Genomic DNA, 57671 nt, shown 5'->3' with positions numbered 1-57671 from the left:
AAAAATCTGTCCATCCTTGTCCGTATAGAGTGTTCTTGTTGAACCCTCTTTGTCGTATGAGTTTTCTGTTAGTGGTACTTCAACATCTCCATTAGCAGTTCTCATATATAATTTAAAGCCTACATTTTCAAGAGGCTTATTTTCTTCTGATATTTTTAAAAGTCTTACTTTTCCTAAAATATCAGGTATTTTTATAATTGTTTTAGAATAAATTGTATTTCCATCATCGGGAACTTTAAAAACAAAAGGTGATATTTCATAATCTCTTGAATTATCCGAAACTTCTCTTACATAATAAGTTCCTTTTTCAAGACTTAAAGTAATCCTTCCATCTACATCACTTTTAGATGTTTCTGTAAAATTACCATTTTCTTTACTTATATCTTCATCTTTTAAATCTTTTAGTTCTTCGATAATTTCACTTTTTTCTTTATTAGCATAACTGTCTTTAAGCTTCCAAACTTTTAACTTAGTATCTCTTATAGGTTTTTTCTCTTCTTTTCCCTTTTGAGAAATCAAGAAAATATCTATAGTTTCAGATGCAAATACTGTTTTGCTAATAAAGCCTATATTCAGAAGCAATACAAAAGCCATTACAATAGATATTAAATTTTTCGTAAATTTTTTCAATGCTTCTTCTCCTTCAACTAAAATTATATCAGGAGAAAACTCCTGATATAATTATTTAATTTTTATAGATTATTTTTCTTCAGCATTTCTTCTCTTCATTGCATAAACAGCAACTCCCATAAGAGTAATACCAATAACAGTGAAGATAACTGTACCTACTCCACCTGTTTGAGGAATAGTAACTTTTTTATTTATAACTTTTGTTGCATCTGTCTTACCAGCTTGATCTTGAGAATAATTAATATCTCCAGCACTTGAATAAGAATTTGCATTCACTTCAAAATCAATTTTTCCACTTAATAATGCATAACCTTCAGGAGCTCTAACTTCTTTTAATTTGTAGTTTCCTGCTAAAAGACCTGCAACTTCAAATTGGCCATCTTTGTTAGAAGTAAATTTAACTGCCTTAGCTTCAGTAGTCCATTCATAGTCAGTTCTTACTTTTAAGAATGCTTTATCACGAACTTCTTTAGCTTTTTCAATTTTTTCTTTAGCTTCTTTTCCTTCTTGACCTTGTTGCTTATTTGTTTCTAAATCATTATAAGCTTTTATTGCTTCGTCATATTTTTTTTGAGCTTCTGCATAGGCATCTCTGTCAGCTTTAACTGTAGCAGAGTCTTTTAATCCTAAGAATTTACCATTTGCATTTTCAACAACAAATTCAGCACCAGCTAATCTATCAGTTCCATTTTCGCCAGTTTTAACAAATTTCTTTCCATAAGTTACTACTTCTGGAGAAGTTGGAATTACAGGTACAGGACTATCAGGAGTTTTTGTATTCTTAACAGTAACCTTTCCTGCTTCAGTTTTATATTCAGGAGTATATCCTGCAACAATTTCTTTTACATAATATGTTTTACTTGCATCTAAACCTGTAAATTTATGATTAAAATTGTCCTTTTTAGTAACACTATCTACAACCTTATCATCTCCAGCAGTTGCACTTTTTTCATATAAGTAATATGTTACAGTAACACCAGCAGGAGCATTTCCTTCAGCCCAACTCTTTGTAACTTCTATAGAATTATCCTTTGGAGTTACTTCGTTTTCTCTTGGATCTTTAAATTCTCTTACTTTATTATCATAATCAAATTTAACTTGGTTCTTATCTGGAGTATCAACTACAGCTTCCCCATTTAAAATAGCTTTATATTTTAAAATAAATTCTACTTCGCCTTTTTTAGCAGCATCTTCAATTTTCTTAAGTCCATCTTCTTTAAAATTTAAAACAAATCCGCTGCCATTTTCTTTTAATTCATAATCAGTTCCAGAAGTTAATGTTACATCTTCAGCAGGGTCTAATACTTTAACAGTAAGTTCTAAACCTTTTTTGTAAGTAAGTCCTTTAGTCATAGTATCTTCCCATCTTAATGTCTTATATTTAGCATCTTTAGGAAGCTTAGTTTTTACTTCGTATGGAACTTCATCACCAATCATCTTATTTACATTACCCTTTGGTTGTTCTGCATTACTATAATTTGTTTGTCCTTCAAGATTCTTATCAACTTGAGGCTTTTCTTGAACATTCTTTGGATAAACATGAGCATTTTCGATAACTCCGTCTTCTTTAACCAAAGGTAAAGTTATAAGAACAGGTACAGCTTTTTGAGAAGTTAATGTTTCTCCTTTTTCTCCAACATAAGTTGATTTTTCTCTAATTTCAACTATTTGGTATTCACCGGCAGGAAGCTTTGTAACATCAAAGTCTTTCCCATTAGCTGTTGTAAGACCACCTAAAATATTAGCATCATCTAATCCACTAGCTTCTGATCCATCACTTTTGATGTATTTCCATTCACCAGCATCATTTTTCTTTTGCCATGCAAAATAAACACCAGGAATTTCTTTTACAGAATCAGGATGTCCATCACCTATTTTTGATAAAATTTGGTTTAGTTGGTTAAGGTCTTGAGTTCCATTGTAACCACCTTTTTTAACTTTTTCACTATCCCATTTATCCAATTCATCTTTTGTCTTTAAAAGTAATTTATGCAAAGTTACTTTTTTTGTTCCATTTCCTTCAGCGCTTACTTTTGCAGGTGAAAACATGGATGAAAACATTCCGATAACCATTGCAAATGCTAATACACTTGAAACAATCATCTTAGTTATTTTTTTCATAACTAATCTCTCCTCCTATAAATAAATTCTTATAATTTTTGAGCTTACATAAGTAAAATTTGACTTATTAATGTCAAATTTTTGCAAATTATACTCTTATAAATTTAAATTTTATGAATATCTATGCTAAATATTCTATAATTTCACGATAAGTATATCATTAATTCAGAAAAAAAACAATAGAAAATCCAAAGATTTTTATAAATTTGTAAGTTTAATAATTTTTTACTCTTAGGGATTGATTTTATTTTAAATATGTTGTAAACTGATAATGGTTAATTTTGTAGGAAAAAATTTCGAAGTGAATATTTATGCACAATAGTAAAAAACAATGGTATTTTGTTTTTTGTTCATATTATATTTACGATTAACATATATTTATTTTCGGGGAAGGTAATGAAATGAAATCGAAAAAAGTCTTAATTAGTTGCTTTTTAGTTTTAGTTTTTTTATTTCAATTTACATCATCAGCTTTTGTTAATGCCGAAATAGGCTATACAACAAATCAAGAAGGAACTTTTCCAACTGATTATGATGAAATAGATGGTCTTATTAGAAATGCTAAAAATCAACCAATAGATTATGAAGATGCTAAGCTGTCCAAAACTGTTAGCAAAGGTGAAAGGGATGGAGAGTTTTATGTAGATTTAAAAATTGAAGGAAAATATAAAGAAGAAGATATTACTAAAGATATTGTAATTGTTTTGGATAACTCCAACTCAATGCAAAGAAATAATCGTGTTGGTATTGCACATAAAGTACTAAGTGAATTTACTAAGAATGTTCTTAAAGATGGAAAAGGAAAAGTAAGACTTGCCTTAGTAACTTATGGTACTGATGTATTCGACGGAAGATATGTAGGTCATGCTGCGCGTCCTGGATATTCATCTGATTTTTGTGTTAAACATTTTACAACAAATCCAAATGAAATAATAAATAAAGTCCCTAGTAATATTCCTACAACTCGAGGTCAAACATATCTTGGAGGAACATTTACACAAGCGGCACTTAAAGAAGCTCGTCAGATTTTAAGTACAAGTAATGCAAAGCAAAAAATAATAGTACATTTGACTGATGGTATGCCCACTAATTCTTATGAAATGACTTCGATAGACAGAGATGGAGCACAATTTTCTAATACCATAAAGGGAACTGGGCTAACTTACTTTTTAGGACAAAATTTTGCATATCAACATAATGCATATAATGTTTGGAATCCATTAACTAATAGTAATCTTTATGTGAATAACCACGGTATTCCAACATCTTATGAAGCTAAAAAGTTTACTAAAGATATTGCAACTTATACAATCGGTATTGAACTTGCACAAGAGAAATATAATGGTGGAAAATATTATCCAAGTGGAACACTTGAAAAACCTGATATTGTTAAGTTGATGAAGAGCATTTCAACTTCACCAAATCATTATTACGATTCTGCTAATGTAAATCAACTAAGCTCTATACTTAGCAAAATAGAAAAGGACATTCATAACACAGTTGTTAATGGAACTGTAACAGATCCTATGGGGCAAATGGTAGATTTAAACTTGTCTAATCCTGAAAGCTTTAAACTTACTGCATCTAACGATTCTATTTTAGAAGCTGTAGATATTAATTATAGTAAACATACAAGACAACTTACTTTAACTGGTTTGCATCTAGGAAAGGATCAATGGGTTAATTTAAGATATAAGGTTAATTTAAGAACAGAAGATAAAGATTTTAAGATAGGGAAATTCTATCAGGTTAATGGCCCAACAAAATTGGTTCCTAAGGATAGTAACCCTAATAAATCTATCGATTTTCCAATTCCTTCTGTAAAAGCTGAGTATTTAGAAATAAATGTAGAAAAGATTTGGAAATATAAGAGTGGTAATGAATTACCTGAAGAAATGCGAAAAGATGTTAAGATAAAGCTTATAAGGAAGTCGACTAATCCGAGAGTTCCAAATTCTAAAAAAGAAACAGTAATTGCTGAAAGAACTCTAAATAAAGCTAGTGATTGGAAAACAAAATTCGAAAAATTAATACCTTTTGACAATCTTGGATACTCTTTTGAATATTATGTTAAGGAAGAAGCTTTATCAAAAGACTTTGAAACCAAGATAGAATATTCAAATAATAAAAATTTCATTCAATCAACATCTGGAGATGTTAAGATAACGAATATAAAAGATATTGAAATTGAATTTTTAAAGTACAAAAAAGAAGGAAATAATAAAATTCCTATTGAAAATGTTGAGTTTGAATTATATAAAAAGTCTCAAAATGGAGAATATGAAGTTGTAACTAAAGATAATAAGAAAGTTATTTCAAAGTCTGGTAATGACGGAAAATTCAAATTTAACGGACTTGAAGTTGGAGAATATGCAATTAAGGAATTAAAAGCTCCTGAAGGATACCGAACTCCTAAGGATTTTGTAAGATATTTTAAAGTAAATAAAAAAGGTGAAATTGAATACGATAATTCAATCTATTCATCTAAAGAAGCTTTTTATAATATCGAAAACAAGAAACTTACTCCAATGTACTTTATGTTAAATAAAGTGAATCTTTTAGGCGAGTTGATTAAAGAAGGAAACTTAGAATTAGAGTTAAAAGGAAGTTCAGGAAAGACTGAAATTTACGATTTAACTAAGAGTACAGCAGATGGCTTTAAGTTTGAAATTCCACTTGACTTTGAAAGTGGTACTTACATTCTTACTGAAAAGAATGCTCCTATGGGATATAAAAAATCAAATATTGAATATCACATAAAAATTGATAATGAAGAAAGAAAAATAATTTTAGAAAAAGAAGTTCAAAACGGAGTTTCTACAGTTAAAAATATTGTCTTATACCAAGAAAATGGAGAAGATATAGAAACTAAAAATCTCAATATTACAAATGAAAAAACAGTATATCCACATACAGGTGGAAGTGGAACAGCTTTGTTTATCATAACAGGAGTATTATTTATGGTATGTTCTGCTGGAGCATATTATATAGTTCAAAAGAAAAAATCAATTTAATAAATTAAAAAATTTATAAAAAAAGACCTTAAGTTTTAAAACTCAAGGTCTTTTCTATTGCGAAGCAACAAGGTTCCCGCTACCCACCCGATGCAAAGCATCGTGGAAGGGTGGGGTTCTTCTTGCTATTTTCTTTTTATTAAAAATCTTATAAATTTATATCCTGTAAAGATAAATACAATCCACAATCCGCCAGTAATAGAATATACCAAAATAGACATATTTTTTACATCTTTATTTGTTTCTTCTTTGGTTTCAACTTGTTCCCCAGTATTTTCTACTAATCTTTCACAATTTACAAGCATTCGATAAGGACTTGGTGGAATTGCAGGGTCACAAGTAAGCAATGTCAAAATATCCTTATCTTTTTCTGGTTCTAATTTTTCCCACTCATAAGGTTTTATAATTTCCGTATTTGAAACTACATAAGTTAAAGTTTTTCCAGCTCTTTCAATATAAACTTTATCACCTTTTTTCAGTTTGGAAATATTTAAAAACATTACATCTTTATACCAACCTCTATGTCCCGCGATTACACTTCTATTCCCATTTCCTCCAGTTGGGAGAGCTGTTCCGTCAATATGTGCAACACCATTATCTAGATGTTTATAGGAGGCATCAAGTCTTATAGGTTTGTATAAATCTATGGCAGGAATTCTTATATATGCAAAAATCCCGTCAGGATCTCCTTTTTTAAATTCGTAAACAGTGTTATATTCTTCATTACTAAAAGGATCTACTATACTTGAACTTTTTACATTGTTATTATACTCTTTTATTGAATTTTCAAGTTGAGTTTTTTCTTCTTCACTCATTTTTTCTTGAAGTGACTTAAACTCTTCATACATGGACTTTTGCCTATAATTATTAAACACCAAATTAGTAAAAGTGTATAATGGAAGTGAAATTCCTATAATCATAATCAAATATCCAACAATTCTTACTTTTTTACTTTTCATTTAATTTAACCCATTCTTTACAATTTAAGCTCTTTAATTCTCTTTCTAACATCCATATATTTCTTAAAATTATATAAGAAAATAATTAGCGCTATTATAAAAATCATAAGTAACCAATAAAAATATTTTCTGAAAAAACTTCTTCTCTTGCTAACATTTTTTGCCTTATCAAGTGGAGTGTATTCAATCCTATGCCCTCTAACTAAAAGTCTATGTGAATTAACCATATAAGGTGTACAAGTCAAAAGGGTTACATAATCCTTTCCGCTTTCAACCAAAATTGGAGAAAAATCTGATGGCTCAACAACCAAAATCTGATCAACTTCATAAGCTAAAACAGTTTGAATATTGTGAACGAAAAACACATCCCCTTTTTGTAATTTATCCAGCTTTGTAAAAAGTGCAGCTGTTGGAAGTCCTCTATGAGCAGTGATTACTGAATGTGTACCTTCTCCACCCACTGGAAGAGAAGAACCCTCCAAGTGCCCTGCTCCTTTTTGTAAAATATCTTCTGAAGTTCCTGCATAAATCGGTAAATTCTCATCAATTTTAGGTATTTCAACATGACCTATCAACTCTCCAACTTGTAACATTCTCGCATACTCTGCTACTCCCCTATTTTTTTCTTCTTTAGAATAAGGGTCAGAAAGTTTGGAAGGATCAAGTGTTGAATTATATGCCTTAGCAAGTTTTATTCTCTCTTCTATTTCTTCTTTAGAGAGTTTTCCCGCTTCCTTTTCAAAGTTTTCAATACGCTTTCCACTATCAACTCTATAATACCATTGAGATACAAAAGGATACATCATAATGCAAAATCCGATTAAAAAGACGAAGATAAAAGGAAGTTTTGTCTTTTTCCAGCTTTTGCCTTTAGCTTTACTATCTTTAATTTTCATAAAAACCTCTATTTAATATTATCTACATCTATTTTTTCTAGTTTTTTACTAATTTTTTTCCTCTTTCTAACATAATAAAAAGTGGAAATAATTAAAATTACAAGTAAAAATAAAATAAAGTAGAATAAATACATATACCAAATATTCTTTTTACCTTCTAACAACTCCTTATCAACAAGGTCTTTGTCATATTCAACCCTATGTCCCCTGACTAATAATCTATGAGTATTAATCATATAGGGTGTACAAGTTAAAAGAGTAGCATAGTCTTTTCCTTCGGAAATAAGTAAATCATCAAAAGTTGAAGGCTCAACAACTTTGATTTGATCGATTTGATAAGCCAAAGTTTCAGCGAAATTATGAATATAAAATTTATCTCCAATTTGAAGTTTTGAAAGATTTGTAAATAAAGTTGCTGTAGGAAGTCCACTATGTGCAGTTATAACAGTATGTGTGTTAATTCCACCAATAGGAAGAGATGTACCTTCCAAATGACCTGCACCTTTTTGAAGAACTTCTTCATCAGTTCCCGCATAAATTGGCACATCAACAGCAATGGCAGGAATTTGAACATGTCCAATATACTCGTGAATTTCAATCATTCTCGCATATTCAGCCTTTCCCTCTTTCTTTTTTTCATCAGAATAAGGGTCCTTAGTAACTTCATTATGCAAAGTGCTATTATATGCCTTTGCCAACTCCATTCTTCTTTTAACTTCTTCTTTTGACAATTTTTCTTTTTCACTGTCAAAAGTTGAAATAATATTTTTTGATTCAACTCTATAATACCATCTTGTGATTATAGGATACATAAGTATCCCAAAACCAAGTAAAAAAACTAAAATAAAAGGCCAATTACTTTTCTTTTTGGACTTTTTCTTAGAAATTTTTATATCTATATCACTCATAAAAACTCCTTAAAAATATTAATCATTTAATATCAAAATATTAACAATTTATTAAATAATTCAAAAACGCTTAATTATGATTATATTATTTTTCTCAGAAAAATACAAGAGATAAAAGCATAAAAAAACCGTCATAGTTGACGGTATTTTATAATAGTGAAAAATCTTCCATATTCCAAATTTCTGTCGCTATTTCTGTATAAAAGTCTTTTTCGTGAGAGATTAAAAAGATTCCACCCTTATATTCCTTTAAAGCTCTTTTTAATTCTTCCTTTGACTCTGGATCAAGATGGTTTGTAGGTTCGTCGAGCATTAGAATATTTGTCTTTTCATTTAAAATCTTACAAAGTCTTACCTTTGCCTGTTCTCCCCCGCTTAAAACTTTCATCTGTGATTCGATATGCACAGTTGTAAGAGAACATTTTGCTAGGGCAGCACGAATTTTAAATTGTTCCCAACTCGGAAATTTCTCCCACATCTCATCAATTGGTGTATTGTTATTTTCGTAATGCTCTTCTTGTTTAAAATATCCTATTGCTAAGTTTTGACCAAAAGAAACAGAACCTGAAATAGCTTTAATATTCCCAAGAATTGTATTTACAAGAGTTGTCTTACCAAGTCCGTTCGCTCCTACGATAGCAATTCTATCTCCTCTTTCCATACGAAGATTTAAAGGCTTACTAATCGGTTTATCATAACCTATTACCAAATCTTCTGTTTCAAAAATTAATCTACTTGTAGAAGGAGCTGTTTCAAAATAGAATTCAGGCTTTGGTTTTTCTCTTACAAGCTCAATCTTTTCCATTTTATCAAGTTTTTTCTGTCTTGACATCGCCATATTTCTAGTAGCAACTCTTGCCTTATTACGTTGAACAAAGTCCTCAAGTTCTTGAATTTCCTGTTGTTGTTTTTTATAAGCCGCTTCAATCTGTCTTTGTTTCAACTCTTTCAGTCTTAAAAACTCGTCATAATCTCCAACATATCTATTTACTTCACAATTTTCAACATGGTAAATCAAATTAATTACCGAATTTAAAAATGAAATATCATGAGAAATTAAAATAAAGGCGTTTTCATAATTTTGTAAATATCTTCTAAGCCAATTTATATGCTCTTCGTCCAAGTAGTTAGTAGGCTCATCAAGAAGCAAAATATCAGGCTTTTCTAAAAGCAATTTTGCAAGTAAAATCTTTGAACGTTGTCCACCCGAAAGGTCAAAAGCGGGTCTATCAAGCCATTCTTTAATTCCCATATTATGAGCAATTTCATCAATCTTGGAATCAATCATATAAAAATCATTCGTTTCAAGCAATTCTTGAAGCTCCGCCGCATCAAGCATTATATCATCAAGTTCTTGACCTGATAATTCACCCATCTTCATATAAATATCATTTAATTCACTTTCAACTTCAAAAAGATATGAAAAGGCTGATTTTAAAACATCACGAACAGTCATATCCGCACCAATTACAGAATGTTGGTCAAGATAGCCAATTCTTACTCTCTTTGCCCATTCGATACTTCCCTCTTCAGCTTCAAGTTTTCCCGTAACCAAATTTAAAAAAGTACTTTTGCCCTCTCCATTTGGTCCAACAAGTCCTATATGTTCACCTTTTAAAAGTCTAAAATTTACATCTTTAAGTATTTGACGACCACCAAAGCTGTGGCTCAAATTTTTTACAGTTAAAATACTCATTTCTTCTCCTTTTAGTATAGCTCTACATATTTTACCATATTTTTTGATTTAAGTAAAAATTTAAACAACTAATTAAAAGGACATATATCTCAACACAAAAAAAGCCGTCATTTCTGACGGCAATGTTCAATATTAAAGTCTTTTAAGCATCTGATCTTGAAAATCCGTTTTTCATTTCACAACTTGCTGTAAAAAGTGTTTTGTCAAGCAAATCATTTGTTTGGTCTTTTACAAAATCTGTTATCTCATCATTTGCTTTTTCTAAAAATTCGTGAACATTCTTTATCTTTGATTTTTTCTTCAAAAATTCTTTATCATATTTATTTAAAAATGTACGACATTTTGATTGAACTGCATTTTGATATCTTTCAACATGAGAAGCTGTTGAAGGGAAATGTGCATCGCAAAGCGCTCCGATAATACGATTTATCCAATAGAAATTATCTGTTGAAGGAGTAAGAGTTGTATTTTCCAAATATTCAGGTGTTTTAGTAATATTTGCATAATATGGAACAATTGCATTAAATACATTTGAACCGAAGGATAACCACTCAATACTTCTAATTTCTTCAGGCATATAAGGTCTTATTTGAACTAGAGCCAAAACATCATTACGATTTATCCCTATAGGTCTAAATTTACCCTTTTGTGATAAATCTCCATTCTTTAGATATGGGTCATAAGGAGTTCCTTGATAGTGATTAGACATAATATATTTAACATCTTCTATTGTAATCTTCTTTTCAGGAATCATGCACCAAGGAAGATCATCACTATATGGCTTAAACTCAGCATCTTCGCCATCCCAATCAAAAGTATTTGGATTGAAATATCTTAGCATTACCCAAGCACGAGGTGTGTTGTAAGTATGATCCGCATCGGAATGACTTCCAAAAGCAACTCTCGGATTGAAAGGTTCTTTATAATCCTCATCATAATCTTCATCAAATTCGTCAATCAATTTACCAAGAGATAAGTCAAGGAAATTCTCTTCAACAAATTCTTTTAAATCTGATGAACACATAAATTCTTCTTTTGCTCCGTAAGCATCTTCAAAATCAAAATGATCAAGTCCGAATTGATTTGGCATTACAACATAAACCTCGTCAGGAACTCTTCTTGCTATCCAATGATGACCTCCAATTGTTTCAAACCACCAAATAGAATCTACATCTTGAAAAGCAATTCCGTTACTTTCATAAGTTCCATATTTTTCTATTAATGCACCAAGTCTTTCAACACCTTCCTTAGCACTATTTATATAAGGAAGAGTAATTACAACAAAATCTTCTTCACCTATTCCACCTTTTTTTATAATGTCAGGTTCAAATTCTACTAAAGGATCTGCTCCCAAAACTCTTTCATTTGTAGTAATTGTTTCTGTTGCAGTCATTGAAACATTTTTTTCATTAACGCCACATGCTCCCCAAACTCCACGCCATTTTTTTACATTTGGAAGACAAGTATAACGCATTGGATTTTTAGGCAATTCAATTTCACAATCTGTACGAACAGATTTATAATGAATTGGTTGATCCTTAGGCTCAACAACGATAAATTTTTTTGATTTAAACATTCCCGCTGAAGAATCTTCAATACGGGCAACCAAAGTTGAACCGTCATAACTTGCTTTTTTACCTATAAGAATTGTAGTACACATAACAAACCTCTCTTTCTAAATAATAATTATTATTAACTACAATTATATTATAACTCAAATTAACAAAAAAGTAAAAATATTTTTTGTTGTTTCACAAAAAACTTAACCATTTCTCCTATTTTAAATTATGGATACAATGAAAAACAAAATGCTTCACATCATAGTGCTTTGCAAATAAATGCACCTAACACGTCATCTCGACTATTTGTTTGTTTACAAGCAATAGTATTCCCGAAAGAAATCTAAACAAGATTTATTATGTATCTACGATACATTTACTTTTGCTTGTTTACAAGCAATAGTATGAGATCTTTCGACTTCGTTACACTTCGCTCAAGATGACGTATAAAGAGAATATCTTTGTCCAGTAGCCAGACGTTAACGGTAAATAAACTTAAAAATTTATCACAAAAAAAACAATTAACAGTTCCTCCATTAATTGTTTTTCATAATATAAAACTATTTGCTTTTTAATAATCTGTTGACTTCCTTTTGTACTTCTTCATAATTGTATCCTGCATTTTCAAGCCTTGCACGTCTTAATTCGCCATTGCCCCAGTTTCCTTGAATGACTTCTTTGGCGACATCTCTTATAGCTTTTTCATTTATAAAAGCTCTGTAATCAACCCAGCCCTTTAATTCCTTTACATAGTAGTAACTTCCCCATTTTCGAGTTAAAGTTACTTCTTCTGCTTGATAATTTTGAGTCGTTCCAATCATACTCTTATCTTCACAAAACCAAGGAAGACTGTCGATTGAATAGAAACCTTTAATTTTACTCTTTATATCCAAAAGCTCCATATATTCTCCTTCATTTTGAAATTCTTTTAATCTATATACAAAATAATGTGGTCTGCCTGCATAAACTCAGAGTTTATCGTGATTATCCACAGAAATTCCATTTGCAGAATAATTACAGTGAATAATTCTGTTTTCATCAATGAAAATTCCAGTATGTCCAAAACTCGCGCTATTATTTTCCTTTTTTCCCCAGATAAAAATATCTCCTCTTTTAGCATTCCAAGGAAGATTATCTGTTATCTTTTCAAAACCATTCTCTGTAAGCCATGAATGTTCGTGTTTAGTATCAATGGTCCAACCATTGCTTTTTGCCCCTGCAGACCTAAGTGCATAATATATGGAAGATGAACAATCATAACTAGAAGATCCATTCCTATTTTGCATAGAATAAGAAACCTTGCCTTTTCTGTTTTCAAACCACTTTATAGCCTTTTCAATATCTATCATAAAAACTCCTATTTAAGTTTAACAACTAATTCATTTATAGCCTTTGTAAGTTCATCAATCTTCTCTTCAAATCTAAGTAATAAAAATACAGAAAGAACAACAGGAAAGCCTACATTTGAAATACTTGCAATTATATTTTCCATTTTCCCCTCCTATCTTAAGCAAAAAAAGACCCAAAGGTCTTTTTTTACTAAATTACTGTTACTTCATCATAGCTTGTTGAAATAATATTAGCCTTTTTAATTCCAGTAACTTTTAAATTATCCTTAGCCAAAACTGACTTATAATCAAAAGTTTTTATAATATCAGAAGCTTCATCTGCTGATATATTTTTAATATTAGAAATTGTAAATGCCATATTTTTCCCATCCTCTAATATTAGAGTCATACTCAATGTCTTTTTCATACTTTCCCTCCTATTCTAAAGTTGTTTCTACGACTTTAATTGTTTCTTTTCTTGTACCGTCAATAAATTTTTCAACAAATTCTCCTAATTTTTTTAAATTTTCATCAGAAGATTCACTTTGAATATTCTTAACAGTAACACTTCTCTTTTTAGAATTAGCAAGGTTAAAACTAACCTTTAAATACTTTTTAGCCATATCTTTTCTCCTTTTTATTTATTTTGTAAGCCTTACACTTATATAATAAAAATTTTTTGAAAAAAGGGGGGGATAAGGTATATTTATTATTCCTTTAACTTGTTTATAGCGACTTTTTATGTTAAAATAATTAATACTAAGAAATTTGGAGGCAATATGAACAACGGGATATTTAGAATTATTTCGTACCTGATTTTATTAATTTATACATTATTTACCTTTGGTAATTTATATATGATATTACAAAAAAAGAATACGGAAAGAAATTTTTTCAATGTATTATTAATACCATTATTGGCATTATTCTATTTTTTTAGATTTAAAAACCATGATATTTTAATATATCTTGCTATTTTATTCTTCTGGATTGGAGATATTTTATTCACTAGAAGAAATAAGAAAAACATAATTATGGGTCTTCCTTTATTTATTATCGGAATGACTTTTTATATAATAAAACTTACTACATTTATAAAAATCACAAATTTAAACTATTTACTTACTATATTGCTAATAGTATTGTATTTTGGATTTGTAGCTTTTGAAATCATTGTTTCATTTGAATATGCGAGTGAATACTTTAGAAGAGATATAATCTATCTTTATGCATTTGCATTTTTTAATGCCTTACTTTGCATTTTGACAATTTTAATTGGAATTTTTAATTATAGAAGTGGTGCATTACTTTTGATTTTAGGAAGTAATCTATTCCTAATTTCAAACTCACTATTTTTATTTGTCACATTTGTTAAAAACAACAGATTTTTTAATATCTGTACGACATTGGTTTACACAATTGCAAAATTTCTCTTAATAATGGGTTTTGGACTATTGTTAATATAAACGACTGTATTCAGTCGTTTTTTTGTTGATGACGTATAAGGAATAATACTTCGTTTAGTAGCTAGATATTAATGGTAAATAAATTTCAAAAATTGTTTATTATTTAAAAACACTCTACATTTTATAATACTATTATTGATTGAAAAATTAATAATCTTATTCTTTCACAATAAAAATTCACGTCATAACACTTTGCAAAGTAATGCCCCCAACACGTCATCTCGACCGAAACGAAGCAAAGCTGAGTGTAGTGGAGAGATCTCATTACTATTATTTGTATACAAATAATAGTAAGTCCTGAAAGGACTAAAATAATATTTATATACTATAATTATAAAATCTCTAAATCTCCTTTTAGTATGAGATTTCCATAGTGGATGTATCTACGATACATTTACTTTTGCTAATGCAAAAGTATGAGATCTCTCCACGTTGGTCGAGATGACGTATAAGGAATAATACTTCGTTTCGTGGCTAGACGTTAATGGTAAATAAACTTCAAAATTTTTACAATAAAATAGTTCACATCTCATACATTAATATTAAATTCTTACACAAAGAACGAAACTCTTTCAAACATAAAAATATTACACGCTACCAAAGTGAATTATCGTTGAAATAATAACATTCTGATATACTTTTCAAATTTATAATATTTATTTAAAATATTTAATAAAAATATATTTTTCCATTGTTTTTTTATATCTTTTATGATAGAATAACCATAGTATTTATTTATCGGAGGTATATTGAATTGGAAGAAAAGAATATTGGAAGATTCAAAAAAGATATTGGACTCGAAAACTTTCTTTGCCTTGGTTTATTCCTAACTTTTTTTATCTTAATTGGTAGAAAAATGGGTGGAATAAATATGATCAAAACTATGATGAATACAGGTTTTGACTTGCTTATGAATGTTTGTCTTTACTTGATGGCGATTGCCGTATTGGCTGGAGCAATTTCAGGTCTATTCTCTGAATTTGGAGTAATAGCTCTTGTAAATAAACTTCTGTCAAAAATTATGAAACCTATTTATGACTTACCAGGAGCTTCATCTCTAGGTATGTTAAACTGTTACCTATCAGACAACCCTGCTATCTTAACATTAGCACATGATGATAACTTTAGACGTTATTTCAAAAAATATCAAATGCCAGCTCTTACAAATCTTGGAACTGCTTTTGGTATGGGTCTTATCACTACAACTACTATGATGGGACTTAATGTTGAAGGAGCTGTTACGAGTGCTTTAATCGGTAACTTGGGAGCAGTTATAGGTAGTGTAGTATCTGTTAGACTTATGATGCTTGCTACTAAAAAAATGTATGGAACGACTGAATATGTTGAAGTAAAATCAAGTGTTGAAATTCCGGAAAACTCAAGAGTTGTACGAGAAGGTAGTGCAGGTTCAAGATTCATTCAAGCTATCCTTGATGGCGGAAAAGTTGGAGTTGATATGGGACTTTCAATTATTCCTGGCGTTGTAATCATTTGTACATTAGTTATTATTCTTACAAACGGACCCGGAGCTGAAGGAGTCTATACTGGGGCAGCTAACGAAGGTGTTGGCATTCTTCCATGGATAGGATCAAAATTATCTTTCATACTTAATCCATTATTCGGTTTCAGCTCTCCAGAAGCAATAGCAGTTCCAATAACTGCATTAGGCTCAACAGGAGCAGCAATAGGAACAGTTGCAAAAATGGCAGCAGTAGGAAAAGTTTCTGGAAACGACATTGCAGTATTCACTGCAATCTGTATGTGCTGGAGTGGATATATCTCAACTCACATTGCAATGATGGATGCACTTGGAACAAAAGAAGCAACAGGAAAAGCATTAATCAGCCATACAATTGGTGGATTAGTTGCCGGAGCTGCAGCACATATTTTATATATGTTGTTCCATTTATTCTAAAAATTACAAATATTGGTAGCATTTTAATGCTACCTTTTTTATGCCTTAATTTATATTTAATAAAATTATCCTTTATGATATAATAATCTTATGTTTATATAAAATTTTTTAAGGGAGAGAGTTATGGATAAGGAAAAAGAAACTAGTAATAAACCAAACTTTATAAAAGAAAAATGGGAAAAGTTAAAAGAATATATAAATAAAAAATATGAAAAACAGCTAAAATATTTTAAAGAACGCAAGAAAAAAGTAGATAGATATTTTGTGATTATTCTTTCAATGTTAACATCATTATCAATTTATATGCTTTATGAAAGAAAAATTATAAATCAAGAAAATATATATGTACTTATGGCAATACTTACTATTAGCTTTATTGTTTATATTTTTAGTATTAGAAAAAACTTTAAATCAAAAAATATTAATGAACTTGATAAAGCTATATATATTTCTAATAGATTTTTAATAACATTATTATTTATGATTATTATAATTAAATCTATAAAAAATAGAGATTTACTTTTAATATATAATTTAACTAAAAGATTGATACAAAGAAATATTACTATATCATTTACAGTAATTATAACTTCCATAATAATAGTTTTAACAGTATTATCTCTTATTTTAATTATTAGAAGATTTTTCTTATTTAAAAAAATTAACAATACTAAAGAAACTCAATTACCTGCAAAAAGTCAATCTCAACCAAAAGAAAAAAACAATAAAAAAATGTGCACTTTAGAAGATATACTTTATGTTAAGTTTGAAGAAGATAATATTGATAAAATAATAATTAAAGATAGTGACGATGATATACCTGATGTTTTTAAAGTAGACAGAACTAAAGAGGAATTGAAAATTGCTATTAATAAATTTTCTACAATAGGAATAGTTGGAGAATGGGGAAGCGGAAAAAGCACAATTATAAACTCCACAATAAAAGAATTAGATAAAAATACCTTTATCTTAATAAGAGATTTTGACCCATGGACAATTAAATCTCAAGACTCTCTAATTTTAGCAATGTATAATATAATAATGGAAAATTTAGGCGAAAATATTAGCTATTATAAAAGAAAAAAAGTTCAAAATGCTCTAATTAATATATCTACTCATATCCCCTATGTAGGAAAAGGTATTGGAAGCTATTTAGAAAATAGAATAGATGATTATACTGAATATAAAGAAATTAAAGTTGATTTAGAAGAAAAACTAAAAAAATTTAATAAAAGGTTAATTTTTATTATTGACAATTTAGATAGAATGAAATCAGATAATGTTATATTTTTACTCACTCTAATAGAAACTCTATTTAAATTACCAAATATTACTTATATTGTTGCTTATGATAGAAATAGATTAAATACAATTTTTAAACATGAGCAAATAAATTCAAAGTATATTGAAAAAATAATAAACAAAGAAATATTTATGCCTATTTTAGATAGAAATACTTTAGAAGAATGTCTTGAAATTTTACTTAATATTTATAATTATAACTTGCAAAATTCTAAAGTAATAAAAACAATTTGTAAAAGATTTACAAATATTAGACAATTTATTCATTTTTGTAATTATCTCACAATAAAACCTGATTTTTTAAATGAATTAAATAAACAAAAAATTGAAAGTGATTATTTTATTATTCAAGCTATAAAATATTTAGACTATAATACTTATCTTAATATATACAATGATAGAGAATCCCTTGTAGATATTAAGCACAGAACAGAAACAATCTCAAATAAATATAAAGATTATGAAGACTTAATGTACTTACTTTTCTCTGAAAGTGAAAATAGAAAACACTCAATATTAAATCCTGTTTTATTTAAATTATGTTATTTACCTATAGAATCTAATATTCGAAAAATAAAATACTGTTTAGATGATCTAATTTCTAATTATAAATATTTTAGTCAAGAATATGAAGAATTAGAGAATTCTAATTATGATAAATATCAAAAAATATTGATAATTGATTGTTTAAATTTGAAAAGTCACCTAACAAAATATGATATTATGTATTCTTTTAGTTTACTAGAATCTGAAATTGCTTTTAATTTAAAAAATTTTAAAGATAAGATAGTATTGTGGGATTTATTTAGCAAATGCACCTCTCATAACGAAAATAGTCTTTATAATTTAATAAGGAGTAATAAGGATATTCCTAAATTAAGACGCTATTTAGATGAGAATATAGTTTCAGTTTTACTGGCTATCTTTGAAAGTTTTAGAGAAAACAATGATATTAATCGTATCCTTGATAATATACACGAAGATTACAAAAAAGACTCTAACAAATACTGCAAGAAAATGTTTATGTATGAATATAATTTTAATGAAATTTCAAATAAAAATCTTAATTTCTTAATTGATAAAATGTATGAACCTATCTTTAATAATCCTATAATTATAAAAGACGAAGATTTTTACTCTAAATTTTATAGTTATTTAACTAAAAGATATGATACTTGGTCTTATAAGATTATAAATTATATAGACAAACTATTATGTAAAGCAGTAACCAACGGAGAAAATTTATATGAATTTATTAACTTTTTTATAATAGAAAGAAGTCTTTTTTATAATCTAAGCCATTTAATTTCAGATATAATCTTAAATTCAACTTATATACACGATTTAATCGAAAAATACCCTCCAAAAGATGAAAAAGAGGAAAAAATAAAGAAAGATTTTAAAGAGAAATACCCCCCCAAAAAATAAAGGAGTGAATTTCACTCCTTTTTTAATTGCTTTAATTAGTTTATTAATTTGTATTGTTTTGCGATTTTTTTGATTTTGTCTAAGTCGCTTTTGTCGTATTCTTGTCTTAAGTCTCTAAAAATTTTAAAGTTTACCATTATGGTCTTTCCGCTATTTTCAATTGAAAAACTTCTTATTCTATCCCATCTGTAGAGCTTTGCAACTAATTGCCAAGGATGAATAATCCCTCTATCACTTATTCCTGCACTAATCATGCTTGTAAAGAATGCCAGCCACCAAGATAAAACTATTATATATCCAACCAAGTCATTTTTTAATCTATATCCTGCAAATAGCATAAAAGCTAATGCGATTATTAGAGTCATTAATGTAAATTTTGTAAACTTCACTTTTATGATACAAGTTAATCTTCGATAGATGTTAAAAATACATAAAAGTAAAGGAATTAAAATTAAAGGTAACATAGATTCTCCTTAAAATTCCATTTTTATACTTCTTTTAAAAAGATTATCCAAAATTTCTTTTGGGTCTTTTTTATTATATATTATTTCATAGACTGCATTTGTTATAGGCAATTCAACATCATACTTTTCGGACAAGTCCATTAATGCCTTTGTTGTATAATATCCCTCTGCAAGTTTTTCAAAGCTTTCGCCCTTTACAAATTTTTCTCCAAATTTTCTATTATTACTAAATTCGGAAAAAACAGTAGCTTCATAATCTCCAAGATGACAAAGTCCATATGCACAGCTTTTATCTCCACCCATTTTTTCAATAAGTCTTGCAATTTCTCGCGTTCCTCTTGACATCAACGCTCCTTTTAATGAGCTTAAATTAAATCCGTCAAGCATTCCCGCAGCGATACCTATTACATTTTTTGAAGCTGCTCCGATTTCATTTCCCAAGAGATTAGTTCCATAGTAAAATCTGATTAAATTACTTGAAAAAGAATCGACTAATTTTTTAACTAATTCCCTATCATCTGAGTCAATTACCATGCAATTTGGAATTCCATTTGTAAAGTCTTGAACATGTCCCGGTCCAATCCAAGCCCCACAAGAGTAATTTTCTCCTAGAATATCTTTTACAATCTTCGTAGGAGTAAAACCTGTTTTTATTTCAATTCCCTTCATACAGAGAATAATTGGAATATTTTTCTCTTTAAAAAGGGATTTGTTCTCATTTAATAAATCCCTTAAACCCTGTGTTCCAATAGAAATGATAATTAAATCTTTATCGAAAACATCATTTATATTTGTTGTTAAAGAAATTGACTTAGGAAGTTCAAGAAAATTATTTTTCCTATTCTCTAAAAAGTTTTTCATCTTTTCTGAAGTTTCTCTTCCGTATAAAGTAACGTCATTTCCTATTTTATCTAAATACCAAGCTATGAAACTTCCCCATCTTCCACAGCCTATAACAGCAATTTTCATAAAATCTCCTATTTTTCTTCTAACATGTCTATTCTTTTTTGATGACGACCACCCTCGAAGTCCTCTTCAATAAAAGTTTTTACAATGTCTTTTGCAAGTTCTATTCCAGTAACTCTTGCCCCCAAACAAAGGACATTTGCATTATTATGTTTTCTTGTCATTCTAGCTGAAAAACTTTCACTACAAAGACCTGCACGAATTCCTTTAACCTTGTTACAAGCTATTGAAATTCCGATTCCTGTTCCACAGATTGCAATTCCTAAAGAATTTTTATTTTCTAAAACTTTTTTACAAACAGCTTGTCCAAAAAGTGGATAATCCACACTTTCAGTTCCATCTGTTCCTACATTTATAACCTCATGTCCCAATTCTTCTAAAAATTTTACTAATTCATTTTTCATTTCAACTGCTGAATGATCATTACCAATTATTATCTTCATACAACTCTCCTTAATTGCTATTTAATATAACTAATAATAATATATTTCTTAAGTATAGTCAAGTATTTAAGTAACTTATAAAGATACTATATAGTAAATAATATAAATTTTAGTAACTTTATAATTGACCTTAGGTTAAAAAAGTGATATAATAATACCAAGAATTAGCAAACTTAACCCAACAACTTAAAATACCGTCATGTCTTAAAATCAGGAGGAAAGATGTACGACAGAGAGAAAATTATAGAAGATTTTAGTCCTTTGATTAAAGCGAGTATAAAAAAGTATTTTGCAAATTACATAAGTTATGAAGATGCATATCAAGACGGAGTTGTAAAAATTTTGGAGCTTTTGGAGAGCTATAAAGGTGGTGGAAAAGTTTCACTTGAATGTTATTTAAAATATCAATTAAAATTTTTTTATATGCAAAAATTTTTTAAAAGAAAAAAAGAAACTGAAAAGACATATTCTAAAATATATCAGACAAAAGATGATGAGACAATCGAAGTTTTGGAGCTTATTGTTGATGAAAATGCAGATACACAAAGAGAGATTGAAACAAATGAATTGAATAAAAAGATAAGAGAAATTGTGTCCACTCTCCCCCAAAAGCAAAGAGAGGTTATAGAATACAAATTTTATGAGAATTTAAAAAATAAAGAAATTGCTGAGAAAATGAAAATAAAGGAAGATACAGTTAAAGAGTATTATAAAATAGCAAAGAAAAAACTTAAAGTTAAGTTTATAGAAAATGAAATAGATATTAGGGAATTGTAGTATTTAGATACCAATGGGATGTATCGTAGATACATAATAAGTTTAGATTTCTTTCAGAAATACTATTGCTTGTAAACAAGCAATAGTTGAGATCTTTCGACTACACTACGTTTCGCTCAAGATGACGTGTTTGGGGGCTTTACTCTTCTTGGTGCTATGACGTGAAAAATTTTAATTTTATATAAAATTTTTAAATATTCTTTAAATTCTATTTGCTTTTAACGTCTAGCTATAAAACGAAGTATTCTCTTTACACGTCATCTCGACTGTAACGAAGCGAAGCTGAGTGGAACGGAGAGATCTCACTACAATTATTCGTTACAAATAATTGTAAGTCCTGCTAAGGACTTGTATAAAAAACAATATATAACTGTACTAGATATTTCATAAATCCATTTTACAATTATATTTTTCTCCCCCATATTCCGAAAAGGACTCTTTGAGTTCTTTTTTTGTATATTTTTATGAAATTTTTACAATTTTGTGGTAAAATATAATATGTATATTTATGTAGATTTTTATAAGGAGAAAAAATGACAAATTTTATAGACGAAAAATATGATGTTGTCGTAATCGGAGCAGGTCATGCCGGTTGCGAAGCAGGTCTTGCAAGCGCTAGACTTGGACTTAAAACTGCAATTCTTACAATAAGCATGGATTCAGTTGCCGATATGCCCTGCAATCCAAATATAGGCGGTACAGGAAAAGGCCATTTAGTTCGTGAAATTGACGCTCTAGGCGGAGAAATGGCGATAAATATAGATAAGACTTTTATTCAATCCAGAATGTTAAATACTTCAAAGGGTCCAGCTGTTCACAGTTTACGTGTTCAAGCAGATAAAAAGATGTATCATACTGAAATGAAAAAAGTTTTAGAAAACGAAAAAAATATAGACTTAATTCAAGCAGAAGTTAAGGAAATTTTAACTGAAAATAATGAAATAACAGGAGTTTTAACGACTTCAAATGAAATCTTCCCTGCAAAGGCAGTTATCATCTGTACGGGAACTTATCTTAAATCTATGATTTTAATTGGAGAAAATTGTTATGAAAGTGGTCCAAACAACTGGAAATGCTCTACTTTTTTAAGTGATAGTTTAAGAAATTTAGGTATTCCACTTAGACGTTTCAAGACCGGAACTCCTGCAAGAGTTCATAGAGATTCCATTGACTATTTAAAAATGGATATTCAAAAAGGAGATGACAATATAATTCCATTTTCCTTTATGAATGAAGGAAAAGATATAGGAAATCATAAGGAAGATTGTTTTTTAACTTATACAACTTTAGAAACTAAACAAATAATTGAAAAAAATCTTCATAGAAGTCCTATGTATGCAGGAATTGTAAAGGGTGTAGGTCCAAGATATTGTCCTTCTATTGAGGATAAAATCGTACGTTTTAATGAAAAAGACGAACATCAAGTTTTTATTGAGCCTGAGGGTTTAGATACTTCTGAAATGTATGTTCAAGGTGTCAGCAGCACTCTTCCCCTTGAAGTTCAAAAGCAGATGTATAAAAGTATTTTAGGACTTGAAAATGTTAAGATAATGCGTCCTGCTTATGGAATTGAATATGATTGTATTGATCCGACTATTTTAAGGGCTACTTTAGAGCATAAGGATATTAAAAATCTATTCTTTGCAGGTCAAATTAATGGAAGCTCCGGTTATGAAGAAGCTGCAAGTCAAGGTATTATCGCAGGGATAAATTCAGCAATGAATATTTTAGGAAAAGAACCTTTTGTGCTTACCAGAAGTGATGCCTATATCGGCGTTTTAATCGACGATTTAATTACAAAAGGAACTGATGAGCCTTATAGAATGATGACTTCAAGAACTGAATACAGACTTTCTTTAAGACAAGATAATGCAGATTTAAGACTTACGGAAATGAGCTATAATATAGGTTTGGCAACTAAAGATCGTTATGAAAAATGCCTAAATAAAAAGACTTTAATTGAAAATGAAATAAATAGATTAAAGTCTTCTATCTTAACCCCAAAGGAAAATACAAATAAAGCTTTGGAAGACTTAGGAAGTATGAAACTTAAAACTGCAGTAAGCCTTTATGATTTAATAAAAAGACCTGAGCTTGACTATGAGATGATTAAGGATTTGGATACAACTCGTGAACCTTTGGATAGAGAGATAAAAATGCAAGTTCAAACGATGATTAAATATGAGGGTTATATAGAAAAACAAAGTCAACAAATAGAGGCATTTAAAAAACTTGAAAACAAAAAACTTGAAAATATCGACTATAATTCCCTATCTGGACTTAGAATTGAAGCAGTTCAAAAACTTGCAAAATTCAGACCTGAAACAGTAGGACAAGCTAGTAGAATTTCAGGAGTAAGTCCAGCAGATATAAATGTTTTGCTTATTCATCTTGAAACTCAAAGGAGAAAAAATGGATAATTTAAAAAGTTTAACTCAAAAAGAAAATATTATTTTAAGTGATATAGCTTTGGAAAAGTTTGAAATTTACAAAAAATTAATTCTGGAATGGAATGAAAAAATAAATTTAACAGCTATTACAGATGAAGAAGCTATGAATACAAAACATTTTTTAGATTGTCTATTGCTTACAAAAGCTGGACTTTTTGATGACGATAAAACTGTTTTAGATGTAGGAACTGGTGCAGGTTTCCCTGCAATTCCACTTAAACTATATAATGAAAATTTAAAAGTAACAATGTTAGATAGCTTAAATAAAAGGATTAAGTTTTTAAATATCGTAATCGAATATTTGAATTTAAAAAACATAAAAGCTATTCACGGACGTGCAGAAGAAGTTGGAAGAAAAGACGGATTTAGAGAAAGTTTTGATATAGTGAGTTCAAGAGCAGTTGCTTCTCTATCTTTACTTTTGGAATTTACAATTCCATTTTTAAAAGTAAATGGACTATTTCTTGCAATGAAAGGACCTTCATATCTTGAAGAAGTTGAAAATTCAAAAAATGCACTTAAAAAATTAAATTGCAAATTGGAGAATGTATTGAATTTTAAAATTGAGCAAATTGGAGAAATTTCAGAAAGAAATATTTTGATTATTAGAAAGGTAGGAAAAACTCCGAATAATTTTCCAAGAAATATGGGACAAATAAAGAAAAAACCGTTATAAAAGAGTAAAAGAAGGTTTAAATGCCTTCTTTTTTGTATTTAAGAGATTTTTATAGCAGAGTATCTGTACAACAAAAATGAAGGTCGTTACTGACCTTCATTTTTTATTGTTTAATCTTTCGATTATTTTGATCTTTTTCTACGTTTAGAATCTAATAATGCAACTAAAGCTCCTGATCCAAGTAACATATTTACATATGCTGTTAAGTTTGAACCTATATTTGTCTTAGGTAATCTAGGTTTCTTCAATAAGATAGTTTGATCTGCATCATTAATATCTCTATGAGAAGCTATTTCTCTTCCTTTTTCATACATTGTTTCAAATGCTACTAGTTTACCTTGTGTTAAATATTTAGCTTCAACAACTGTACTTAACTCAATTGTACCATTACTCTTTTCAGCAACAAAAGTTTTTTCAACAGTTAATGGCTTACCATTTACTAATAATTCTTTTCCTGTAGCTTTATCCATCCAAACAAGTTTAACTGTATATTCTTTACCAACAACTAAATTAGTATAATGAACATAGTCTGTTAATGTCAATGATTGTTCAAGAACTGCTTCTTTCTTACCATTAACCTTAGCTTCTGTCTTTAATTTAGATTTTGGTTGTTTTACTTTTACTGTTTGATTTTCATCATTTATATCTTTATGTGCTGCTACTAGAACATTGTCCTTGTACACTTCTTCAAAAGCTACTAATTGTGTATCTTTTTCAAAGTTCTTTGCATCTAAAGTTACGCTTAATTCGATTTCGCCGTTTTCTTGTTCAGCTACAAATTCTTTTTCTGCTGTAACTTCTTTTCCATCTACTAAGAATGGCTTTCCTGTTTCCTTATCCATCCATACTAACTTAGCTGTATATTTCTTTCCTACTATTAAGTTCTTATACTTAACAACATCTGTTAATACTACTTTGTTAGTTGGTGCGTCTTCTTTTTCGCCATTTACTTTTGCTTCTGTTTCTACTGTTGGTTTCTTACGGTCTGTTATTGTAACTTTTCCGCCTTCTGATTTTACTATATCATCTTCTGCTACTTTTGTTACTTTTACATTTCCGCCTTTATCAACTTCAAATTCTATATCTGTTACTGTTAAGTATCCTTCTGGTGCTGCTTCTTCATGGAATACATATTTTCCTGGTAACAAGTTTAATTCTTTTGCTGTGTCTGTTGATTCCCAGCTTATTGTATTAACCTTTGTTCCATTATCATTTATCAAGTTTGTTCCATCTGCTGATTTAACAGTTATCTTTGCTCCAGGTAATTCTGTTCCACCCAAGTCTACTTTACTTACTTTTACTGGATTGAAGTTTTCTCTTACCACAACTGATTGATCAACATCATTTATATCTTCGTGTGCTCCAATTTCAACATTCTTTTCAAATAGCTTTTCAAATGCTACTAATGTTGTATCTTTTTCAAAGTATTTTGAATCAACATTTACACTTAATTCAATTTCACCTTCGCTAGCTTCAGCCACAAAAGTCTTTTCTGCTGTTAATTCTTTTCCATCAGCTAAGAATGGCTTATTAGTTTCTTTATCCATCCAAACAAGTTTAACTGTATATTCTTTTCCAATTACCAAATTCTTATAGCTTACTTTATCTGTTAATGTTAATTCGTCTTTTGCTTTTACTTCCTTTTCTCCATTAACTTTTGCTTCAGTCTTTAAGTCTGGTTTTGGTTGTTTTACTTTTACTGTTTGATTTTCATCATTTATATCTTTATGTGCTGCTACTAGAACATTGTCCTTGTACACTTCTTCAAAAGCTACTAATTGTGTATCTTTTTCAAAGTTCTTTGCATCTAAAGTTACGCTTAATTCGATTTCGCCGTTTTCTTGTTCAGCTACAAATTCTTTTTCTGCTGTAACTTCTTTTCCATCTACTAAGAATGGCTTTCCTGTTTCCTTATCCATCCATACTAACTTAGCTTTATAAGTTTTTCCTACTATTAAGTTCTTATATTTAACAACATCTGTTAATACTACTTTGTTAGTTGGTGCATCTTCTTTTTCACCATTTACTTTTGCTTCTGTTTCTACTGTTGGTTTCTTACGGTCTGTTATTGTAACTTTTCCGCCTTCTGATTTTACTATATCATCTTCTGCTACTTTTGTTACTTTTACATTTCCGTCTTTGTCAACTTCAAATTCTATATCTGTTACTGTTAAGTATCCTTCTGGTGCTGCTTCTTCATGGAATACATATTTTCCTGGTAACAAGTTTAATTCTTTTGCTGTATCTGTTGATTCCCAGCTTATTGTATTAACCTTTGTTCCATTATCATTTATCAAGTTTGTTCCATCTGCTGACTTAACTGTTATCTTTGCTCCAGCTAATTCTGTTCCACCTAAGTCTACTTTACTTACTTTTACTGGATTGAAGTTTTCTCTTACTACAACTGATTGATCAACATCATTTATGTCTTCATGCGCTGCTACTTCAACATTATTTTCAAACATCTTTTCAAATGCTACTAATGTTGTATCTTTTTCAAAGTATTTTGAATCAACATTTACACTTAATTCAATTTCACCTTCGCTAGCTTCAGCCACAAAAGTCTTTTCTGCTGTTAATTCTTTTCCATCAGCTAAGAATGGCTTTCCTGTTTCCTTATCCATCCAAACAAGTTTAACAGTATATTCTTTTCCAATTACCAAATTCTTATAGCTTACTTTATCTGTTAATGTTAATTCGTCTTTTGCTTTTACTTCCTTTTCTCCATTAACTTTTGCTTCAGTCTTTAAGTCTGGTTTTGGTTGTTTTACTTTTACTGTTTGATTTTCATCATTTATATCTTTATGTGCTGCTACTAGAACATTGTCCTTATACACTTCTTCAAAAGCTACTAATTGTGTATCTTTTTCGAAATGTTTAGCATCAACAGTTACACTTAATTCGATTTCGCCATTTTCTTGTTCAGCTACAAATTCTTTTTCTGCTGTAACTTCTTTTCCGTCTACTAAGAATGGCTTTCCTGTTTCCTTATCCATCCATACTAACTTAGCTATATATTTCTTTCCTACTATTAAGTTCTTATACTTAACAACATCTGTTAATACTACTTTGTCAGTTGGTGCATCTTCTTTTTCGCCATTTACTTTTGCTTCTGTTTCTACTGTTGGTTTCTTACGGTCTGTTATTGTAACTTTTCCGCCTTCTGATTTTACTATATCATCTTCTGCTACTTTTGTTACTTTTACATTTCCGTCTTTATCAACTTCAAATTCTATATCTGTTACTGTTAAGTATCCTTCTGGTGCTGCTTCTTCATGGAATACATACTTACCAGCTCTTAATTTCAATTCTTTTGCTGTATTTGTTGATTCCCAAGAAACTGAATTTACACTTTTACCATTATCGCTAATTAAGTTTGTTCCATCAGCTGATTTAACAGTTATCTTTGCTCCAGCTAATTCTGTTCCACCTAAGTCTACTTTACTTACTGTCACTGGATGATATTTATAATCATCTACCATTGAGATAATAGTTGTTGAACCATCAACTTTTACAGTAGTTCCACTTACTGATCCATCTTTATTTACTGTAAACTTAATTGTAGTAGCTAAAGAGAATCCTTCTGGTGCTGCAGTTTCAACAAATGTATAATTACCAGGTTCAAGAGTTAATTGCTTAGCAGTTCCATCTGATATCCATTCTACTGATGGTACTTTAACTCCATTTTCTTTTATTGTAGCTCTTCCGTCATCTGAGCTCAATTTAATCTTTGCTCCTGCTAATTCTTTTCCCGCAACGTCAGTTTTTCTAAATTTAAAGTCATATTCCTTTGGTGTGAAAGTATTCTTTACATTCATACCTGAAACTTCAGAAGTATAACCTTCTGGAACTTTTACTTCTTTTACAGTATAAACTATAGGAATATCATCTCCGTTTGCATCACGTTTATCTGTTCTGTATTTAGGCAAATCTTTAAATTCATATTTCCAATCTCCGTTTTGATCCGGTTTTACAATTTGAGTTTTGCCAGGTACATCCTTCCCGTCAGCAACTAATTGGATTGTAATTTGTGATGGACGAACATTATAACCGTCGTCATTTACCCAAGTTTTTCTACCACAAATATTTGTTAAAATACGTTTATTTTTAACAGCTACAGTTGTTAATTTATTTAAATCTGGAGTGAATTCCAAGTTTTCACTTGTTGATTCAACTTGATATCCAGGAGGAGTACTGATTTCTTTTAGTACATATTTCTTAATAGGATTCAATGTTGTTTTAGAAATAGCTTCCCCATTATCTCCTGTAACCATTGTTTCAATTAATTCATCTGTATCTTTAACTCTAATTTCAAATTTCGCTTGTGGAAGTTTAATATTAGGGTCGATTGCATCTACTTTAACAATCTTTACTTTTCCCTTATTTCCTTCTCCTGTTCCTGAAGAACTAGCTGAATTAAATCCGCCATGATACTCTTTATGAATTCCATCACCTTTTAAAATAACTTTATTGACAATTTTATCATCAGGATAAGTGGTTTGATAACGTAATTGAAAACTCTTTTTTCCCGGACTTCCTATATTCAGTGTAAAGGATGACTTATCCCCATTAAACTTAATCATTGAATTAAGTTCAGCTTGAGAATATTCCTTAATGACTTTCGTTACCTTTCCAATATTATCATATTCTACTTCTTTAAGCACTATCGTGCCATCCAAATATTTTGCTCCAGCTGGAGAAAGTTCATCTGATATAAAAGTATGTTGTAAATTAAGTCCTTTAGATAAATTAATTCGGACAACCCATTGAACCTTTTGTTCAGCCTTGTCTGGGTCGTATGCATATTTAGCTAAGGTCTCACCGTCCAATGTTCCTGGTTTATCTATATGAATCGTATGGGTAATAGGTTTTCCATTTACAGTAATTGTAAAAGTATTATTAGCATCAGTTTTTATTTTAGAACTTACAAATGATGCTTCTAATTTCATTGTCCCTTTAACATTATACAATCCTTCTACCGATTTAGTAAAAGTTACAACAATTTTTCCACCACCACCATTTACAGCGTTGATTTTACCTTTTGCTACAACAGTTCCACTGGTATCTACTAAATCAAACTGTGTAGCTGAGCCAGATAATGGAAATTGCATTTGTGTTGGTAATTGTACTTCAAAATAATCATTCTCTTTAATAGAATTCCCATAACTTGAAGCATCCCAATCAAGCTCTAAATCAAACTGATCAGCTGAATATAGTTTAGTAACTGGTGGATCTCCTAATTGATGCTTAAATTTATAAATATTAAAACGTGTTATTGATACATTTGCCTTAAGTTCTCCTCCACGCACGTTTCTACTCAATGCAAAAATCTCATTATTGAGCATTTTATCTATATTGTTATTTTTTTCTACCTTATTTACTTTTTTTTCTGATGTTTTACCAGTTGCATTTGCCATTTCTTCTTTGTTTTTTTCAGAAGATAATACTGCTGGCATATTTTTTTCGGTAGATTTTCCCTCTTTTTTATCTTCAGTCTTAACATCTTTTTTCGTGTTAATTTCTGCTTTGTTTGATGAGAAGTTCTGTTTCTTTTCAGATATATTCTTGTTATTTGCCATATCTTTTGCATATGATAAATTGGTACCAATTCCTGGAACAAGAATGTTAAACACCATAAGTAGTGCTAACAAAAAACAACTCCTTTTTTTCATTTTTTATATTCCCTCCTTATAAAATAAATAAATATACAATAAATAAACCTTCGTTTGCTTCTATATTATGTCAGAATAATAAACAAATGTCTATAGTTTTTGTAAAAAGTCATATAATAAAACGTTTTTATTTGCAAATTTTGATAAAAATTATTATAAGTTATTTATTTATCAATTTATTTCAAGAGATATTTTACAATATTTCTCTTATATTAATGTTGGTTTACATTTATTTTTACATTGTACAGCAAAATTTAGTTATAAGAAATTCTTAATTAATTTTCAAAAATTTTCACATGATAATATTATCCTAAACATTTATTGTAAATTTAATATATCTTAAACAATTTTCTTCTTTAATATATATATTATTATTAATGTTTCACAAATATTTTTTAACACAAAAAAAGACGGTATTAAACCGTCTTAATTTCAAAATTCAAAGAATTATTTTATAAGTCTAGTAGCTCCAACGAAAGTATTTCCGAAATAGCTTCCAAAAAGTTTACTTACAATAACACCAGTACCTGGAGTTGATGCATGAACAAACTTGTTGTTTCCAATGTAAATACCAACGTGGCTAATTCTTCCACCACCATTATTAAAGAATACTAAATCTCCTTTTCTTAATTCTGATGATGAAACTCTAGTACCATAATTAATTTGAGTATATGATGTTCTACTTAAATTAATTCCTACTTGTTTGTAAACATAATATGTTAATCCTGAACAGTCAAATCCAATGTTTGGATTAGATGTTGCCCAGATATATGGTTTACCTACTTGTGCTAATGCTAACTCAACAACTGTATCTATGTCAGCATTATAAGTTTGATTTTCTTTCTTAGATGAACTATTTGAATTTGAACTATTTTGCTTCTTATTTTCTTGTTTTGGTTGTTCAACTTCTGGTTTCTTATCAGAAAGATAAGTTTTAATTACATAACCAGTCTTTCCATTGAAATTGAATTCTACCCATTCACCTTTATCAATACCGTTAACTTTTTCGCCTTTTGATAAAATACCAAGCTTAGATGAAGTAGCAGATTGTTCAGATCTAACATTTAAGTTTTCTGTAGCATAAAGGCTTACTTTCTTAACTGTAGCTTTTTTAGCTTCTTCCGCTTTCTTTTCTTCAGCTTTCTTAGTTTCTTCTGCTTTTTTAGCTTCCTCAGCCTTCTTAGCTTCTTCTACTTTTTTAGCTTCTTCTGCCTTCTTGGCTTCTTCTGCTTTCTTTTCAGCTAATTTAATTTCAGTTTCATTCTTTTCAGGTTCAACAGTTTCCTTAGTTAAAAGTTCAACATCAATTGTTCCAACTTTATCATCAACAGAAACAGTTGCCATCTTGTCACCACTCATTTCAACTTTAACAACAGAACCTTTTTCAACCTTAATAGTTTCTTCTGTATTATTGCTTAAAACTGGTTTTATTTCTGTAGATTCTTTTACATAATATGCATTTTCCTCTAACTCTGGCATTTTAGTATCTTCTTCAGTAACTAATGAATATATTTTATTTTGTTGTTCTACTTTTTCTAATTCTGAAACAGAAGGAGTTCCTAAGGCCATACTTAAATTGCTAACTAATGTTTTATTTACTTCCTCAATATTTGTACTATGAATTTCAACCGCAACTTTGTCTGCTTCGTCTGCATAAGATATTGCTGCTGGTATACCAGTACAAACTAATGCACACAACATAGAAGTTGTCAAAACTTTCTTAATTTTCATAATTACCTCCTAACTCATAGACACATTTTACACTAACTATTGAAAAAAGTCAATAAAAAGTTACAAAAAAATTACAAAAGGTTACAAATAAGTTACAACATATTATTTTTTGCATTGTTTCACGTGAAACAATAATTTTGAACCGCAAGTGTTTCACGTGAAACATATTTTTTTAATAAATTTTCTTAAATTTAAAAAAATACATAAAATTTATGGTATAATAATTATGTTAATAATATAAAAAACGAATCATTATATAGTATATATTAATGAAAGTTTAGAAAATTAAGCAATAAGGGAAGTGTTATGAAAATTTTTGATGCTTTTAAAAAGAAAAGAGAAATGAGAGTAATCTCGATATTTAACCAAAAAGGTGGGGTGGGCAAGACAACAACTGTTGTAAATTTAGCGTCAGCATTAGGCTTTAATAGAAAGAAAGTTTTAGTAATTGATATGGATCCACAAGGAAATTCAACTTCAGGATTAGGAGTTGACAACACCGAAATAACAATTTATGATGTTTTAACTCATGAAAAGGAAATAAATGATACTATCCAAAAGACTAAGTCTAAGAATGTAGATATTATTCCTGCAAATTCTGATCTTTGTGGCTTAGAAATTGAACTTTTAAGTGTAGATAAGAAAGAATATTTATTACAAAATGAAATAGGTAAAATACCACCTAATTATGATTTTATCATTATTGACTGTCCACCATCATTAGGAGTATTGAGTATTAATGCTTTAGTTTCTTCTCAAAGTGTTCTAATTCCAATACAATGTGAATATTATGCTTTAGAAGGTGTAAGTCAATTAATGAATACCGTCAATATAATAAGGAAGGGTTTAAATCCTGATATTGAAGTAGAAGGGGTACTACTTACAATGTTTGACTCAAGAAATAACTTATCTGAAGATGTAAAGAAAGAAACAGAAAATTATTTTAAGGATAAACTTTTTGATACAGTTATTCCTAGAAATATTCGACTTGCTGAAGCACCAAGTTTTGGAGAGAGTATAATATATTATGATAAAAATTCTAAAGGAGCTATAGCTTATTTGTCTTTAGCTAAGGAATTAATCAAGAATAGGAGAAAATAATGAAGAAAAAAGGTCTTGGTAGGGGTCTAGGTTCTCTTTTAAGAGAAGAAGACTTTATTACTGATGAGAATTTATTAACTGTTGAGTTGAATAAATTGATGGCTAGAGAAGATCAACCGAGAAAAAATTTTGATGATGATAGTTTAGAAGAATTAGCCAATTCTATAAAAGCTGATGGCGTTATTCAACCTATAGTAGTTAGAAAAGTTAATGATAAATACGAAATAATTGCTGGTGAACGTAGATTTAGAGCTTCAAAATTAGCGGGATTAGAAAAAGTCCCTGTTGTTGTTAAGAATGTTACTGATAGAAAAGCAAGAGAACTTGCTTTAGTAGAAAATATTCAAAGAGAGGATTTAAATCCAATTGAAGAAGCTATTTCTCTAAAAACCTTAATGGAGGAGTATAAACTAACACAACAAGAGCTTTCAGATATAATAGGCAAGAGTAGATCTTACATTGCAAATAATCTAAGACTGTTAAATCTATCAGATTATATTAAAGAATATTTAATTCGTGGAGAATTAAGTCCCAGTCAGGGAAGAACTTTACTTTCTTTAGAAACTGAAGAAGAAAGAAAAAAATATCTTGATAAACTACTTGTTAAAGAGGTTAATATTAGAGATGTTGAGAAAAAGGCTAAGCAAAGTAAAAATAAAAATGAAGATATTTTTATAAAGGATATTTGTGAGAGATTAACTGAAGTTTTAGATGCAAAAGTTAAAATTCACGAAAAGAAAAAAGGTGGTCAAATAGAAATAAGCTATCTTAATGAAGCAGATTTACAAAGAATAATAGATAGCTTGATGAATATATATAATTTGGAGTAATAATATGATTTATGTAGATAATGGTGCTACCACTTTTCCTAAACCTAAAATAGTAACTGACAAGATAATGGAATGTTCTTTAGGTTATGCTGGAAACCCCGGACGTAGTGGTCATAAACTTGCTATGAAGATGGATTTAGAAATTTATGAGACAAGAGAAAAAATCTGTAAGCTAATTAATGGAACTGAAGTTCTTAATGTGATTTTTACTTTTAATGCTACAGATAGTTTAAACTTAGCAATAAAGGGTGTCTTAAAAAAGGGTGATCATGTAGTAACAACATCAATGGAGCATAATTCTGTTCTAAGACCTCTTAATCAACTAAGAAAAGATGGTATAATTGATTTAAGTATTGTATATGCTGATAATCAAGGATATATAAACCCACAAAAGATTTTTGATGCAGTAACTCCTAATACTAAGATGATAGTAACTACGCATATGTCTAATGTATTTGGAACTATTGTAGATATTAAAAGTATTGGAGCATTTTGTAGAGAAAATAATATACTCTATCTTGTAGATGCTGCTCAATCTATTGGAGTTTTAGATATAGATGTTCAAGATATGAATATCGACTTGCTTGCTTTTCCAGGCCATAAAGCTCTTTTTGGACCAATGGGAACAGGTGCTCTATATATAAAGGAAGGTATTAAAGTTAAACCTTTAAAACAAGGTGGTACGGGAAGTTATTCTCATAGTATAGATCAACCAGAATTATATCCAGACAGTCTTGAAAGTGGAACACCTAATGGAGTTGGTATTATAGCTTTGGGTAAAGGAATTGACTTTATAAATCAAGTCGGTCTTGAAAATATAAGAAATCATGAAATTAGTTTAAAAAATCATTTTATAGATTTATTAAAGGATAATGATGATATTATACTTTATGGGACTCTAGATGACAGGCAAGGTGCTGTTGTAAGTTTAAATGTTAAGAATATGGATAGTTCAGAAGTTTCTTATATCCTAAGTGATGAATTCGACATTTATACAAGACCTGGTTTCCATTGTGCGCCACTTGCTCATAAGTCTTTAGGCACGGATGAATTAGGAGCAATTAGATTTAGCTTTGGATATTTTAATACAATCGAAGAAGTTGAACAATGTGCAAATGCTCTTAAAAATATAATAGAAAGGAATAAAAAGTAGTGAATTCAATATTAGAATTTTTAAATTCACATTCAGGATTATTTTTAATAATACTGTTAATTGTCTTAATATTTATGTTGTATCAATACAACCAAATTAATAAAAAGCTTAGTATTCAAAAAAGAAAATATGATATGCTTTTGAGAGGTAGAAGCGATTTAAATATGGGAGAATTGATTCAAGCTCACTCACAAGATATTTTTGAAATAGATAAAAAAGTAAATGAACTGGCATACGAAGTAGAAATTGCAAAAAAAGGCTTTGCACTTCCAATACAAAAAATTGGTTTCGTAAAATATGATGCTTTTCATGACTTAAAAAATAAATTATCTTATTCAATAGCATTATTAGATGGCTATAATGATGGTTTATTATTAACTACTATCTATGGTAGAGAAAGTTGCATAACTTATGCAAAAGAAGTAAAATCAGGGATAGTAAATCAAGAACTGTCAAAAGAAGAAGTTGAAGCATTAAGGATGGCATTAGAAAAATAATGAGAAAATTGATGTTTATTTTAAATCCTAATGCATCAGGTTTTAAAAAATTTGATTTTAAGGATGCTATAGCAAATTATCTTAAAGATAAAAACTTAGATTTTGATTATGATATTAAATGCTCAACCAAAGAAGGCGAATCCGTTTTTATTGCTGAAAATGCAGTTAAAGATGGTTTTAATGAATTAATCGCGGTTGGTGGAGATGGAACTATCAACGAAGTAGGCGATGTGGCTATAAAAAATAATTTAAAGCTTGGAGTAATTCCTGCGGGCACAGGAAATGACTATATGAATAGTCTGAACGAATCTTGTAATTTTGTGGTTTGTATGGAAAAAATTATAAGAGGAGAAACTATATTAGTTGATTACGGCTCATTTGTTGATAAGACTTTTTTCAATGTTGCCTGTGTAGGTTTTGGTGCTGAAGTTAATATCTACGCACATAAAGTAAAAAAGTTAATACCAAGTGGTTTTGCATATAAAGTAGCAATTCTTCTTGCCTTATTTGGACATAAAAGAAAGAGATATAAGATAATCGTTGACGATGTTGAATATGAAGATGACTATTTTTTGATTGCAATAGGTATTGGAAGTAAATTTGGGGGAAAATTAAATTTACTGCCATCAGCTAATATGCAAGATGGTCTTCTAGACATATGTGCTATTAAATATAAATCAAAATTTGATATAATTAAAAAAATAAAGACAATCGTAAATGCAACTCATGTAAACGAAGACATTACTTCTTATTTCAAAGCTAAAAAAATAAAAATAATTTCAGATAATATCGAAATTAACTTTGACGGAGAAGATATGTCTGGACTAGCTGAAGTTGAATTTATATTAAATGATAAAAAAGTGGAATTAATAATGTAGGGGGTAATTATGAATATTTTTGAAGAATTAACAGCAAAGATTAAAGGAACAAATAAAAGAATTGTATTTCCTGAAGGAGAAGATAAGAGAGTTTTAGGTGCTTGTGTTAGATTAAAAAAAGACGGTTTACTAACTCCGATAGTTTTGGGAAATGTTGAAGAAATCAAAAAAACAGCTAAGGAATTAAATGTCTGTATTGATGATATTGAAATCATTGATCCTTTAAAAGCAGAAGATTTTGACGAATTAGTTGAAAAATTTGTTGAACGTAGAAAAGGCAAAAATACAAAAGAAGAAGCTGAAACATTTTTAAAAGATGTAAATTACTATGGAACAATGATGGTGCAAGTTGGAAAAGCTGACGGAATGGTTAGTGGTGCTGTTCACTCAACAGGAGATACAGTAAGACCTGCACTTCAAATCGTAAAGACTAAACCAAATGTTTCAAGAACAAGTGGAGCAATGGTTATGCTTGGAAAAAATGGTGAAAGATATGTATTTGCAGACATTGCTATCAATATAACTTTGGAAGCAAAGGAATTAGCTGAAATTGCCGTGGAAACTGCGAAAACAGCAGAATTATTTGGCATAAATCCAAAAGTGGCAATGCTTAGCTTCTCTACAAAAGGTTCTGCAAAACATGAACTTTCACAAAAAGTTGCAGATGCTACACAAATGGCAAAAGAATTAGCACCAGATTTATCATTAGATGGAGAATTACAATTCGATGCTGCAATAGTTCCATCAGTAGGGGAACAAAAGGCAAAAGGCTCAAAAGTTGCAGGACACGCAAATGTATTTATTTTTCCTGATTTACAATCAGGAAATATCGGATACAAAATTGCACAAAGACTTGGTGGCTTTGAAGCAATAGGACCAATCCTACAAGGACTTAACAAACCTATTTCAGACCTTTCAAGAGGTTGTAATGAAGAAGATGTTTACAAACTTGCAGTAATTACCGCTGCACAAAGTATTTAATAGATTTTTGAAAAACAAAACCATCATGGTTTTGTTTTTTTATGGGGGTAATGAGTAGTAGAGTTTTTCTTTAAAATTTGGTAAAATGTAATAAATCAATTTGGAGGTGGATTAATGGAATTTTTAGATACTTCTTTTTTACAAAATGATGAAATAAAATTAGTTTTGGATAAATTTTATCCCGGAAATTTATCTATCAACTGGGTCCCCGCCTATAGCTTTTTTATATGCGACTTAAAAGGAAATAAAATGGGGAAATGTGATTTGAGAATAGGTCATAGCGAAGGTCTGTATTATGGTGGAAATATAGGTTATACAATTTACGAAGAATACAGAGGTAATCACTATTCAGCAAAAGCCTGTAAACTCCTTTTTGAACTGGCAAAAAAGCATGATATGGAATATTTGTATATCACCACAAATCCCGATAACCACGCTTCAAATAAGATATGTGAATACCTAAATGGAGAGTTTTTAGGCATCTTTGAATTGCCCGAAGATAATGATATGAGAATAAACGACAAAGAAACTCATAAAAGCATCTATAAATTTGTATTGTAATATTTATTTTATTTCATAATCAATATGACGTTTTTTTAATTCTTTTAAAAAATAGTCATATTTTTTTTGCTCTTTATCCTCTGAGATATGTCCGATTCCAAAAGTATATCTAAAAAATCTACCTTTTAATTTGATAGCTACCTTATAAGCACGATTGCTTCTATATTTAGAAGTAGATATAATTTTTACACCTTCAATATTATCTGTATCAATAGGAAATAAATGATTTGAAGTGTATAACTTATCGCCCTCAAAATAGCAAATAATTTCGTTGTGAAATTTTAATTTAAAAAGAATTCTAGTAAGAATAATATATGCTAAAATGAAATAACCTAAAATTGATAAAGAAAAAAATATATATGTACCAATGTATAAATCATTATAAGATAAGACAGTATAGGCTATATAAAAGCCTGAGCACAAAAACAATATAAAAATTATTCCTATCATTAAATATATTCCAAATTTATTTTTCATTTTTACTCCTATTTCTAATTTAATTTTATTATAATAATTCTACCATATTTACTTTTAGATGACTACATTTTACTTTAACTAAAATAATAATTATGCTATACTTATTTAAAGAAATTTAATTTTACTATAAAATCCTCAAAGGAGTGATATTTTTGAAAATTTTAATTGTCGAAGATGATGAAAATATATTTGAAATGTTGAAAAGGGAACTTTTACTTTGGAATTATGAAGTAAAGGGGATTTCAAATTTCAATCAAATAGTCGAAGAATTTGTAGAATACCAACCACATTTGGTTTTAATGGATATTATGTTGCCATATAATAATGGTTATTTTTGGTGTGAGGAAATTCGTAAACATTCAAATGTTCCAATTATTTTCATTTCTTCAAAGAGTGAAAATATCGATATTGTAATGGGTATTCAATTCGGAGCTGACGACTATATAACTAAGCCGATAGATTTGAATGTAACTTTGGCAAAAATCAAAGCAATATTAAGGAGAAGCTATGATTTTACAAAGGACTTTGAATTTTTAAGTTTTGCAAATGTATTTTTATATATGGATAAAAATATCATTAAATATAATGACAACGAGATTTCCCTTACAAACACTGAAACAATGATTTTAGAAACTCTTTTTAAAGCCAAAGGCGGAGTTGCTTCAAGGGAATCAATTATGGAAAAATGTTGGCATGGAGATGATTATATTGACGATAATACTTTGGCAGTCAATATAACAAGACTTAGAAAGAAATTTGCAGATATTAAACTAAATGATTTTATCCAAACCAAAAAGGGAAGTGGATATTATCTAAATTCTAAAACGGAGTAAAAATGGATAAATTTAAAAATTATATTTCAAAAATTTTACCTGTAACGGTAACAACAATTTTTATATTATCAATATTTTGGGTTGTTTTTTTACTTATGAATTTAGAATTCGAGAGTTACTTCTTAGCTTTTGAAATAATAGTTTTTTTCTATTTGGTATATCTTGTATTTATGGCTTTCTTAAACAAAAAAGAGGAAAAACTAAAAAATCAGATACAAGAACTTGAAGAAGCTAATTTAAATTTAAGAAATGACTTTTTGGCAAAGGAAAAAGAATTACAAGAGTATTTTTTAATTTGGATTCATCAGATAAAAACACCGATAACTGCAGGTAAATTAATATGTGATGGTGATATTGAAAATGAAAATATAAAAAATATAAAAAAAGAGTTGATTTATATTGAAGACTATACAAATATGGCTTTAAGCTATCTTAAAATGTCTAATCACAATACGGATATGGACATATCCCTTGTGAATTTAGACGATATTATTAGACCTTTAATCAAAAAATACGCCATTCTCTTTATTTCAAACAATATAAAACTTGAATATGAAAAGCTTAATGTAAAAGTAATTACAGACAGCAAATGGTGTATGGTAGTAATTGAACAACTTTTATCAAATGCAATAAAATATACTAAGAATGGGATTGTTTCAATATCTTTTAACGAAAAAGAAAACTATCTTGAAATAAAAGACAATGGAATTGGAATTAAGGATTCGGATCTTCCAAAAATTTTTGATAAGGGATATTCAGGATTTAACGGAAGACAAAATCAGAAATCAACAGGAATAGGGCTATTTTTAGTTAAACAAATTTTGGATAAACTCGGACAAAAAGTTAAATTGGAGTCAAAATTAGGCGAAGGAACAAGTGTAAAAGTCTATTTTAATATAGATTAGGAGAATATGTTTCTTAAAAATTTTTAAGAAATTTATTACTTGGTGAAAAAAATATATTAAAAAATAGAGATTTGCATATATAGGAAAAACAAATGGAAATTAAAAGAGTTACGGAATACAATAATCCCTTATTTTTAGAGATTGTTTTAAAACAAAGAGGAGCATTTTTAATTGACGAAGAGCCTTATGAAATTGAAATAATTTCGAGTGACAGTGCCTTAGTTAGAGGAAAAAATAGAGAAAATTTTAAAAAACTTATTGAGTATTTTAGATATTATTCTCCACATATATTAAATTTTTTTGATGAGAATGATAAAAAAATTATTTCTTTTGAAAAGAAGTCGGTTTTAACTTTAGAAGTTGATAAAATTCAACCTTCTCAATTTTACATTGATGAAGATAAATTAAATGCCCTTAAAAGTTTTATTAAAAATTCTAACGATATTATAATTCAAGTTATACAATCCGATGAGGGATATATCTGTGTTGATGGACATACGAGGCTATTTATTGCTTTTTTAAAGAATTTTAAAACTGTTCATGCCATAGAAACTGAGTTTGACAATGATACCAACTACTTTGTTTCTCAAGCAAAGAAAAGAAATATCTTTACAATAAAAGACTTAAAACTTGTATCTCACAGCGATTATAAAAAATTGTGGAACGATTTTTGTGATAGCTATTTTAATATAGATTAGGAGAATTTTATGTTTTATAATGAAATATTCGATAAAAATATTTTTAATTCTAAACTTGCAATTGCATATGGTTTTTCAAAGACTGGAGATTATTATATTTTACAATCAGATATTGATGTAGAAAATTTTAATGTGATTGTTAAAATAGGCAAGGACTCTTTTGAGGTAAATGTTATTGAATTACCTTTTAATGAAGAATATGTTTTATTTAACGTTCTTGACAGCAAGGGTAAATTTGTTTCAAAAATTAGAAAAAAAGTTAATGAACTTATTGAGGATATTGTAAATTGCTGTTTTAAATCTTTGGATTATAGAAAATTATTGCTTGACTATGTAAAGGAAAAATACGGAACAATTCCTGAAGAGCCTTGGGAAGATAATAGTCATGCGACGATAAAGACTTCGAATAGTAAAAAATGGTATGGAATTTTTATGTCCATTCCTTATAAGACTTTGGGATTGGAGAAAAGCGGAAAGATTGATGTTTTAAATGTAAAACTTAATCCGGAACTTATAGAAAGTCTGATTGATAAAAAGCATTTTTTCCCTGCCTACCATATGAATAAAAAATACTGGATTTCAATTGTTTTGGATTCAGATGTTGATTTAAATTTAGTCAAGAGCTTAATCGACGAAAGCTTTAGATTAGTTGAAAAATAATATAAAACTAATGGGAATTTCATACCTAACATTTCAATAACCTTACAAAATTGTAAGGTTATTTTTGTTTTTGTAATATTAGATAAATGTTAGGCGTAAAAATTTTTGCTAAAATATTATTGTAAACGAAAATAATATTTTTTGGAGGTAATTATGAATATATTAGATGTTAAAAATTTAAAAAAGATTTATGGAGGAATGGGACGCGTAAAGACTGAAGCCCTTAGAGATGTAAATTTTTCCGTTGAAAAAGGAGAATTTATAGCTGTTATGGGAGAGTCAGGAAGTGGTAAAACAACTCTTTTAAATATAATAGCAACATTGGATAAGGCAACTGAAGGATCAGTTTTTATTGGAGGAAAGAATGTAAATTCTTTAAGCAATTCAGAAGTTGCAAGTTTTAGACGTGAAAAGTTGGGATTTGTTTTCCAAGATTTTAATTTGTTGGACTCTTTTTCAAATAGAGACAATATTTATCTTCCACTTGTTTTATCAGATGTTAAACCTGCTATAATGAATGAAAAAGTAGGAGAGATTGCTCCTCTTTTAAAGATAAGTGAAGTTTTGGATAAATATCCTTATCAAGTTTCAGGCGGACAAAAACAAAGAGTTGCAATAGCAAGAGCAATTATAACTAAACCTGATTTGCTTCTTGCAGATGAACCTACAGGAGCATTGGACTCAAAGTCTGCAGATATAGTTATGAAAACTTTCTGCGATATAAATAACAGTGGACAAACCGTTTTAATGGTTACTCATTCTGTAAAATGTGCTGCTTTTGCAAAAAGAGTAATTTTCATAAAAGATGGTAGAGTTTATCACGAAATTTATAAAGGAAGTGATGACAACTTAACTTTTGCTGAAAAAATAAATCAAGCTCAAATCATGTTAAACGGGGTGAATAACTATGAAAAGTAAAATGGCTTCAAAATTTGCTTTTAGAAATATGAAGGCGAATGCTTTGCTTTTAACTCCATTTTTAATAGCAAGTAGTATTATGGGAACTCTATTTTTTGTAATGGCTTCCCTTGGACAAAATCATTATATAGAAAAAAATCATGAATATGTAGCAATCCTTATAAAATTTGGAATTTTTATAGTTGGAATTTTCACATTTATATTTATCCTATATGCCAACAGCTTTTTAGCAAAGAGGAGAAATAAGGAATTTGCCCTATATGGTATTTTAGGTTTAGAGAAAAAACATATTGCTAAAATTATTTCAATAGAATATATACTAAACTTTTTGACAGTTAGTTTCTTTTCAATAACAGGTGGATTTGTTCTTGGAAAATTAGCATTTGTTCTACTTAACAAAATAACTAAAAATATGACTGCAAAAATAATGGACTATAATTTTTCAATTTCTTCTGCAATATTGACTTTAATATTCTTAGCTATAATATTTATATTGATATATTTAACAATGATATTTAGAATTGGAAAATCAACTCCTATAGAACTTCTTTCAAAGCAAAAAAGGGCAGAGGGAGAACCGAAAAGTAAGTTTATCCTTGGAACTTTAGGCTTTATAATTCTATGTGCTGGATATTATCTTTCAGTTACTTCAAAAGGGAATCTCAGTAGCTTTTTTGCATTTTTTCCTGCTGTTATTGCTGTAATAATCGGTACTTATCTGGTATTCATCGCTTTTAGTATTTTAGTTTTAAAATTATTAAAAAGAAATAGAAATTTATATTACAAAGCAAAAAATTTCCTTTCAATATCAGGAATGTTATACAGAATGAAATCAAATGCAGTTTCACTTGCAAGTATTACACTTCTTTCAACTTCAATTATAGTTACTTTAGCTACAACATTGACTATAAATTCAAGTATAAAAGACCTTACAGATTCTATTCATCCTAATGATTTTTATTTATCCTCATCAGTAACTGGAAATAATAAAGATATACTAGCAAATGGAGAAGAAAGAAAAAAAGAAATCTTAAATATTTTAAACAAAGAGTTAAAAGAAGATGAAAAAATTAAAAACCTAACAGTCAAAAAAACTATAATGAATCCTGTAATAAATGAAAATGGAAAGATTACTCCTTTAGGTAAAAGACGTGAATTATCAGCATTTTTAATCGTTGAAACATTAGAAGATTATAATAGAAACAATAATACTAATTATACTCTTAATGATGGTGAGGTGATATATTCCACTAACTCTAAAAAGCTTAATAATTATGACAGTATGAATTTTGCCGGAAAGAATTATAAATTAGTAAAAGTAAAAAACTTATTTCCTATGAGTATATCTGCTGAAGGTATGATAATTATTGTAAAAGATAATGAAACTTTTGTTAAAATGTTAGAAGAATATACTTATAATTATAATGAAAAACAATTAAAATATAACCTAGATTTTAATTTTGATTTAGAGTCTGCTGATAAAGAAGCTTTTTATTCAAGATTACAAACAGATTATAACATATTTGTTCAACAAAAAGATGTATTTAGTCATTCTTTGTCTTCAAAAGCTGAAGTTGATGCTTTTGCTTATGAACTAAATGGCGGTCTATTATTTTTCGGAATGATTGTTGCATTAATTTTCATAACAGGAACTGTGCTAATCACATATTATAAACAAATTTCTGAGGGCTTTGAAGATAAACAAAATTACCACATAATGAAAAATGTAGGACTTCCTGACTCAATAATCAAAAAGAGCCTTAGAGTACAAATATTGTGGATTTTCTTCTTACCACTTATAGTAGCAACAATTCACTCAATATTCGCCTTTCCAATCCTATACAATATACTTGGAGGACTTGGATTTAAAAACATAAAAATTTTCACAATGAGTTTTGCTACAATTGTACTTTGTTTCTCTGTAATTTACTTTATAATCTACTCAATAACTTCAAGAGTTTATTATAAAATTATTAGATAATTTTTGAAAATTATTTACTATTAATAGAAGATTTATACCTATACGTCATTTCGACCAAAAGCAAACAAATAGAGAGAATCTAGTTCTAACTTTGTTTCCTCGTAAACGTGAGATCTCTCGACTATGCTCGAGATGACGTGTTGGGAGCTTTACTTTTCAAAGTGCTATGACGTGAATTATTTCACTTTATAGATTTTACAAAAAAATCACTGTTTTACGCAGTGATTTTTTCTTGTCTATTTTTATTTTTCTTTAGCCATTTTTCAACGATTTTATAATAATCTCTAGCATATTCATATTGTTTTGTAGAATATTCTCCAAAATGAATACCGAAGTCTAATTTGTATTCGCACCAGTTGCTCCAAAGTAGTCCACAACAAGCAATATAGGCATAAATTTTTATTTTTGTAATCTCATCTACTTCGCCGTTGAAATAAATGTCTATCAAATTGTCAACTTGATTTTTGTCATATAGAGAATATATACAGAACATTGCAATATCAATATCTGGATCTTGCATGGCAGCATATTCCCAGTCGATTAAACGGAGAGTTCCATCAGTTGCAAATAAAAAATTATCACAATTTGCATCTATATGAGTTAAACATTTTGGCTTTCTATTTTTTTCTATAAAATCTTGTAGCGAAAAAATCTTTTTCTTCACTTCTTCATAATCTTCATAAATAGAATTTTTATTTTCCCACAAAGATTCGTAGAAATTAATTTTTTCAAAAACATCAAACTCATGACCTACTTCTAAACCTAAAGAATGTAATTCTTTTATTTTATCCATACATTTTCTTAAGTCATCATGATTTTTATCATCACAATTTCTTGAATTTTCAATAAATTTTGTAATCTTATATCCATTGTCTGCATTAATATAAATTAATTCATCACAAATATTTTTATCTTTAATTAAAGAATAAACTTCCGCTTCTTGAACTCTATCTATAAGTTCAGAAGTTCCCTCTCCAGGTATTCTCATAATATATTTTTCGTTATTTACTGTAAATATAAAGGAATTATTTGTCATTCCCTTTTTTAAAACTTCAATCTCTTGAATATCATCAATATCAACATTTAAAGCCTCACAAATAATTGAAATTGCTTTTATATGTGTGTTATTAATGGCTTTTCTAATCTCTTCTAATTCTTCTTTAGAATATTCATTTATCTTGGATAAATCAATTTGGTTACTATATTTATTTATATAAAGACTCTTTAGTATATCTAAATCAATTTTGTTCATAATTCCTCCTTTTTTATCCCTGCCTGAACATTATATATTAATATCAGTAAAAAAGCAACTTTTTAAGCAAAATTATTTTATAAAGTTGAAAAAAATACACAGATAATGTATAATATTTATAGTTTTATGCCCTATGATAAAACTATTAATATTTCATCATAATTACAAAAAAATTATCATTAAATAATTATGGTTAATATATTTAACTACTTATAATATAATTTATCAATATAATTATAAGTAATGGTTTGATTTTCAAGAATAATTGTGATAGAATGGTTATTCAATTTTAGATTTGGAGATTTTTATGAAAATTGAAAATACAATTTTACTGGTATTAGATTTTCAAGAAAAATTAATGCCAGTTATACAAAACAATGAAAACATTGTAAAATACACGAATATTCTAATTAAGTCCTGTAGAGAACTTAATATTCCTATAATTTATACTGAACAATATCCTAAAGGACTTGGCGAAACTGTTTTAGAAATTAAAGAGTCTTTAAAAGACTCAAAAGCAAAACATTTTACAAAGAACAGCTTTTCAGCCTATCCACTTATTAAGGAAGAGGTTTTAAATCTTAAGGGGAAAGGAAAAACTTCTATTATTGTTGCAGGTGTAGAAACACATATTTGTGTATATCAAACGATAAAGGACTTAAAGAGTGACTTTGAAATTTATGTTCCTTTTGAAACTGTAGGTTCAAGAAATTCTGATAATTATAAGAATGGATTGGACTTAATTAGAGAAATGGGAGCAAGTGTTACCAATGTTGAAACTATACTTTTTGATTTAATAAAAAGTTCAGAGCACAGTAGTTTCAAAGTAATCAGTAAGTTGATAAAGTAAGGAGTTTTATATGAAAAAGAAATTTATAATAACTTTTATTCTATCTTTGGCTCTATTTGGTGGAATCTTTTGGGTTGCAAATAGAATTTTAGATATTATGGAAGTTACTTCAAAAGTAGAATTTGTAGGTAGCGATTTAGGCGAAGGAAATAATATTGAACAACGTGTTGAAAATGAACTTTTATTCTTAGTTTTAGGTTTAGATAGTGATGATTTCAGTGGTGCTACAACTGAGCAAAACAGAACTGACACTATGATTTTATGTAAAGTTAATTTTGAAACAGGAAAGATTGATATTCTTTCAATCCCTCGTGATTCAAGAGTTATGGTTAATGGAAAATTAGATAAAATAAACCATGCTCACCACTATGGTGGTCTAAAAATGGCTGTAAAAACTACAAGAGATTTCTTGAATTTAGACATAGACTACTATGTAAGAGTAAATTTCTTCTCTGTTAAAGATATTGTTGATGCCCTTGGTGGTGTTGAAGTCGATGTTCCAGTTCAAGTTGACGTTGCAGAAGATGATGTCCACTTAAAACCAGGTAAACAAGTTCTAAATGGAAAGCAAGCTCTACAATTTGCAAGATTTAGAGCAGGATATATAGAAGGTGATGTTGGTCGTGTTAAAGCTCAACAATTACTTATAAAAGCATTAGTTAAAGAGTTGACTAAAGCTAAAAATATTGCAAAAATCCCTGAAATTTTAGAAGTTGTTAAAAAGACTGTGAATACTAATATTCCTTTCTCTACAATTACAAAATTAGCTTTAAAAGCAAATAATTTAAGTGTAGATAAAATGAATACTCAAATAGTTCCAGGAGAATCTGCTTATATAAACAATATAAGTTATTTCGTTCCTAATCGTTCAAAATTGAATGCTCTTGTTAAAGAGATGTTCAGTGATTATCTATTAAGTCAAAATAACAACACACAAGTAGATACAGACGAAAAAAAGAATAATAACAACAACAATAACAATAACAACAAGAATAATAATACTAACAATAATAAAACTAATACTAACAATAAAACTAATACTAATAAAAACAACAAAAAAAACAATAATAGATAATTAGGGTGAATATGGAAAACGAGAGAAAAAAAGAACATTTGGAAAATTTTTTAAAGAGCAATTTCAAATCCAATACTCTATTTGACAATGTATATATTGAACATTTTGCATTGACTGATTTAAATTTTGACGAAATTGATACATCAGTAAACTTTTTAGGAAAAAAATTGTCTTTCCCACTTCTCATAAATGCAATGACAGGTGGAGCAGAGACTTCCTATGATGTTAATGAAGACTTAGCGAGACTTTGTAAAAATTTTAATATAGCATTTGAAAGTGGCAGCCAAAAGGTTGCCCTACAAGATGATGAACTTGTAGAAACTTTTACAATAGTAAAAGATATTTTAGATGAAAAAAATATAATAATTTCAAATCTTTCTGCATTATCAAGTCTTGAAGATGCAAAAAAAGCTGTTGAAATGTTAAATTCTGACGCTATTTCTCTCCATCTAAATCCCGCTCAAGAGATTGTTCAATTTGAAGGAGATAGGAATTTCAAAGGAATTTTAGAAAACATTGAAAATATTGTGAAAAATTTAGAAGTTCCAGTAATCATAAAGGAAACAGGTTGTGGAATATCTAGAAAAACTTGTGAAAAACTTTTGAATGTTGGTGTAAAATACATTGATATTAGTGGTTATGGTGGAACAAATTTCATTGAAATTGAAAATTTGAGAAGAACAGACTTAGATTTTACAAATATCTACGGTTGGGGAATTCCAACTGCAAAATGTATAATAGACTGTAGAAAAATCTCAAAAGACTTTACTCTAATAGGATCTGGTGGAATTAAAGCCGGAGAAGACATTGCTAAGGCGATTATACTCGGTAGCGATATGACTGCCATTGCAGGTGAAGTTTTAAGATATTTAATTCATGGTGGATATAAATTTGCTGAAGATTATTTAAAATCTCTAATCTATCAAACAAAGATGATTATGTTACTTCTTGGAGTAAAAAACATTGAAGAACTTAAACAAGTTGAATACAAAATATTTGGAAAATTAAAAGAAATATGTGAATATTAAAAAATGAGAGTTTTGATAACTCTCATTTTTTTATAAATTATTTTAAGGGGGATTTCTTAAAATTCTTTTGTCTTTAAATCTACTTTTAAAATATATGGTAAAACTACAAGAACCATTAATGCTATTCCTGAAATAATAAATATATTTGCACTTTTAAAATTATCAAATAAAATAGAATAAAATAGTATTCCAAGAGGCATTAGTAGTTGACATCCTGTCTCTATGATACTAAAAACTCTACCTTGATATTCATGTGGAACAGCCTTAGTAAGCCAAACAAATACAGGTGTATTTACAAAATTTCCAACAAAATTAACTCCAAAAGCAAATATCATAAATATTATAGAATATGAAAAAATACTAAGCTTAAATAATAATGCAATTCCTAAAAATAATAAAACTCCAACTGTTCCTCTAAGCCATTTAAAAGAAAACTCTAAAGGAAATTCAATATCATCCATCATTGATAAGATTATTGATGAAACTATTATTGCTACAGGAAAAGTTGCATTTATAATACCATAGAGATAATCTGAAATCTTAATTTCATTAATCAAAACATAGGGAAGTCCAACCGAAACTGAAGCAAAAAGGAAATTTATGAACATTGCAAAGAAAATAATAAAAACTAAAACTCTTTTATCTCTTATATATCTGATTCCTTCAACGAACATCTTTAAAACTTTCTTATCTTCATTATTATCTGATTCTTCAGTTTTAATAAGATTGAAATTTATAAAAAGTACAATTAAAATTGTTATAAACTCGATAACAGCTTCCAAAAGTACAAAATGGATTAATTTTAATTTTGTAAGTAGAAAAACAGCTAAAATTGGAGAAATTATATAAACTCCTGAAGATGCAATCTGTTGAAAAGATTTTACCTTTTGAATATATTCTTCACATACAACCCTCTTAACTGAAGATGAAAAAGCATTATTTAAAAATTGATCCGCAACCTTTAAACAAATTAACAACATATATGTATTAATTAAATTAGTCTCAGCATTAGAATTTAAACTTAAAGCATATAAAATCAAACTTACAATGCTAAAAAGCTGAGCAATTACAATTACAATCTTCTTATTGTATTTATCTATAACAGATCCCACAAAAGGAAGCAAAACAAGCGCAACCAAAGGTCCTATAACTTGAGAAATACCAAAATTTAAAGCAGATTCAGTCTTTTTCAAAATTAAAAGTCCAATAATGAATGACAAAATAGAACTACCAAAATTTCCAGTTATAGTTGTCATTATTAATTTTATCATCTGTTTTCTTGATTCTTTTAAAATATCCATGACTTTTACCTCTTAATACTTTATTTTGATTATATTATATAATGTATAATATACTATGTCAATAGTTTTTTATGATTTTTTATATAATGGAGGATTTATTGGGGGAATTTCTTTGCAAAGTGCTATTACGTGAATTATTTTGTTTTCTATACTCTTTATAAACAAAGATATGTATATATTCTCTTAATTTCAATTAAGATGATGTGTTTGGGGGGTGTTTCTATTCAAAATACTACTACGTGAAATATTACTATAAAATAATTAGATTAAATTATCTACTAAATAAAGAAATTTTTTAATTATTAAGCAAATTAAAGTTTATTTACTATTAACGTTAAGCTATCAAACGAAGATATTTTCCTTATACGTCATCTCGACTGGAGTGAAACGGAATGGAGAAATCTCATACTTTTGCTTTTGCAAAAGTAATGTATCGTAGATACATCAATTACAGCAAACTAATCCATCCCACAAAAAAAAGACGGATTTTACCGTCTTTATTTTCCAATACAGAAGTTTGAAAAGATATTGTCCAAAATGTTTTCGGAAATATTTTCTCCGATTATTTCTCCAAGCACTTCGTAAGCTCTTCTTAAATCCACTTCGCAACAGTCGATAGGCACCATATTTTTTAAATCTGCATAGAAAGATTTTAAATATTCTAATGAGCTCTTTAGACTATTTTCATGTCTTACATTTGTGATTAAAGCCTTGTCTTTAATCTCTATTTTGCCGTCGAAGAACATATCTATAATTGCCTGTTCAAGTTTTGAAATTCCTTCATTTTTTAGAGCGGATATTTCTATTAACTCAAAATTTACCTTTTCTTTCAATTTTTCTTCATTCAATTTTTTATCCAAATCTACTTTATTTAAAATTCCAATAGATTTAGTTGTATTTGCAAGATTTATTATCTTTTCATCTTCTTCGTCAAGTTCTCTTGAAATGTCGAATAGTACTAAGTTTAAGTCCGAATTTTCACTTGCTTCGATAGATTTTTGTACTCCAATTTTTTCAACGACATCAGCAGTATCTCTGATTCCTGCAGTATCATTTATATTTAACTTAATTCCTGAAAGCTCAATGTCTTCCTTAATCAAATCTCTCGTAGTTCCTGCAATATCCGTTACAATTGCTCGTTCCTGTCTTAAAATTCTATTTAGTAGGGAAGACTTTCCAACATTAGGCTTCCCAATTATTGAAACATTTATTCCGTCTTTTAAAATTTTTCCTTTATTAGACTCTCCAAGTAATTCTTCCATTTCAGCCATCAATTTCTCAGTCTTTAAAATTACATTATCAAAAGGTAATTCCTCCTGCATATCTTCTGTAAAATTGATAGAATACTCAACAAAACTTAAAATATCTAAAAGTTCTTCTCTAAATTCTTTAATCTTTTTACTCAAATGTCCTTCAAGTTGATTAATCGCACTCTTATGAGAAAATTCTGTTTTTGCCTTTATTAAGTCAATAACTCCTTCAGCTTGGGATAAATCAAGTCGTCCATTTAAAAATGCTCTTTTTGTAAATTCTCCCTTTTCTGCAAGATCTGCTCCATTTTCAAGACATAAATTTAAAACCCTTTTAAGACATACAATGCCCCCATGAGTAAAGATTTCAACTACATGCTCTCTCGTATAAGTATGAGGTGCAAACATAAAACAAACCATAACTTCATCAATAAGTTCATCTTTATCGTAAATATGCCCATATTTCATCATTCTATTGGATTTTTCATCTATTTCTTTTTTATCCTGAGGTTTGAAAAAATTTTTTACAATATCTATCGACTTTTCACCACTAAGTCTTACAATTCCAATACCTGATTCGCCTGTAGCAGTAGCAATAGCAACAATAGTATTTTCCATATTTTCTCCTTGTTGTTCCACAATAAAGCAAAAGAACGCCTAAACGTTCTTTTAATTGCATATTAAAATTTAGGTTTGATAACAACCTTTCTATGTGGCTCTTCACCTTCGCTCACAGTAAATACACCTTTCATATTGTGTAAAGTTGAGTGAACAATTCTTCTCTCATAAGCATTCATAGGTCTAAGTCTCATAACTTTTTTATATCTAATAGCCTTTTTAGCAAAAGTCATTGCCATTTCTCTGATTGATTCTTCTTTTCTCTTCTTATATCCATTTATATCTAAGAAAACTCTCTTTTCTAAGGAAGTATTTCTTCTAGCAAAAATACTTACAATATATTGAATACTTTCTAAAGTTTCTCCAGATTTTCCAATCAAAACTTTAAAATCATCAGATTTATTTATATACAAATTGACAGCTTCTTCATCTTCATCAAAAGTTATTTCACCGTCAACTCCCATTTTCAAAATTAAGTCTTTTAAAAATCTTTCAATTTTTTCTATATCTTCGCTTTTAGCGGGAACTTCTTTTTTACAACAAGTTTCTTCAACAACTTCATCAACAACTTCTTCTATAAACTCATTATAATTTTCTTCTTTTTCTTGTTTTAAAGAAACCTCAACCAAAGCATCTCTTGAACCAAAACCCAAAAAACCACTCTTAGGTTTTTCAATTACTTTAACATCAACATCTGAAATATCTGCTGATAATTCTGCTAAAGCAAGTTTAACAGCTTCATCAACAGTTTTTGCTGATTTTACAACAGTCATTCTTTTGCTCCTTTCAACTAATTACTCATCTTTTTATTTTCGTAAGCAGTCAAAGCTAATCTCAATAAAATTTCTACAATATTTGTCATAGCCCAATAAAGTGCAAGACCAGCAGAGAAACTCTTAGCAGAAATAAATATTACTAATGGGAATATATATTTCATAGTTTCCATAGATTTTGCACCAGGATTATCCTGTTGATCTCTATTACTCAAATCAAGGTAAACATATTGAGTAATTGCATTTATCAAAGGAAGACCATATAAAAGTGGGTCTGGTGCTGACAAATCCTTAATCCAAAGGAAATTTTTCATAACATCTGCATTTGCATCCCCAAAAATATATAACAATGGCTCTCTCATTACTGCAAACATCGCTATAACTAAAATAAAGTTAAAAATCAAAGGTAAACAACCACCAAGTTGTTTAATTCCATGTTCTTTATTAAATTCCATAAGTTTAAGATTCATAGCTTGTGGATCATGTTTATATTTTTCTCTTATCTTTTGTTGCTCTTTAGCAAACTTTGCTTGAATCTTTTGATTTTTTATACTACTTAAAAATATTGGGAAAAGTACAATCTTAAAAATTATAGAAATTATAATAATACTAATCGCTAAATATGAAATACTTGAAGGCTCATTAGGTAAAATTGAAGCAACTCCTTCATAAATAAATTTTAATACAGATCCCATTAAATTTCTTAAAAATGCCATTTATTCCTCCTATTTTAGTGGATCATACCCACCTTTTCCAAAAGGATTACATCTTAAAATTCTCCAAATAACTAAAAAACTTGCCTTAAAAAAATTGTATTTCTGATATGCTAAAATCGCATATTCCGAACAAGTCGGTGTAAATTTACATTTTCCATGTCCCCAAAGGCCAGAAATATATTTTCTATAGAATTTAATTAATAAAATCATCAATTTTCTCAATTTAAAACCTTCTTTAAAGCATAATTTATAAGTCTTAACAAAGACCTCTCAAGTTCAATGTAATCAATTTCTAAAGTGTTTTTTTTCGGTAAAATTACCATTTCATAACCTAATCCTAAATCACAAACATTAAGTCTTATTATCTCTTTTATTCTTCTCTTAATCAAATTACGTTTATTTGCTTTTCCAAACTTTTTAGTAACGGAAACACCGAACTTAACTTTTTTTCTATTTGTCGGTCGGATAAAAATGGTAAAATCTTTATTCCAAAAATTTTTTCCACGCTTGTAAACAGTTTGAAACTCTCTATTTTTTCTTAATCTAATTTCCTTATTCATATATCATCTTTCCATGCTTCAAACACAAAGCAAAAAGCTGAATTTTAGAAAAGGCCACACTAATGTTGGCCTATGCTGATAAAACTTTTCTATTTTTAAGTCTTCTTCTCTTTAATACAGCTCTACCTGCTTTTGTACTCATTCTCTTTCTAAAACCATGAATTTTACTTCTTTTTCTTCTATTCGGTTGATAAGTTCTTTTCATAATATAGATGACACCTCCTTATTATAATCACCTTTAGGTTATTTAATAAAACACTACCATAGATTATAAGCTATTTTAAGTATAATTGTCAAGTAAAAATATAAAAATTTTATAAAATTTTTTACAACAAAACTAGCCAAATCAAAATAATTTTGTTTTTATATTTAACTATTTACTTTTAATATAAAAGATGATATCATTAGTTTAAAGTGATATTAGAATTTATTGAAAATAAAAGATTATATTTACGAAGTTTTTAGAGGATAAAAAAATGAAAAATAATTATACATTTAGAAAATTAATAAGAATACTCTTTTTGCTTTTTATATTTTTGACTGTATTTTATAGTTTACATATAATGCAATAATATCAAAAAATTTTTTAAATAGGGAGGATTTTATTTTGAGTTATTTATGTTTTTTAGTTATAATGATAATTTTGTCATTAGTTTCAGTTGTATTTAGTCTGATTGCACCGATTATGGTTCAAATTTGGAGTAAAAGTGTAGAGGGAATTACTATCTATAGAATTTTACTTTTATCAATAATTATGGCTGTTTTTATGCTAATAAATATTTTATTTATTGTAATAAAAGAACATTATTCAAGAAAGTTAAATAGAGAGAATTTTTTCGACTATCTAAAAGATATTTTAACTTTAAAATATGATTACATAATTTCCGAAGGAATAATGAAAATTTTGGATAAGACAATAATGAGTGTTAACAATATTTATCTGTTTATCACAGGGGATAATATCAAATTAATAACAAATTCACTCGTTATGGTAGTTGTTTCTGTTTGGATTTTATATATTAATAAATACATATTTCTCGCTTGTTTAGTAGTCATTCCTATAAATATTTTAGGCTTTGCCAAGATAAACAAAGTACTATTGGGAAAATCTAGAAATATGGAATTACAGGTTACTACAGGCTGGCAAAAAGTTTTATCCGTCATATCAAATACTGAATATATAAAACAACAATCTAATCCAGATATTATTAAAAATTATTTAAGTGATACTGTAGATACTATTTACAATTCAATGTCTGATGTAAATATGTATTCTGTAAGTACTTCTACCTTAATTCACAGTATTAATTCAATTTTTCAAACTGTTATATTAACTTATGGTGTTTATAATTTTGCCTTTGTTGGACATGATTATTTTTCATTGATGATACTTATGATTTTAATTCCAACATTTTTTAATACATTAAGTTCTCTTGTTGGCTCAAAACTAAATAAAAGAAATTTCACAATAGCTAAAGAATTTAAGGACAATTTAGAAAAGATGAGTGAAGTTTATAATGGAAGTAATCTTGAAGAAATAAAAAATATTTCCTTTAATATTTCAGAATTAAAACTTCCTACACATAGTATTGATGTTAATATTGTCGGAGAATTTTCAAAAGGAGATATAATCAGAATAAAGGGAGACTCCGGTAGAGGAAAGAGTACATTCTTAAAATCAATTATTGGCTTTAGAGAAAATGACGGAATTTTTATAAATGGAAATAATATAAATTCATATAATTTATTAGCTTTAAGAAATAGAATTGAATATATGGGTCAAGATGCTTATGTTTTTCAAGGCTCTTTAGAGGACAATTTATTTTTCGGTATAGAAAATTATAAAGATAAAATTGACAGCCTAAAACAAGATCCGCTCTTAAAAACTATCTTCTCGTCTAAAGACTTGGACTCTGATATTTTTAACTTGGGTGCTGATTTATCAGGAGGAGAAAAACAAAAAATTGCTTTAGCAAGAGCAATTAATTCCGATGTGGATATACTTCTATTAGATGAAATCACTTCAAGCATTGATAAAGAAAGTTCTGTTGAAATTTACAACAGAATAAAAGAAATATCAAAAGATAAAATTATTTTTATAATTTCTCACGATGATATTGTGGATGATATTTGTAATAGAGAAATTTTAATATAAAATCAATCCATTTGCTTTTTGCAAGTGGATTTTTTGTGCAATAAATTTTAACGTAATATTTTTGTTTATATATTTACAATAATTTGCATATTAAATGCAATAAATTTGAGTTTTTTTTGGATTTTTGGTATAATTTAACTGTGAAAAGATGTGTAAAATTTTTTTAATATTAAAAAATTATTAAAAATTTTCAATAAAATTATCTACAAATTATTTTTTTACAAAAATGTAATATGTGGATAAGTAGAATAAATATGTGGATAAATTGTTTATTTTTTACTAATAAATATTTTATAATTTAACAAAATTTGAAAAAATACAATTTATTTTATAAACAAAATAACTTTTATAAAAATGTGGATAACTTTTTAAAATATTTAATTATCTTTTTAAAAAGTCTTTATTAATATTAAAATTTCAATGTTTTAAAAATTTTATCTGCTGTGGATAAATATGTTAATAACTTAGAAAATGGGGAGTAGTTTATGTTTGAGAATGAAATAGTGGTTGATAGCTTATGGCTTGAAGTTTGCAATGAGTTAAAAGATAAACTCGGAGAAAGTCGATTTGCGACTTGGATTGAAGTTTTAAAGCCAATTTGTTATGAGAATCATAAGTTAATGGTGCTTTGTCAGTCTAATTATATTAAAACTTTTATTAATGGAAATTTTAAAGATTATATTGAAGATGCAATAAATAATCAACTTTTTCCTTTAACAAAAGAAAAAACTGAGCTTTTACCTGTTGTCGCTACTGATGAAATCTATCTAGAAGCGATTAAAAATTTAGGAGGTCAAACTTCTTTCTTTTCAAAATCTTCTGAAAAAGGCTCAAAAAAGGGAAAATTAAAGAAAATTTCTTCTTCAAATAATTCTTCAGCTTTTTCAGAGAGATTTACTTTTGATAATTTCGTAAAGGGTAAAAATAATGAATTTGCTATGGCTGCAGCTGAGGCAGTTGCCAAAAATCCTGCTGGTACTTACAATCCTCTTTTCATTTATGGAAATTCAGGACTTGGAAAAACTCACCTTATGAAAGCTATTGGTTATGAAATTCACAAAAATTTTGATTGTAAGGTCTTATATTTGAGTAGTGAGAAATTTACAATTGACTTGATTGACTCAATTAGGGATAAAAATCAAAATTCAGAATCTGAATTTAGAAAGAAATATAGAAATGTCGATGTTTTGCTTATAGATGATATTCAATTTATTGCAGG

The 57671-nt window shown here is 28.4% G+C and carries 51 protein-coding genes (2 of these 51 cut by a window edge); 25 read left to right on the top strand and 26 right to left on the bottom strand.

The window, feature by feature from the left end:
- Positions 1-630 carry the 5' portion of an MSCRAMM family protein gene (locus VJI77_RS06435; protein ID WP_323988799.1) on the bottom strand. It extends 564 nt beyond the left edge of the window, so the window shows 630 of its 1194 coding nt (coding positions 1-630); its start codon is at positions 628-630; its stop codon lies beyond the left edge, outside the window.
- 69 nt (positions 631-699) lie between these two features.
- The gene (locus VJI77_RS06430) at positions 700-2751 is read right to left on the bottom strand and encodes a pilin N-terminal domain-containing protein (protein ID WP_323988798.1); all 2052 of its coding nucleotides are present in this window, start codon (positions 2749-2751) and stop codon (positions 700-702) included.
- A gap of 401 nt (positions 2752-3152) precedes the next feature.
- Here VJI77_RS06430 and VJI77_RS06425 point away from each other — a divergent pair, with 401 nt between their 5' ends.
- Positions 3153-5765, top strand: coding sequence for a SpaA isopeptide-forming pilin-related protein (locus VJI77_RS06425; RefSeq protein WP_323988797.1), 2613 nt, complete (start codon positions 3153-3155; stop codon positions 5763-5765).
- Between the two features lie 125 nt (positions 5766-5890).
- Here VJI77_RS06425 and VJI77_RS06420 read toward each other — a convergent pair whose 3' ends face one another.
- From VJI77_RS06420 to VJI77_RS06375, 10 genes are all read right to left on the bottom strand, one after another.
- A complete protein-coding gene (locus VJI77_RS06420; RefSeq protein ID WP_323988796.1) occupies positions 5891-6724 on the bottom strand; it encodes a class C sortase in 834 nt (277 codons plus the stop codon).
- Between the two features lie 17 nt (positions 6725-6741).
- Positions 6742-7620: a class C sortase gene (locus VJI77_RS06415; protein WP_323988795.1), complete on the bottom strand. Its 879-nt coding sequence runs from the start codon at positions 7618-7620 to the stop codon at positions 6742-6744.
- Positions 7621-7628: 8 nt separating this feature from the next.
- Positions 7629-8528: a class C sortase gene (locus VJI77_RS06410; RefSeq protein ID WP_323988794.1), complete on the bottom strand. Its 900-nt coding sequence runs from the start codon at positions 8526-8528 to the stop codon at positions 7629-7631.
- Positions 8529-8676: 148 nt separating this feature from the next.
- Positions 8677-10224 carry an ABC-F family ATP-binding cassette domain-containing protein gene (locus tag VJI77_RS06405; protein ID WP_323988793.1) on the bottom strand — a complete coding sequence of 516 codons (1548 nt, stop codon included), beginning with the start codon at positions 10222-10224 and terminating at the stop codon, positions 8677-8679.
- A gap of 142 nt (positions 10225-10366) precedes the next feature.
- Positions 10367-11884, bottom strand: a complete 1518-nt coding sequence (locus VJI77_RS06400) for a C69 family dipeptidase (RefSeq protein WP_323988792.1) — start codon at positions 11882-11884, stop codon at positions 10367-10369.
- 459 nt (positions 11885-12343) lie between these two features.
- Entirely contained in the window at positions 12344-12685 is a 342-nt protein-coding gene (locus VJI77_RS06395; RefSeq protein WP_323988791.1) for a hypothetical protein, read from the bottom strand.
- 66 nt (positions 12686-12751) lie between these two features.
- Positions 12752-13132, bottom strand: a complete 381-nt coding sequence (locus tag VJI77_RS06390) for a peptidoglycan amidohydrolase family protein (protein WP_323988790.1) — start codon at positions 13130-13132, stop codon at positions 12752-12754.
- 8 nt (positions 13133-13140) lie between these two features.
- Positions 13141-13275, bottom strand: coding sequence for a YvrJ family protein (locus tag VJI77_RS06385; protein WP_323988789.1), 135 nt, complete (start codon positions 13273-13275; stop codon positions 13141-13143).
- A gap of 47 nt (positions 13276-13322) precedes the next feature.
- Complete coding sequence (locus tag VJI77_RS06380) at positions 13323-13538, bottom strand: DUF2922 family protein (RefSeq protein ID WP_009354829.1); 216 nt, start codon at positions 13536-13538, stop codon at positions 13323-13325.
- Between the two features lie 10 nt (positions 13539-13548).
- On the bottom strand, positions 13549-13734 hold the full coding sequence (locus VJI77_RS06375) for a hypothetical protein (RefSeq protein ID WP_009354849.1): 186 nt from the start codon (positions 13732-13734) through the stop codon (positions 13549-13551).
- A 156-nt stretch (positions 13735-13890) separates the two neighbouring features.
- Between VJI77_RS06375 and VJI77_RS06370 the strand changes: the two genes are divergently transcribed.
- From VJI77_RS06370 to VJI77_RS06360, 3 genes are all read left to right on the top strand, one after another.
- Positions 13891-14577, top strand: a complete 687-nt coding sequence (locus VJI77_RS06370) for a lysoplasmalogenase family protein (RefSeq protein ID WP_323988788.1) — start codon at positions 13891-13893, stop codon at positions 14575-14577.
- A gap of 754 nt (positions 14578-15331) precedes the next feature.
- Complete coding sequence (locus VJI77_RS06365) at positions 15332-16492, top strand: CD0519/CD1768 family membrane protein (RefSeq protein ID WP_293439898.1); 1161 nt, start codon at positions 15332-15334, stop codon at positions 16490-16492.
- A 123-nt stretch (positions 16493-16615) separates the two neighbouring features.
- Positions 16616-19222, top strand: a complete 2607-nt coding sequence (locus VJI77_RS06360; protein WP_323988787.1) for a KAP family P-loop NTPase fold protein — start codon at positions 16616-16618, stop codon at positions 19220-19222.
- 35 nt (positions 19223-19257) lie between these two features.
- Here the strand turns inward: VJI77_RS06360 and VJI77_RS06355 are convergent, their stop codons facing one another.
- Genes VJI77_RS06355 through rpiB form a run of 3 tightly spaced genes read right to left on the bottom strand, consistent with a single transcriptional unit; the run spans position 19258 to position 21095 of the window.
- Positions 19258-19686, bottom strand: a complete 429-nt coding sequence (locus tag VJI77_RS06355; protein ID WP_323988786.1) for a hypothetical protein — start codon at positions 19684-19686, stop codon at positions 19258-19260.
- Between the two features lie 9 nt (positions 19687-19695).
- A complete protein-coding gene (locus VJI77_RS06350) occupies positions 19696-20655 on the bottom strand; it encodes an NAD(P)H-dependent glycerol-3-phosphate dehydrogenase (protein ID WP_323988785.1) in 960 nt (319 codons plus the stop codon).
- Positions 20656-20663: 8 nt separating this feature from the next.
- Entirely contained in the window at positions 20664-21095 is a 432-nt protein-coding gene (rpiB, locus tag VJI77_RS06345) for a ribose 5-phosphate isomerase B (protein ID WP_323988784.1), read from the bottom strand.
- 222 nt (positions 21096-21317) lie between these two features.
- Between rpiB and VJI77_RS06340 the strand changes: the two genes are divergently transcribed.
- From VJI77_RS06340 to rsmG, 3 genes are all read left to right on the top strand, one after another.
- On the top strand, positions 21318-21872 hold the full coding sequence (locus tag VJI77_RS06340; RefSeq protein WP_323988783.1) for an RNA polymerase sigma factor: 555 nt from the start codon (positions 21318-21320) through the stop codon (positions 21870-21872).
- A 533-nt stretch (positions 21873-22405) separates the two neighbouring features.
- On the top strand, positions 22406-24292 hold the full coding sequence (gene mnmG, locus VJI77_RS06335) for a tRNA uridine-5-carboxymethylaminomethyl(34) synthesis enzyme MnmG (RefSeq protein WP_323988782.1): 1887 nt from the start codon (positions 22406-22408) through the stop codon (positions 24290-24292).
- Positions 24285-24998: a 16S rRNA (guanine(527)-N(7))-methyltransferase RsmG gene (rsmG, locus tag VJI77_RS06330; protein ID WP_323988781.1), complete on the top strand. Its 714-nt coding sequence runs from the start codon at positions 24285-24287 to the stop codon at positions 24996-24998. Before mnmG ends, rsmG begins: the two co-directional genes overlap by 8 nt.
- Before the next feature lie 122 nt (positions 24999-25120).
- Here rsmG and VJI77_RS06325 read toward each other — a convergent pair whose 3' ends face one another.
- Positions 25121-30670, bottom strand: a complete 5550-nt coding sequence (locus VJI77_RS06325; protein WP_323988780.1) for a VaFE repeat-containing surface-anchored protein — start codon at positions 30668-30670, stop codon at positions 25121-25123.
- 447 nt (positions 30671-31117) lie between these two features.
- Positions 31118-32401, bottom strand: a complete 1284-nt coding sequence (locus VJI77_RS06320) for a C40 family peptidase (RefSeq protein WP_293439765.1) — start codon at positions 32399-32401, stop codon at positions 31118-31120.
- Positions 32402-32707: 306 nt separating this feature from the next.
- Between VJI77_RS06320 and VJI77_RS06315 the strand changes: the two genes are divergently transcribed.
- The 7 genes from VJI77_RS06315 (at position 32708) to VJI77_RS06285 (ending at position 38402) form a co-directional block, all read left to right on the top strand.
- The gene (locus VJI77_RS06315; RefSeq protein ID WP_323988779.1) at positions 32708-33502 is read left to right on the top strand and encodes a ParA family protein; all 795 of its coding nucleotides are present in this window, start codon (positions 32708-32710) and stop codon (positions 33500-33502) included.
- Positions 33502-34332, top strand: a complete 831-nt coding sequence (locus VJI77_RS06310) for a ParB/RepB/Spo0J family partition protein (RefSeq protein ID WP_293439767.1) — start codon at positions 33502-33504, stop codon at positions 34330-34332. The genes VJI77_RS06315 and VJI77_RS06310 overlap by 1 nt, the downstream gene beginning before the upstream one ends.
- Positions 34333-34336: 4 nt before the next feature.
- Complete coding sequence (locus VJI77_RS06305; RefSeq protein ID WP_323988778.1) at positions 34337-35485, top strand: aminotransferase class V-fold PLP-dependent enzyme; 1149 nt, start codon at positions 34337-34339, stop codon at positions 35483-35485.
- The gene (locus VJI77_RS06300; RefSeq protein ID WP_293439769.1) at positions 35485-35982 is read left to right on the top strand and encodes a DUF4446 family protein; all 498 of its coding nucleotides are present in this window, start codon (positions 35485-35487) and stop codon (positions 35980-35982) included. The genes VJI77_RS06305 and VJI77_RS06300 overlap by 1 nt, the downstream gene beginning before the upstream one ends.
- 11 nt (positions 35983-35993) lie before the next feature.
- Entirely contained in the window at positions 35994-36860 is an 867-nt protein-coding gene (locus VJI77_RS06295) for a diacylglycerol/lipid kinase family protein (RefSeq protein WP_323988777.1), read from the top strand.
- Positions 36861-36869: 9 nt separating this feature from the next.
- Positions 36870-37841 (top strand): phosphate acetyltransferase, encoded by a 972-nt coding sequence (gene pta, locus VJI77_RS06290; protein ID WP_323988776.1) that lies wholly within the window; start codon positions 36870-36872, stop codon positions 37839-37841.
- 114 nt (positions 37842-37955) lie between these two features.
- Positions 37956-38402 (top strand): GNAT family N-acetyltransferase, encoded by a 447-nt coding sequence (locus VJI77_RS06285; RefSeq protein ID WP_323988775.1) that lies wholly within the window; start codon positions 37956-37958, stop codon positions 38400-38402.
- 3 nt (positions 38403-38405) lie between these two features.
- Here VJI77_RS06285 and VJI77_RS06280 read toward each other — a convergent pair whose 3' ends face one another.
- Positions 38406-38879 carry a hypothetical protein gene (locus VJI77_RS06280; RefSeq protein ID WP_323988774.1) on the bottom strand — a complete coding sequence of 158 codons (474 nt, stop codon included), beginning with the start codon at positions 38877-38879 and terminating at the stop codon, positions 38406-38408.
- Positions 38880-39031: 152 nt separating this feature from the next.
- Here VJI77_RS06280 and VJI77_RS06275 point away from each other — a divergent pair, with 152 nt between their 5' ends.
- The 6 genes from VJI77_RS06275 (at position 39032) to VJI77_RS06250 (ending at position 44874) form a co-directional block, all read left to right on the top strand.
- Entirely contained in the window at positions 39032-39712 is a 681-nt protein-coding gene (locus VJI77_RS06275) for a response regulator transcription factor (protein ID WP_323988773.1), read from the top strand.
- Between the two features lie 2 nt (positions 39713-39714).
- Positions 39715-40617, top strand: coding sequence for a sensor histidine kinase (locus VJI77_RS06270; protein ID WP_323988772.1), 903 nt, complete (start codon positions 39715-39717; stop codon positions 40615-40617).
- Between the two features lie 92 nt (positions 40618-40709).
- Positions 40710-41315 (top strand): hypothetical protein, encoded by a 606-nt coding sequence (locus VJI77_RS06265; RefSeq protein WP_323988771.1) that lies wholly within the window; start codon positions 40710-40712, stop codon positions 41313-41315.
- Positions 41316-41324: 9 nt separating this feature from the next.
- The gene (locus tag VJI77_RS06260; RefSeq protein WP_323988770.1) at positions 41325-41975 is read left to right on the top strand and encodes an MmcQ/YjbR family DNA-binding protein; all 651 of its coding nucleotides are present in this window, start codon (positions 41325-41327) and stop codon (positions 41973-41975) included.
- Between the two features lie 153 nt (positions 41976-42128).
- A complete protein-coding gene (locus tag VJI77_RS06255) occupies positions 42129-42893 on the top strand; it encodes an ABC transporter ATP-binding protein (protein ID WP_269754182.1) in 765 nt (254 codons plus the stop codon).
- Entirely contained in the window at positions 42883-44874 is a 1992-nt protein-coding gene (locus VJI77_RS06250; protein ID WP_323988769.1) for an ABC transporter permease, read from the top strand. Before VJI77_RS06255 ends, VJI77_RS06250 begins: the two co-directional genes overlap by 11 nt.
- Before the next feature lie 214 nt (positions 44875-45088).
- Here the strand turns inward: VJI77_RS06250 and VJI77_RS06245 are convergent, their stop codons facing one another.
- A complete protein-coding gene (locus VJI77_RS06245; RefSeq protein ID WP_323988768.1) occupies positions 45089-46126 on the bottom strand; it encodes a choline kinase family protein in 1038 nt (345 codons plus the stop codon).
- A 307-nt stretch (positions 46127-46433) separates the two neighbouring features.
- Between VJI77_RS06245 and VJI77_RS06240 the strand changes: the two genes are divergently transcribed.
- Genes VJI77_RS06240 through fni form a run of 3 tightly spaced genes read left to right on the top strand, consistent with a single transcriptional unit; the run spans position 46434 to position 49079 of the window.
- Positions 46434-46976: an isochorismatase family protein gene (locus VJI77_RS06240; RefSeq protein ID WP_323988767.1), complete on the top strand. Its 543-nt coding sequence runs from the start codon at positions 46434-46436 to the stop codon at positions 46974-46976.
- A 10-nt stretch (positions 46977-46986) separates the two neighbouring features.
- Positions 46987-48051, top strand: coding sequence for an LCP family protein (locus VJI77_RS06235; protein ID WP_323988766.1), 1065 nt, complete (start codon positions 46987-46989; stop codon positions 48049-48051).
- Between the two features lie 11 nt (positions 48052-48062).
- Complete coding sequence (gene fni, locus VJI77_RS06230) at positions 48063-49079, top strand: type 2 isopentenyl-diphosphate Delta-isomerase (protein WP_323988765.1); 1017 nt, start codon at positions 48063-48065, stop codon at positions 49077-49079.
- A 56-nt stretch (positions 49080-49135) separates the two neighbouring features.
- Here the strand turns inward: fni and VJI77_RS06225 are convergent, their stop codons facing one another.
- From VJI77_RS06225 to rpmH, 7 genes are all read right to left on the bottom strand, one after another.
- Entirely contained in the window at positions 49136-50380 is a 1245-nt protein-coding gene (locus VJI77_RS06225; protein WP_323988764.1) for an MFS transporter, read from the bottom strand.
- 497 nt (positions 50381-50877) lie between these two features.
- Positions 50878-52248 carry a tRNA uridine-5-carboxymethylaminomethyl(34) synthesis GTPase MnmE gene (mnmE, locus tag VJI77_RS06220; RefSeq protein WP_313961373.1) on the bottom strand — a complete coding sequence of 457 codons (1371 nt, stop codon included), beginning with the start codon at positions 52246-52248 and terminating at the stop codon, positions 50878-50880.
- A 62-nt stretch (positions 52249-52310) separates the two neighbouring features.
- Entirely contained in the window at positions 52311-53021 is a 711-nt protein-coding gene (jag, locus tag VJI77_RS06215; RefSeq protein ID WP_313961374.1) for an RNA-binding cell elongation regulator Jag/EloR, read from the bottom strand.
- A gap of 17 nt (positions 53022-53038) precedes the next feature.
- Entirely contained in the window at positions 53039-53737 is a 699-nt protein-coding gene (locus VJI77_RS06210) for a YidC/Oxa1 family membrane protein insertase (protein ID WP_009354979.1), read from the bottom strand.
- 9 nt (positions 53738-53746) lie between these two features.
- The gene (yidD, locus tag VJI77_RS06205) at positions 53747-53959 is read right to left on the bottom strand and encodes a membrane protein insertion efficiency factor YidD (RefSeq protein WP_009355122.1); all 213 of its coding nucleotides are present in this window, start codon (positions 53957-53959) and stop codon (positions 53747-53749) included.
- The gene (gene rnpA / locus VJI77_RS06200) at positions 53956-54297 is read right to left on the bottom strand and encodes a ribonuclease P protein component (RefSeq protein ID WP_293439786.1); all 342 of its coding nucleotides are present in this window, start codon (positions 54295-54297) and stop codon (positions 53956-53958) included. The genes yidD and rnpA overlap by 4 nt, the downstream gene beginning before the upstream one ends.
- A gap of 70 nt (positions 54298-54367) precedes the next feature.
- Positions 54368-54502, bottom strand: a complete 135-nt coding sequence (rpmH, locus tag VJI77_RS06195) for a 50S ribosomal protein L34 (RefSeq protein ID WP_004832453.1) — start codon at positions 54500-54502, stop codon at positions 54368-54370.
- 402 nt (positions 54503-54904) lie between these two features.
- Here rpmH and VJI77_RS06190 point away from each other — a divergent pair, with 402 nt between their 5' ends.
- Positions 54905-56452 (top strand): ABC transporter ATP-binding protein, encoded by a 1548-nt coding sequence (locus tag VJI77_RS06190; RefSeq protein ID WP_323988763.1) that lies wholly within the window; start codon positions 54905-54907, stop codon positions 56450-56452.
- A gap of 485 nt (positions 56453-56937) precedes the next feature.
- Positions 56938-57671: the 5' portion of a chromosomal replication initiator protein DnaA gene (gene dnaA / locus VJI77_RS06185; RefSeq protein ID WP_009354385.1), read on the top strand. Its footprint extends 682 nt past the window's final position; only the first 734 of its 1416 coding nucleotides appear in the window; its start codon is at positions 56938-56940; the stop codon falls past the right edge of the window.

This window comes from Parvimonas sp. D2 (genome assembly GCF_035282635.1).
In the GTDB taxonomy this organism is placed as follows: Bacteria; Bacillota; Clostridia; order Tissierellales; family Peptoniphilaceae; genus Parvimonas.
This window is presented reverse-complemented; position numbering and strand designations above follow the sequence as displayed.

Coding starts and splice junctions, on each gene's coding strand:
- VJI77_RS06430 (WP_323988798.1), bottom strand. CDS start 2,751: ATGAAAAAAATAACTAAGATGATTGTTTCAAGTGTATTAGCATTTGCA.
- VJI77_RS06420 (WP_323988796.1), bottom strand. CDS start 6,724: ATGAAAAGTAAAAAAGTAAGAATTGTTGGATATTTGATTATGATTATA.
- VJI77_RS06320 (WP_293439765.1), bottom strand. CDS start 32,401: ATGAAAATTAAGAAAGTTTTGACAACTTCTATGTTGTGTGCATTAGTT.
- VJI77_RS06210 (WP_009354979.1), bottom strand. CDS start 53,737: ATGGCATTTTTAAGAAATTTAATGGGATCTGTATTAAAATTTATTTAT.
- VJI77_RS06295 (WP_323988777.1), top strand. CDS start 35,994: ATGTTTATTTTAAATCCTAATGCATCAGGTTTTAAAAAATTTGATTTT.
- VJI77_RS06305 (WP_323988778.1), top strand. CDS start 34,337: ATGATTTATGTAGATAATGGTGCTACCACTTTTCCTAAACCTAAAATA.
- VJI77_RS06235 (WP_323988766.1), top strand. CDS start 46,987: ATGAAAAAGAAATTTATAATAACTTTTATTCTATCTTTGGCTCTATTT.
- VJI77_RS06270 (WP_323988772.1), top strand. CDS start 39,715: ATGGATAAATTTAAAAATTATATTTCAAAAATTTTACCTGTAACGGTA.
- mnmG (WP_323988782.1), top strand. CDS start 22,406: ATGACAAATTTTATAGACGAAAAATATGATGTTGTCGTAATCGGAGCA.
- VJI77_RS06240 (WP_323988767.1), top strand. CDS start 46,434: ATGAAAATTGAAAATACAATTTTACTGGTATTAGATTTTCAAGAAAAA.
- VJI77_RS06265 (WP_323988771.1), top strand. CDS start 40,710: ATGGAAATTAAAAGAGTTACGGAATACAATAATCCCTTATTTTTAGAG.
- VJI77_RS06385 (WP_323988789.1), bottom strand. CDS start 13,275: ATGGAAAATATAATTGCAAGTATTTCAAATGTAGGCTTTCCTGTTGTT.
- mnmE (WP_313961373.1), bottom strand. CDS start 52,248: ATGGAAAATACTATTGTTGCTATTGCTACTGCTACAGGCGAATCAGGT.
- VJI77_RS06410 (WP_323988794.1), bottom strand. CDS start 8,528: ATGAGTGATATAGATATAAAAATTTCTAAGAAAAAGTCCAAAAAGAAA.
- rpmH (WP_004832453.1), bottom strand. CDS start 54,502: ATGAAAAGAACTTATCAACCGAATAGAAGAAAAAGAAGTAAAATTCAT.
- VJI77_RS06355 (WP_323988786.1), bottom strand. CDS start 19,686: ATGTTACCTTTAATTTTAATTCCTTTACTTTTATGTATTTTTAACATC.
- rsmG (WP_323988781.1), top strand. CDS start 24,285: ATGGATAATTTAAAAAGTTTAACTCAAAAAGAAAATATTATTTTAAGT.
- VJI77_RS06370 (WP_323988788.1), top strand. CDS start 13,891: ATGAACAACGGGATATTTAGAATTATTTCGTACCTGATTTTATTAATT.
- VJI77_RS06350 (WP_323988785.1), bottom strand. CDS start 20,655: ATGAAAATTGCTGTTATAGGCTGTGGAAGATGGGGAAGTTTCATAGCT.
- VJI77_RS06225 (WP_323988764.1), bottom strand. CDS start 50,380: ATGGATATTTTAAAAGAATCAAGAAAACAGATGATAAAATTAATAATG.
- VJI77_RS06260 (WP_323988770.1), top strand. CDS start 41,325: ATGTTTTATAATGAAATATTCGATAAAAATATTTTTAATTCTAAACTT.
- VJI77_RS06380 (WP_009354829.1), bottom strand. CDS start 13,538: ATGAAAAAGACATTGAGTATGACTCTAATATTAGAGGATGGGAAAAAT.
- VJI77_RS06315 (WP_323988779.1), top strand. CDS start 32,708: ATGAAAATTTTTGATGCTTTTAAAAAGAAAAGAGAAATGAGAGTAATC.
- rpiB (WP_323988784.1), bottom strand. CDS start 21,095: ATGAAGATAATAATTGGTAATGATCATTCAGCAGTTGAAATGAAAAAT.
- VJI77_RS06395 (WP_323988791.1), bottom strand. CDS start 12,685: ATGGAGCTTTTGGATATAAAGAGTAAAATTAAAGGTTTCTATTCAATC.
- VJI77_RS06285 (WP_323988775.1), top strand. CDS start 37,956: ATGGAATTTTTAGATACTTCTTTTTTACAAAATGATGAAATAAAATTA.
- jag (WP_313961374.1), bottom strand. CDS start 53,021: ATGACTGTTGTAAAATCAGCAAAAACTGTTGATGAAGCTGTTAAACTT.
- VJI77_RS06340 (WP_323988783.1), top strand. CDS start 21,318: ATGTACGACAGAGAGAAAATTATAGAAGATTTTAGTCCTTTGATTAAA.
- VJI77_RS06425 (WP_323988797.1), top strand. CDS start 3,153: ATGAAATCGAAAAAAGTCTTAATTAGTTGCTTTTTAGTTTTAGTTTTT.
- VJI77_RS06375 (WP_009354849.1), bottom strand. CDS start 13,734: ATGGCTAAAAAGTATTTAAAGGTTAGTTTTAACCTTGCTAATTCTAAA.
- pta (WP_323988776.1), top strand. CDS start 36,870: ATGAATATTTTTGAAGAATTAACAGCAAAGATTAAAGGAACAAATAAA.
- VJI77_RS06325 (WP_323988780.1), bottom strand. CDS start 30,670: ATGAAAAAAAGGAGTTGTTTTTTGTTAGCACTACTTATGGTGTTTAAC.
- VJI77_RS06255 (WP_269754182.1), top strand. CDS start 42,129: ATGAATATATTAGATGTTAAAAATTTAAAAAAGATTTATGGAGGAATG.
- VJI77_RS06250 (WP_323988769.1), top strand. CDS start 42,883: ATGAAAAGTAAAATGGCTTCAAAATTTGCTTTTAGAAATATGAAGGCG.
- VJI77_RS06310 (WP_293439767.1), top strand. CDS start 33,502: ATGAAGAAAAAAGGTCTTGGTAGGGGTCTAGGTTCTCTTTTAAGAGAA.
- VJI77_RS06245 (WP_323988768.1), bottom strand. CDS start 46,126: ATGAACAAAATTGATTTAGATATACTAAAGAGTCTTTATATAAATAAA.
- VJI77_RS06405 (WP_323988793.1), bottom strand. CDS start 10,224: ATGAGTATTTTAACTGTAAAAAATTTGAGCCACAGCTTTGGTGGTCGT.
- fni (WP_323988765.1), top strand. CDS start 48,063: ATGGAAAACGAGAGAAAAAAAGAACATTTGGAAAATTTTTTAAAGAGC.
- VJI77_RS06280 (WP_323988774.1), bottom strand. CDS start 38,879: ATGAAAAATAAATTTGGAATATATTTAATGATAGGAATAATTTTTATA.
- VJI77_RS06390 (WP_323988790.1), bottom strand. CDS start 13,132: ATGATAGATATTGAAAAGGCTATAAAGTGGTTTGAAAACAGAAAAGGC.
- rnpA (WP_293439786.1), bottom strand. CDS start 54,297: ATGAATAAGGAAATTAGATTAAGAAAAAATAGAGAGTTTCAAACTGTT.
- VJI77_RS06415 (WP_323988795.1), bottom strand. CDS start 7,620: ATGAAAATTAAAGATAGTAAAGCTAAAGGCAAAAGCTGGAAAAAGACA.
- VJI77_RS06360 (WP_323988787.1), top strand. CDS start 16,616: ATGGATAAGGAAAAAGAAACTAGTAATAAACCAAACTTTATAAAAGAA.
- VJI77_RS06400 (WP_323988792.1), bottom strand. CDS start 11,884: ATGTGTACTACAATTCTTATAGGTAAAAAAGCAAGTTATGACGGTTCA.